We start from the raw sequence: 54,802 nt of genomic DNA, 5'->3' as shown, positions 1-54,802 counted from the left end.
GGATAGAGGATCCCGGCGGCGATGGGTACGCCGGCCCCGTTGTAGACTAGGGCGAAGAACAGGTTCTGCTTGATGTTGCGCATGGTGGCCAGCGACAGCTTGCGGGCCCGCACGATGCCATCGAGGTTGCCCTTGACCAGCGTGAAGCCGGCGCTTTCGATCGCCACGTCGGCGCCGGTGCCCATGGCGATGCCGACATCGGCCTGGGCCAGGGCGGGGGCGTCGTTTACTCCGTCGCCGGCCATGGCGACTTTGCGGCCTTCGGCCTGCAGCTCCTGGATGATGCGCGCCTTGTCTTCGGGCAGCACGTCGGCGCGGATCTCGTCGATGCCCAGCCGGCCGGCGACGGCGCGGGCGGTGCGCTCGTTGTCGCCGGTGGCCATGATGATGCGAAATCCCAGCTTGTGCAGTGCCTTCAGGGCCTCGGGTGTGGTGTCCTTCACCGGGTCGGCCACGCTGACCAGACCGGCGATCTGGCCGTCGAGCACGACGAACATCACCGTTTCGCCCTCATCGCGGCGGGCGTTCGCGGTCTCGGAGATTCGCCCGCCATCGAGGCCCAGTTCGGCCATCAGTTTGGCGTTGCCGAGTGCCACCGACTTGCCGTCCACGACCCCCTTGACGCCCATGCCGGTTACGGCCTCGAAATCGGTGGCATCGGCGAGGGATACGCCACGTTCTTCGGCGCCGGCGACGATGGCCTCGGCCAGCGGGTGCTCGGAGCCTCTCTCGAGGCTGGCCGCCAGGCGCAGCACCTCGGCCTCGTCATGCCCCGCCTCCGGCAGCACCGCCACCAGCTTCGGCTTGCCTTCGGTCAGCGTGCCGGTCTTGTCGACCATCAACGTATCGACCTTGGCGAAACGCTCCAGGGCCTCGGCATTCTTGATCAGGACTCCCAGCTGGGCGCCGCGCCCGGTGGCCGTCATGATCGACATCGGCGTGGCCAGGCCCAGTGCACAGGGACAGGCGATGATCAGCACCGCGACCGCCGAGACCAGCGCATAGGACAGCGCCGGCGCCGGGCCCCAGATCGCCCAGGCAATGAAAGAGAGGATGGCGACGCCGATCACCGCGGGCACGAACTTGCCCGCCACCTTGTCGGCGAATTTCTGGATCGGTGCGCGGCTGCGCTGGGCGGCAGCCACCATCTCGACGATCTGGCTGAGCATGGTATCGGCACCGACGCGGGTGGCCTCCATGACCAGGCTGCCCGTGCCGTTGATCGTGGCCCCCGTGACCTGGTCGCCTTGGACCTTCTCCACCGGTACCGGCTCGCCGGAGATCATCGACTCGTCGATCGAGGAGCGGCCCTCGACCACCATGCCGTCCACTGGTACCTTGTCGCCGGGACGCACCCGCAGGTGGTCGCCCACCTGCACGTCTTCCAGCGGTATCTCCTCTTCGCTGCCGTCGGGCCGGATCACCCGCGCGGTCTTGGCGGCCATGTCGAGCAGGGCCCGGATCGCCTTGCCGGTGCCCTCGCGCGCGCGCAGCTCCATCACCTGGCCCAGCAGGACCAGGGTCACGATCACCGCCGCGGCTTCGAAATAGACGCCGACGCTGCCGTCTTCCCGGCGGAAACCCTCGGGGAAGATGCCGGGCACCAGCACCGCGACAATCGAGAAGAGATAGGCCGCGCCGACCCCCATGCCAATCAGGCTGAACATGTTGAGGTTCCAGGTGCGGAAGGAATTCCAGCCGCGCACGAAGAACGGCCAGCCGGACCACAGGATCACCGGCGTGCTGAGCACCAGCTCGATCCACATCGCGTTGCGTTCGCCGAAGAAATCGCGGACCGCCATGACACCCAGGTAGGGGCTCATCGTCAGCACCAGAACCGGGAGGGTGAGCACGGCCGCGACCCAGAAACGCCGGGTAAAGTCGACCAGCTCGGGATTCGGCCCCTCATCGCCGACCGCCGCCGATTCTAACTCCAGCCCCATGCCGCACAGCGGACAGGCCCCGGGAGTGGTCTGGCGAACCTCGGGGTGCATCGGACAGGTGTAGACGGCGCCGGCATGCCCGGCCGGCACCTTGTCGTACTTGCCGCCGTGGGCCGGCGCGGAGGCCCCATGACCATGCCCGTCATGCGTCTGCGAGTCGTCGCTTCCCACGGGCACGAGGTGCATGCCGCACTTGGGGCAGTCACCCGGCTGGTCGGAGACGACCTCCGGGTGCATCGGGCAGGTGTATTGGGCGCCACCCTGGCTGCCGGCGGCGTGTTGGTCCGTATCGCCGCTGCCTAGTGTCGGTGCCTCGTGCGAGGCATGCCCGTGACAATGGTCGTGTTGGTGTTGCGTCATGGAATCGTCTCCGTCGCTTCCGCGTCTTGATTCAACCTCGTGGCCCTATCTCGATAGGGTCGAAACTAATAGTGCCGTATCCAATAATCAGGAGGTGCGATCAAAGCAGAAGATCGCGCTTGCGTTGCTCGTACTCCTCGCGGTCGATTTCTCCCCGGGCGTAGCGTTCTTGAAGAAGGTCCAGGGCCGTTGGCCGCCGTTGAGAAAATGGCTCGCCCCGGCCTCGGGTCAGGCCACGCACCAGGAGAACGGCCAAGGCAATGACGATGCCCCAGAACAACACCATCATGAGCCCGCCGAAGAGCATATGCCCCCAGCCGTAACTCCCCATATACGCCATCATGTCGCCCCACATGGTCGGATCTCCTTTTCTTGTTACTTACTTTGCCCTGACGTCAGGCTAAAGCCTGCGGGTAACCCAAGGGTCAAGAGAAGGTAGAGATGAAAGTAGGCGGCTCTTGATCCCGGACAGTTTCCGACCTCTTCAGTGGAATGGAATCAACGCCGCACGCATGCGTTGAGGCCTTCGGTATTGAGTGATGGATTCGTTCATGGCCTACGCTCCGCTGTGTCGGTTGAGGCGTGTGACAAAGAAGTTGTATAGCGGGCCGAAGACCAGGGCGATGTACCAGCCGTAGCCGAAACTTTCGACCAGCCCCAGGAAGAAGCTTGACCAGCTGAGCCAAGTGAAGCCTGGCAACAAGCGCAGCCAGCTCTTATACATCGCCTGGTCGGGAAACAGCAGATCGAAGCCGACGCAAAGGATGAAGGTTACGGCCAGGAACAGCCCCAGGCTCATCCCGAGTGCGATCATGGGAATCCGCGGCGTTGCCTGAACCGGCAAGCGAGTTCCTGAACGGGGCTTGGCTGTCAACGGAGCATTGGCATCAGGCATCTTTGTTCTCCGGTTGGAGGGGCGAGGCCGTTGCACCAGGGACGAGATACTGTTCGGGCGCGGCCTCGAAGCGCTCCCGGCAGTCACGAGAGCAGAAGTAAAAGACGTGGCCATCGTGGACGCTTGGCTTGGCCCCTTTCGTTCTGACGGTCTTGCCGCAGACGGGGTCGACGTCCTCGGCTGGCGGAATCCACTCCAGCCCTTCAGTTGCACGTTGATTCCCTGGGCTATCGTTGTCGTGTTTGGTCCTGCCATGGCTGTGCCCCATGACGTGGGCGCCACAGCCGAACCGCATCATCAAGAAGAGGATTGCTGCCCAAAGCAGGAAGTAAAACAGTGCGTCCATAAAGTCTTCCTCGTGACGTCCGCTAAGCCGTACCCGATACCGAGCACTCGGGTGTGGTTGCGAATGTGCATGCACTTCTCATGGTGGGAAGAGTCTCTGCACACACAGCGGCCACTCCGGCAGTTGCCTGGATCAATGTGGGGCGGGCACGGGTTTTCTCCCACGCGGCCACGGCTGGAAGCGCGAGATGGAGATACGAGGTCGACTTAGACTCTGTAGCGTTGGGTCAAAAGGTAGACAGGAACCGAGGAGGGTGAGGGAGGGGCACTTGGCGAGCCGCTGGCGGTGACAACCCGGGGCGCTATGGCCGGGGCCGTCATGCTCAAGGGAAGGGGCTCGAGCTCCAAGTCCTGGCGCTCCAGGCGCAACAGGGCGCTGCCGACATTACGAGTGCCATGGCCATGGTGGCATCGCGGTTGAGGATAGTCTGCGTTGATGAACTCGGTGTTCGAGTGCGTATCTGCGTGAGGCTCAACGCCAACCTGGCCAGACTCAGTAGAGGAGGGAGCATCTGCCGAGGAGGGGTCATCTGCCATTGTGGCGGCGCTAGAGAGCAGTAGCACCATGCCCAGCAGGATGACCAGACCAAAGCGATGCCAGGCGGTGGTAGACCGCGAGGATTGCTTAGGAAATGACGTGTGCCTGGCCATGTGGCAGGGCTCCTGCAGAGTGATGTATATCTTAACCTAGCGCAGATTCGAACCTTGTCCATTGACACGGATCAAGACGGAGCTTGCCGTAAGCTGCAGCGGCCTCATTGAAGTGGTGACCTGGGCGAATGGCTGGGATGACTTTTACCATAGGTTATACCTTTTCAGCATGGATGTATGTTCAAAACCTTGGTCTTGGTTGGTTATTCGGCATGAAACCAGCGCAGTATTAACTTGTTGAATCCTTTGTACCGCTCTCATGCGTATCTGCTTTTTTACCCTAGATTCAAGGCCACATTTTGAAGGTGCAGCACTACGTTGGAGACCGCCATGGGTCGACCCAGCTCGATCTTGACCTTTGTGCAGCCTCAAGGTTGTAAGCTGACATAGAATGGACATGTAGGGAAAAGGCAATGCGAGTCACAGAATTTGCTCGTGCTGGTGGCGTCACTGCTGAAACGGTACGCCACTACACACGTGAGGGTCTGTTACGACCGCAGCGGGATCCGTGCAATGGCTATCAACTTTACGATGAAGAGGCGCTGGGGCGACTTCGTTTCATTGATTGTCTTCGTTCGTTGGGCGTTGGTCTCCCGGAAATCAAGCAGATGTTATATTGGGCGGATCAAGACACCTCTACGCTTGTTGATAAGTTCACGCCGCTGGCTGATCAAGGATGCTATATTCGCTTGCGGATACAAGAGCTCCATGCGATAGCGCAATGGTTGGAGAGCATAGGTACCGATGATGATCTCAGCCTGAGGCAACTTATTGAAGATCTTGGGTCGGTGGAGTCAACGATTGTAGCGGGTGGCCATTACAGTAGTAATAGTTGAGGTGGCGGCGATATGTCGTCGACCGAATCATTCGTGGTGGCCATGAAGTTGAGGTGCCAGAATTGCTAGATATGGAAGCCCAGGTTATGAGCAGTGCTAACATCGTACGTGCTGCTGGATGCTGGCCTGCGAGATGATAAATTCCGGAGTGAAACATCCGTAAGCGCTCCACAACCCCCACCTGATGCGGCCTGAGTCAGACAGGTAGAGTCTCTTTCCAGCGCCAGGGGAGCAGCGTGTCGAAATCGTCATCCTCGCTGAGTGTCGGCAGGGTTTCGAACACGAACTGCAGGTACTCGAAGGGCGAGAGGCCGTTGGCCTTGGCCGTCTCGATCAGGCTGTAGGTCGCCGCGCTGGCCTGCGCGCCGCTCGGCATTTGACTGAAGAGCCAGTTCTTGCGGTTATGTGCAGCTGCGCATAACCGTACCGATGCGGAGCGTGACCTTTCCCCCAGAAACCGGTCCACCGTCAATGTGAGTTTTCCGCTACGTTTACCCTGATAGCTGGAGATCTCGCGATGAAGCCTAATCGACATACCGAAGAGCAGGTCATCACCATCCTCAAGGCCCATGAGCGCGGCGTCTCGGTGGCTGAGCTGGCTTGGCAGAATGGCGTCACTGAGCAGACCCTCTATCGCTGGAAGGCCAAGTACGGCGGTATGGAGGTATCGGAGGCCAAGCGTCTCCGGGAGCTGGAGGCAGAGAATGCCCGCCTGAAGAAGCTGCTGGCGGAAAGCGCTCTCGACAATGCCGCTCTCAAGGAGATCGTCTCGGGAGTGTGGTGACGCCCGAAGCGAAGCGGCGGGCGGTAACGCACCTGGTGACAGGCGGCTGGCTCAGCCAGCGACATGCCTGTCGATTGCTGGGCCTGCCACGATCGGTGGCCCGCTACCAAGCGATGCCGCGTGACGATGAGCCGCTTCGGGCGCGACTGAACGCCTTGGCGACCTGCTACCCCCGCTACGGCTACCTGTTGCTGCACGCTCTGTTGCGTCAGGAGGGCCTGGTGGTGAATCGCAAGCGAACTTACCGGCTGTACCGTGAGGCTGGGCTTCAGGTCCGCACCCGGCGGCGCAAGCGACTGGTGCGGCCAAGAGCGCCGATGCTGTGTCCGGACAGGCCCAACCAGCGCTGGTCGATGGACTTCGTCTCGGATCAGCTGGCCTCGGGGGGCCGATTCCGCGTGCTGAACATCGTGGACGACTTCAGCAGAGAGTGTGTTGGTCAGCTGGTGGACACGTCCATTTCCGGGCGTAGCTTGGCCAGGTTCCTGGACGACCGAGGTCGCGCAACAGCGCTCGCTGCCTACCTCGATTGTCTGCGATAACGGCCCCGAGCTGACCAGCAAGGCGATGTTCTTCTGGGCGCGTGAGCGGATGGTAACGCTGTCCTTCATCCAACCGGGAAAGCCGACACAGAATGCCTTCATCGAGAGCTTCAACGGCAAATTCCGGGATGGCTGTCTCAATCAGCACTGGTTTCTGAGCCTGACCGATGCCCGATATGAAATCAACCAATGGAGAGCCCACTACAACCATGTCAGACCGCACAGCTCGCTGGGCTATATGCCGCCCGTCGCCTATGCCCAGCGGTGTGCATGAAGGGGCGGTTTCTCACATTGTGGGTGGACCTAGATCAGGGGGAAGGTCAAGCGGCGTCGCATGCATTACTTGATGCGCCAAACCAAAGCTGAGCTGGCCGCTCGCATTATCGCTGTGGAGCGAGAGTTGGTGTGCTCGGAAAAGTCGAATGGAGTCCTGCACGAACAGATTATCCGGGATAAAATTGGGTCTATAATCACCTTTACAATTCCCAGCCCCACAGCTACTCACTTTGCGTCGGAAATGAAGCTCCTACGCTTTCTTCCGCCTGGTGGTGTCGTTGCTCCGATGTCCATAACGACTTGAGGAAATTAATCACAGAGCGAATCTCGGCGGGGGTCAGGACATCCTCGAAGGCCGGCATGGTGAGTCTTTCGGTCTTGTTCCAGGGGTCGCGCCACCCCTCGGCGATGATCCGGTAGAGCATCGCATCGGAGTGTTTCCAGGTATGCCCCTCCGGCCCGTGTGGGGGGGCGGGTAATTCGCCCTGGGTATTCTGGCGCTCCCAGTTCGGCTGGCCCTCGCCCTCGCTGCCGTGGCAGCTGGCACAGTACTGCTGGTAGATCCTTTCTCCCTCTTCCAGCCGAGAGGTATCGCGCGAAGAGGGGCCACCCCCCGCCATGGCCTGCCCCGCGGCACTCATCAGCAGCCATGTTGTGACGAGGATCCAGCGCTTACGCATCGGGGGGTGTCCAGGTTTGGCCCTGATCTTCGCTGCGCATGAGTTCCCCCTCACGATCCAGGGCATAGAGCGTTCCCTGCGGCGCGAGCGTAAGCGCAACGAGCGTCGGGGCATTACCCCTAACTTGCTGCCACTCCTGACCGCCATTGTCGCTGCGCCACAGTCCTTGCTCCGTGGCTACATAGACGTGCTCGGGATCGTCGAGCTTGTAGGCCAGATCATAGACCCTGCCGGCATTGAGATCCCCGGTCGGTCGCCAGCCGCAGAAGCAGTCCATCGACAGGCGAACCACATCGTCGGACACCGCATAGAGCCAGCCGGTCTGCATGCTACCCTCCATATCGGAGTGGATGAGCCGACGAACGGCCTGGGCAGGACCGCTATCCATCTTCTTCCAGGTCGTGCCGGTATCTTCGCTCTGGTAGAGGCCGTCATCGACAACCACAGCATAAAGCGTTTCTGGCTGGTTACGATGCACGGTGAATGCGATAACGTCTTGGCTAGGCAGTCCCTCATCGATCTCGTGCCAGCTTTCTCCCTGATCGATGCTGCGCTGCACCCCGATCGAGGGGCCGGCGATATAGAGGGCCTGTTCGGCGGTTGCCGATACCGTTACCAACCGTCCCTCCGCTACTTCGTCGGGCAATGGAATCATCGTCCAGGCCGCCCGGCCATCCGTGCTTTCGAAAAGCTGGTTGGCCTGTACTTTGAGCAGCCGTTCGCCTGTTTGGTCATAACTCAGCGACGGCAATGCCTCCTCGGTGGCCCCGGCCATACTGACGAAGCTCAGACTGGCCATGACCCAGCTCGTCAGTGACAGGGCACGCCAGAAGCGACTCGTGATCTTGTTCATTGCAATATTTCCTCGAATAACGGCTAGCCGATGCTGCCCAGCGCAGGGAAGGTGCGCAATAACCAATAGGACAGTTCGGACAGTTTGCCAGTAACCATCAGGATACCCATCAGGATCATGATCAGCCCGGCCGTCAGATGCATGGCTCGGCCCCAGCGGCGCAGGAATGGCTGGTGGTGCAGGAAGCGATCGAGCGACACCGCCGTCAACAGAAAGGGCACCCCCAGGCCCAGCGAATAGATGCCGAGCAACGCCATACCGCTCGAGGCATTGGCCGTCGAGGCGCTGACCGTCAGAATGGCGCCCAGAATCGGGCCGATGCAGGGGGTCCAGCCGAAGGCGAACGCCACACCCAGCAGATAAGCCGCACCGGGCACGCCACCCTCTTCCTTGAGCCGGCCGATAAACCGCCATTCTCGCTGTAACCAGTGCAGCGGAATGAGCCCGGTCATGAAGGCACCGAACAGGATGACGATGAGGCCGCCGACCAGGTTCGCCTCCTGGCGATAGATCAGTAGCAGGCGCCCAATGGCCGTGGCACTGGCGCCCAGCATCAGGAATATCGTGGTGAACCCGAGCACGAACCAGATCGACTGGGTCAACACCCGGAGTCGTTCCCGTCGATCCGCTTCTCGTATCTGCCCCAGCGAGCGCCCGGCGACGAAGGAAAGATAGCCCGGTACGAGCGGCAAGACACAGGGCGAAGCGAACGAGATCAGGCCCGCCAGAAAGGCCGTCGCCAGGCCGATATTGGCAAGCTCCAGCATCCTCGCTTATCCCGCGGCTAGGCTTGGAGCTTGGATATGGGCCGCTCGGACGGCACCTGGTGATCCGCTGATAGACGATTGGCGGATGCCGTCTCCGTGGGTACCGCTGTGGAGGCTTCCACCCCGGCTTGCGCGTCGGTGGCTTCACTCGGGTCAGTTGATTTGCCTGTCTTGTCCTTGCATTTCATCATGCAAAGCCCCAGTCCACACATGACGAGACAAGGCAAGAGGCTCACCAGGAGAGGCGCGAGGCCGAGCAGGACCAACTGATCCCAGCCCATGGCAAGGCCACCGGCCACCGCCACGGCGCCCAGCAGCATCCATCGGCGCGGGCCTGTTACCAGGCCTTTCAGTCCGGCTTTCTCTTGGCCTTTTTGGGGCTTGTCGTCACAGCAACTCATGGCGCTTCCTCTTGGGTGGCTTCTATGATTTCGGCAAGAAAGTCGATCATCTCGGAGGTATCCCATTCGGCCTCTCCGACCAGGCGCCCGATCTCCCTGCCCTGGCGGTCGAGCAGAAGTGTCGTGGGTATACCCACGGCACCCAGGTTAGCGCTGGCCATGCCGGTTGGATCGACGTAGGGGGCGAGATGCTCGATACCCACCTCCTGATAGAATTCGTTGACGACTTCGATGCCCTTGCGGTCGATCGAGAGCGCAACGACCTCGAAATCCGTTCCACCCAGTTCGGTCTGGAGGGCATCCAGGGTGGGCATTTCCTCGCGGCAAGGACCACACCAGGTCGCCCAGATATTGAGCAGGATCAGCTTGCCTTCGAAGTCGGCCAGCGTCTGAGGGCTGCCGTCGCCAGCCTCGAAGCTGATTTCCGACACCTCACGTGGGCTTTCCCAGAGAAGAAATCCATTGGGCCCCACACGTTCGGGCGGTTCGGCGACGGCTGTAGAGGTGATCGCCCCCCACAATACCGCCGCTAACCAACTGGTCCCGATCAGTTTTTTCATCACCAGAGATTACCTTCAGTGTGTGGCGTATATTTCGGGGCTATCGGTTGGCTGGAAGGCCAAGGTATAGACCTCTAGTGGACCCTGTTTCTCGCCCGACATTCCCGGTGAGCCAAGCGGCATGCCGGGTACGCTCAGGCCTTTGATGAAAGGTTTCTCTTCGAGTACCTGGGTGACGCTTTCCACGGGAACGTGGCCCTCGAAGACGTAATTGTCGATGAGCGTGGTATGGCAACCCTGCAGTTCCTCGGAGACATCGTGCTCGGCTTTCATCTTCGCGAGATCGTGAGTATCGATTGTCTCCACCTCGAACCCGCTTCGTTCGAGATACTTGGCGTATTCGGCGCAGCAGCCACAGTTGGGGTTCTTGTAGAGGATTGCCGACGTCTCGGCTGCCAGTCCCGATAAGGGAAAGGACAGCAGCGCAGCCAGGGTGAATGTTTTCAGGTGTTTCATACGCTGAACCTCCATTGAGCTCGCGAGAACAGTTGATAGCAAGATCGCTATATCTCACAGTATTAATTGAAGGTGTTGACGACAGTATGGCGAATACGATCCCACGCACCGGTGGATAATTCCTCTGGTCCTTCTGCCAACACCTTTACATAGGAAACTAGGTGCTCCGGATCGAATTTGAGCCCATGAAAGCGGGCCCGCATCCGTCCTGTTTGGTCGATGACATGAGTCACGACGCCATGCGCCTGGACGCCCTCGGCCACATCATCGAATCGAAGGCCATAGGCCTCCGCGACCTGGCGGGTGGTTTCGGCAGGCTCATTTTCGGCCCGATAGAGAAAACGCCAGTTGGCGGGGTCCAGATCGAAATTTTCACCGTAGGCCCGCATGTTGTTGTGCGTGCCGGAAAAATCCTCGCTGTCGGTAGCGATGGTGATAAATTCAACATCATCTCGTAGGCCGGTATCGTTGACTCGCTCCTGCACCTCGGCAATCAGGTTCATATGCACCGGGCAAGCTTCCTGACAGCGCGAGTAGATGAAATTGAGCACCACGACGCTTTCTTCCAGGTCGGAAGACGACACGGTATTACCGTCTGTATCGGTCAACGAAAATGCCGGCGCTGGCTGGTCGACGAATTGGGCGTAGCGTTCCCGCTCTTGCAGCTCTGCCTCGGCATCTTCGAGGGAATGGGAAAAGGAAGGAGAACTGGTCATCAATGCTAAGACAAGTAGTGGTGTATAGAGCTCTTTTTTCACGTACCGTCCTCCCCTCGCGCCACCCAATCCTAGCGGAGGCCGCTCCTATGCGAAGCAGCCCCGGCCAATGCCACTTCAGGCGTTGCTATCGCCCTCATGACCCTGCTGCATGCTTTCCATCATGGCATTGCAGTTTTTCATCATGGTATTCATTTCACTCATCATCCCCATCATGCCACCCCCTTGCATCATATCGCCCTGCATGCCCTTGCCCTCCATTGGCGCCTGCTGATTCTCTTCCTGCGCAAGAAGCGAGCCGGCACCGAAGCCGCTGGCGACGATGATGGCGGCAGTCAAGATCGCCGTGTGACGTTTCCGCATGACTCTTCTCCTCTATCTTCCTGGGAATCACCGTTCCACCAGCAAGGCTGATGGACGGCTTGGCTTCGATTTTCACCCGGCAGCGGCGCTGCTTGCTGGAAAGATATCCTTGAAGCCCACTTCAAGGTCAAGCCCTTATTTTTTGGCGTCCCCGCGTCATGCGGGCGGCCACCCATTGAGCGCTATAACCAGGCCTTGACCTTTGGGCGGCCGCACGGTTGTAGGCTGACTGCAAATGAGTAGGTGAGGAAAAGGCAATGCGAGTCACTGAACTGGCTCGGGCTGGTGGGGTCACTGCGGAAACGGTACGCCACTACACCCGTGAGGGGTTGTTACGACCGCAACGGGACCCGCGCAACGGCTATCAACTCTATGACGAGGAGGCACTGGGTCGCCTGCGTCTCATTGATTGCCTTCGCTCGTTGGGAGTCGGTCTCCCAGACATCAAGAAGATATTGACCTGGGCGGACCAAGGCAGCCCTCCGCTTAGCGATACGTACGCTCCCCTGGTTGAACAACGGCCATACATTCGCTCACGGATCCATGAACTCCAGGCGATAGCGCGATGGCTGGAAAGCATCGACCACGATAATGCTTCCGAAGCTCCCAGCCTGAAGCAACTGATCGAATCGCTGGGATCGGCGCAACCGGCTATCGTCACGGATGGCCCGTGCGGATGCCATCAGTGATGCGACGGCGCCATGCTGGCCATATCGTCCATGCCGGTCATGGACTGCAGATGCCAGAGTTGCCAGACGGCAAACGCAATGATCAGCAGCGCCGCCAGCGTGCGGGTCGCCGGATGCCGGATCCACAGCGAGACGCGGCGGGCTGCCATACCGGTCGCCAGGACAACGGGCAGGGTGCCGAACCCGAAGGCCCCCATCATCGCCGCGGCGCGTAGTGGCTCGGCCACGGCCAGACTCCAGGCCAGCATCGAATAAATCAGCCCGCAGGGCATCCAGCCCCAGATCGACCCCAGGGCAACGGCCTGGGGCACCTTCACGACGGGCATCAAGCCTCGACCAAGCGGTTCGATACGCCGCCACAGGAAGCGACCCAGGGCTTCGACACGCAGCAAGCCCTTCCACCAGTTGGCGATATACAGCGCCATCAGAATCAGCATGACCGCCGCCAGGACACGCAGCACCAGGGCGATGCCGTCCAGGGCATGATTGAGCACTGAGCCGAGTAGCGCCACCAGGGCGCCGGCGAGCATGTAACTGCTGATGCGACCCAGATTGTAGCTGAGCAACAAGCCGGCCAGGCGTCCCGGCTGCCGCATGCTGGGGGGCACGGCAAAGGTCAGGGCACTCATGATGCCGCCACACATGCCGATGCAGTGCGCCCCTCCGAGCAGGCCGAAGACGAAGGCCGCCGCCAGCGGCGGCAGGCTCAGGTCGGTGGGATCCATTCAAGGCGCTCCTTCTTCGCTATCCCCAGTATCACGAGGGGGAGAATCGAAGGCTGCCGGAGGCGAGCCGTACAGCGCGTCGAGCTCGACCTGCTCGGGCGGATAGCAGAGTCCCAGGTCGGAGCAGCCCTGAAAGGTTACCGTGATGGCCAGCGTCTCGGCAGCGGCGTCGCTTGCCTCGATGGGCGTACTGAATACCACCTGGTCATAGAACACCTCGATCTCCCCCAGAGACGCATGCACCATGGGTTCGCCAGGTGGCAAGGCCAGTTCACCGAAACTGACGCCCGGAGAACGACTTTCCAGTGCAAACCGATGGCGGTGGAGGTAATAGTCCTCGGCGATGATGAAGCCGACATAGAGCCGTTCATCGTCTCGCCAGGCACTGGCCCGGAAGGCTTCATTGGCCGGCAGGAACTTCCGCTGAATCGGGTCACTGAAGGGATTGCTCTGGTCACGGCCCACGGGAAACTCTCCACGGGCCGCTACCGGTGTGGCGACGAACAGCAGCACCAGCAGAGAAGCGAGGGCCGTGTTCATGAGGCCGCCGCCGCTTTCGCCCTATCCACTGGCTGACGCATTGACCAGACGACCAGGGCCAGCCCCGCGATGAGCATCGGCAGGGTCAACAGTTGCCCCATGGTCAGCCAGCCGAAGGCGATGAACCCCAGCTGGGGGTCGGGCAGGCGCACGAACTCCACGGCGAAGCGGAAGGCGCCGTACAGGAGCAGGAACAGCCCCGAGATGAGGCCTCGCTGGCGGGGTCGACGCGACAACCACCACAGCACGGCGAACAGCACCACGCCTTCCAAGGCGAACTCATAAAGCGCTGAAGGGTGGCGCGGTTCCGGCCCCAGCCCCATCATGGGAGGGAAGGCCATGGCCCAAGGGACCTCGCTGACCCTTCCCGGCAACTCGTGATTGATGAAGTTGCCGAGGCGCCCAGCCCCCAGGCCGATCGGCACCAGCGGGGCGATGAAATCGGTCAACTGAAAGAAGGCCAGGCGGTGCTTGCGGGCAAACAATAGTGAAGCGATCAGTACGCCGGCCAGGCCGCCATGAAAGCTCATGCCGCCGTCCCAGATTCTGAAGAGCCACAAGGGGTTGGCAAGAAGTTGCTCGAGCCCGTAGAACAGCGCATAACCTAGGCGACCACCGAGGATGATTCCTAGGGCGCCGTAAAAGATCAGATCGCCGATATCATCGTGGCTTAGGCCCAGGCGGTGAGCACGACGACGCCCCAACCACCAGGCGGCGACCAGCCCGACCACGTACATCAGGCCATACCAGTGAATCTGCACGGGACCAAGGGAAATGGCCACGGGATCAATCTGAGGGTATTGCAGCATGGTTCTTCCTTAATGCTCTGACAGCCAAGTCGCGTTGCCGAGACTGCGTTTACGATCAGCCTGGCTAGTCAACGATGCGATCGATGGAAATTTCGACCGGCGAGTCCGACTCGCCGAGTGTCACCGGTCCCGCCTCGCCGACAAGATCGCCTGGCTGCGGGGTGGCTTCGTCCGATGCGGAGACGCGCGCCGTCAGGCGCACCTCATTGACTTGGGAGAGTCGCGCCCGGGGTGTCATGGCATTGTTGTCGCCCAAGGTCACTTTGAGTGGCAGGTCGCTAACCGTGACCCGCTCCACCGCCAGTGGCGGCAATTCACCGGCCACGTCGCGGGCGATGACGAACACCGTGTCGCCCGGTGCGGCCCGCTCGCGGAGCGATTCGGCGAGGCCGACCCTGACCGCGAGCGACGCGCCGTCCTGCGCGGCCTGATGGGCATCGACCTGGTCGGACGAGGCGTCCAGGCGCTGTTGTGCCACGGCAATGCCCTCCCGCAGCGCTTCCGCCGAGCCGGGGTCGTCGAAGCCGGCGATCGCGCGTCGCCAGTAATCGATAGCCTCTTCATAGCGGGCGCGATCGAAGGCATGGATGCCCAGCATGCCGAGCACGGTGGGCTGGCGTGGATCCTGACCGAGGGTTTCGTCGACCAGTGCCTGGACCTCGTCGGTCAGCGAGCGGTTAGCGACGAAGAATTGGATCTGTGCCAATTGCGCCAGCAGGGAAGGCTGTCGACCCTCCAGCTCGATCAGGCGCTCGAGCGCGGCGATGGCATCACGTCCCCGATTGCTGTCCCGGTACAGCGGAAACAGCGACATCCACACCTTGGGATTGTCCGGCTGTCGCTTGGCCTGCTCCTCGAGCCGCTCGATCAGCATCGCCAACGAGCCGTCAGGCGAGTTGCGCACCTCCTGATGCACGGCATACAGTGCCAGATCGCCCTCGGCGCCTTCCCGTTGATACCAGAGCAGACTGGCCACCACCAACGCTACCATCACCAGCGGCACCAACAACCGTCCGGCCTGGGGGGGGTTGAGCGGTGTGCGTCGGCGTACCTGGGTATCCTCGAGCAGGCTGCGTTCGAGCTCCAGCCGACCCTCCTCGACTCGCGCGGTGTCGAGTTCGCCGCGTGCATGGGCCGTTTCCAGCGAGGCCAGGCGCTGACGATAGACCGCCACGTTCTGGGCATCGGTGCGCTGCTTGGTTTCGAAGGCCTGCTGAGCATCGTGCAGCGGGCGGGTCCGTCTCAGCGGCAGGATCACGAGCCACAGGGCAGGCAACAGTAACAGGGCGATGCCCAACCAGAGCAGATTCATTCGCTCCCCTCGCGGTTAAACAGGGCATTGAGGTACTCGCGCTCCTCGGCGCTGAGCGCTCGAGCCTGGGCATGCTTTCGTTTGCGGACGAAGACCGCCACGATAAACGCCCCGATCATCACCAGCACGAACGGCAATCCCCATAGCAGCCAGGTACGCTCGTCGAGTCGCGGGTTATAAAGCACGAATTCGCCGAAGCGTGCGACCATGTAATCGAGGATTTCTTTATCGGATCGCCCTTCGCGTAACAAATCTGCAACGCGTTCGCGCATGTCGGCAGCCACCGGAGAGTTGGAGCTGTCGATGGCCTGGGCATCGCATTTGGGGCAGCGCAATGAGGCAGTAAGATCACGATAGCGTTCGGCCATTACTGGCCTCTCGAAGTCACGCACCTCGATAGCCGAATCCGCCAGCACAGGGACCGACGTTATCAACAAGAGCAACAGCAGGCCGGCCCGGGTCATCAACGCCATTTGCCCACCTCCTGCACGACACGTTCGACATCCTCGGGAGTGATATAGCCCGTGTGCTTATAGCGAATGATGCCCTCGGCATCGACGAGGAAGGTCTCCGGCACACCGTAGACGCCGAGCTCGAACCCCAGATCGCCATCCGGATCGAAGATATTGACTTCGAAGGGGTCGCCGAACTCGTCGAGAAACTCCCGCCCCTTGACGCGGGTGTCCTTGTAGTTGATGCCGACCAAGCGCACGCCGCGCTCAGCGAGTGTCAGCAGCTGGGGCATTTCCTCCTTGCAGGTCGGGCACCACTCGGCCCAGACATTGACCAGCGTGACCTGCCCGTGCAACAGCGACTCATCGACCCGGGCACCGGGATCCTTCAGTGTCGAGAGGGAAAAGGCAGGAAACTGCTGGGCTAGCAGTGCCGAATTGCGGGCACTGGGATCCATGGCCAAGCCTCGGTAGAGAAAGAAACCCAGTCCCAGGAAAACCAGCAAGGGGAAAAGCAGTAACAGTCGCCGTTTCATGTATGGACCTCACGGAGGAGAGTGGAGTCAGCTGGCACTGAGCGCTGACGCCGATAGCGACGGTCCGCCACCGCCAGCAGACCGCCAGTGGCCATCAACAACGCCCCCAGCCAGAGCCAGCGTACGAACGGCTTGATCTGGATTCGCATGGCCCAGGCACCGTCACCCAAGTCTTCGCCCAGCGCCACGTAAATGTCCTGCAGCAGCCCAGGGCGCAGGGCGACGTCGGTCATGGGCTGACCGCGGGCAATATACAATCGCTTCTCGGGCCGTAGGGTGGTGACATGCTGGCCATCACGTGCCACCTCAAGGGTTGCCGTATCGGCCAGAAAATTGGGACCGCGGCGCTCGCTCAGGTCGGTCATGGTGAAGCTGTAACCGCCTATCTCGACACGCTCCCCCACGGCAAGACGTACGTTACGCTCGATGGCATAGTTCGACACCATGGCCACGCCCACGATGGTGATGGCCATGCCCAGATGGCCGACTACCATGCCCCAATGCGCCAGCGACAGCTTGCGCAAGCCGGCCAGGGGTGAGGAGGCATGGCGGGTCTTGTCGAACAGGTCACGGATCAACGCCAGCACGACCCACAGGGCCATGACCAGCCCCAGCGCCACGGCGGCGTTCCATTCTCCGCCGTAGATGAACGGAACCGCCGCCGCCATGATCAGCGCGGCGATGCCGGACCAAAGTAGTCGGCGCATCAACTCGCGCCCCGCCATCTGCTTCCAGCGCGCCACGGGGCCTAGCCCCATGAAGGCGCACAGCAGCACGGTCAGCGGCACGAATAGCGTATTAAAGTACGGTGGGCCGACGCTGATCTTGCCCAGCCCCAGGGCATCGAGAATCAGCGGATAGACCGTGCCCAGCAAAACGGTCACGGTCATGACGACCAAGAGGATATTGTTGATCAGCAACAGCGCATCACGAGATAGCCAGCCGAAGCCCACATTGCCGCTCATCCGCGGCGCACGCAGGGCAAAGATCAGCAAGGAAGCGCCCACCGTGAACCCCAGCAGTGCCAGAATGAAGATGCCCCGTGACGGGTCATTGGCGAAGGCATGCACCGACGTCAGCACCCCGGAGCGCACCAGGAAGGTGCCCAGCAGCGACAGCGAAAAGGTAAAGATCGCCAGCAGGGCGGTCCAGCTCTTGAAGGTGCCACGCTTTTCCGTGACCGCCAGCGAATGGATGAGCGCCGTCCCGGTCAGCCAGGGCAGGAACGAGGCGTTCTCCACCGGGTCCCAAAACCACCAGCCGCCCCACCCCAGCTCGTAGTAGGCCCACCAACTACCCAGCGCGATGCCCATGGTGAGGAAGGCCCAAGCAATATTGGTCCAGGGCCGCACCCAGCGTGTCCAGGCGGCATCGAGCCGTCCTCCCAGCAAGGCAGCGATGGCAAAGGCGAAGGCCACCGAGAAGCCCACATAGCCCATATAGAGCATGGGGGGATGGAAGATCAGCCCGACGTCCTGTAGCAGCGGGTTGAGATCGGCGCCGTCCTGAGGCACTCCCGGCAGCAGACGTTCAAAAGGGCTCGACGTGATCAGGATGAACAGCAAGAATCCGGTGCTGACCATGCCCATGACCCCCAAGACACGGGCCAGCATGTCACGCGGCAGGTTGCGCGAGAACAGGCTGACGGCGAAGCCCCAGCCGCTGAGGATCAGGCTCCATAGCAGCACCGAGCCTTCGTGTCCCCCCCACACCGCCGTGAGCTTGTAATACCACGGCAGCATCGAGTTGGAGTTGTTGGCCACATAGGACACACTGAAATCATCGAGCAGGAAGCTCGCGGTCAGGCTGGCATAGGCCACCAGCAAGAAGGCGAACTGCCCCCATGCCATGGGCTCGGCGAAGGCCATCCAGAGTGGGCGGCGGAGCGTGACACCCGCTAACGGAGCCAGCGCCTGTATAAACGCCAGGCCCAGCGCCATGATCAGCGCGAAGAGACCGAGTTCAGGAATGATTTTGACGAGCATGGTGATTCCGTCTTGAGTCGCGTGATTTCATGGGACGAGGCAATCGGCATCGGCAGCCGTCAATTGGAGCTAGTCCGTCGCTTTCGATGCAGAGCCCAAACGAGTTTCGCCAGGAGCGGCAGGAGCGTGATACCGCTGAGCAGAATCAACGCGACCGTGAGACCGCGGGAGTCGGCGGTAATCAGTACTTCGCCGAACATGACGATCAAGTACGCCGTCGGAACCACCCCGGCCAGCGTGGCAATCAAGAAACGCCAGAAGGCCAGCGGTGTCAGGCCCGCCGCGTAGCTGACGGCATCGAACGAAATGAATGGCACCAATCGCGATGCGAATACGACGAGCATCAACCCGGTTTGAGAGCGCTCCTTTCCCAGCCAGTCCAACATGGGACGTATACGCGACCAGCGATGGATCACCTCGTAGCCGAGCAGGCGGGCAATGCCGAAGGCGAGCAGCGCGCCGGCCTCGGCACCGAGGACCACATACACCGTTCCCCATAGAGGGCCGTAGATTGCACCGGCCACCATGGCTATCGGCCCACTGGGTATCGGGCTCATGACAATGGCCGCTATCATCATGGCGATAATGGTCAATGGCCCCCAGACCCCCAACTGGCCAACCCACTCACGCAGAGCCTGCTTATTGGTGAGCGTCGATAAGGCACCGGTCTCCATCAGGATCCAATAGAGGGTCACCAAGCCAATCAGCACAGAAGCTCCCAATATGAGCCTGTGCTTTACACCGAGCGTGCTTGCCATACTCATCTCAGTTGTGTGAGATGACATCTCATGTCACCCCTGTGCCGTTATGGCGTGTCATTCGACACCCAATATGTCGCGAAGCCGGTCGGTCGACACCGCACCATTGATGCGCTGCACATTACCTTCTTCATCGCGGTAATAGCTGGTCGGCGTTCCCGTGGCGCCGGCCTCGCGCATGAGCTGGGCATGCCGCCTAAGAAGCGCTCGACTCTCCTCCGACGGCACCACCGGACTGATGCCGCCATTGCGGAAGTTCAATTCATGGGTTTCGAGGGCTTTGGTTGGGTCATTCGACTCAAGGATCGCGGCCGCCTTGCGGAGACTGTCCTCTGACAGAACGCCGACCAGCACATGACGAAGCTGAAGCTCACCTTGATCGATTAGAGACCGTGAACTCTTCCACAGCGCATTGCAGTAGGGACAGTTGGGGTCGGTCAGCGTATACACGATATGTGACGCACTATCAGATCCTTCCGGAATAAAGCGAGTGTCCTCGAACGCGCTCCAGGTAGCTTCCAGCATCGGTTCCAGCACCAGAGCTTGAAGTTGGTTTTCCATTACAGCGTTGCCCTGAGGATCAATTAAGGTACCGATGATGGCATGGTCGGAAGTGGAGGGAATATAAGCCGCCACGGGCTCATTATCATAGGACAAGGCATAACCTTGTATATCTCCCGGGGCATTAAAGGTTCCGTGGAATTTGAGTCCTTGATCCAATAATGCCGTAATCGATGCGGGTAGGGGTGTTCCAGTATCGGCTGTACTAATGGCCTGGTGGCCTTCAAGAGAATCGCCCCCCGTTTCCTCCGCCAGAGCGGGGAGCGTAATGAGACCGAACAGCCCTACAACAGCAAGGCAATAAGTAGAGTAGATGATTTTCTTCATGAACGGCCTCTTCATCGCTCTCTGATCAATCCGGGGAATCGAACCTGTCGTAGCGATTGGTTGTCAGCTATCACGCTTCTTTCCGAAGAACAGATACTTGGCGAGCGCGGCGACGCCAAGCACCAACGCAATAATCAGCAGGATGGAAATGAGCCCCATCCCCGCCATCCCCCACGTGCATGCTTCGCTTCCCATCATCTTGGTCTCCTATTAAATTTTGCTACTCAGACTTGGTGGGCCCGAACCGCCTGGGGTTCACCGCTCGTCACCGGCGAAGCGTCATCGATATCCGGCGTGAAGCGGCGTAGCCGCAACGAGTTGGTCAACACGAAGACGCTGGAGACGCTCATGGCGGCTGCCGCCAGCATGGGGCTGAGCAATACGCCGATGAACGGATAGAGTACGCCCGCTGCCACGGGGATCAGCGCCACGTTGTAGCCATAGGCCCAGACGAAATTCCCGATGATGGTCCGGTGGGTACGCTTGGAGAGCGCCACGGCATTGACGATTCCCCTCAGGTCGCCACGCATCAGCACTACGTCGCCGGCCTCGATGGCGATATCCGTCCCGGTACCGATGGCGATGCCCACGTCGGCCTGCGCCAACGCCGGGGCATCGTTGATGCCGTCGCCCACGAAGGCGACCTTGCCGCCCTCGGCCTGTAGTCGCTTGATCTCGTCCGCCTTCTGGTCAGGCAACACCTCGGCGAGTACGCGCTGAATGCCAACTTGACGAGCGATGGCGTCGGCCGTACCACGGTTGTCGCCGGTGAGCATGGCCACCTCCAGCCCCTGCGCCTTGAGTGCTGAAATGGCTTCGACCGAGCCCTCCTTGAGCGGATCGGCCACCGCGATGACCGCGGCGAGTCGGCCGTCCACCGCGGCATAGAGGGGGCTCTTGGCATCCTCGGCAAGCGCCTTGGCGCGCTCTTCCGCCTTGCCGAGCCCAATCCCGAGCCGGTTCATGTAGCGATCGGCCCCTATGTGAAGCCGGTGACCGGCGACGTCGGCTTCGATGCCGTAGCCCGGCTCGGCGCTGAAATGGCTGACGGCCGGCAGCTCGAGTCCACGTGCTCGGGCACCACGCACGATGGCCTCGGCGATGGGGTGTTCGCTCTGCGCTTCCACCGCCGCGACAAGGCGAAGCACCTCGTTCTCGTGCCCCTCGATCACTTCGAAGTCGGTCAGCTCGGGTCGCCCCTGAGTCAGGGTGCCGGTCTTGTCGAGCACGACGGTATCCATCTTGGCCAACGTCTCAAGCGCCGCGCCCTTGCGAAACAACACTCCTATCTCGGCCCCTTTGCCGGTACTGACCATGATCGCGGTCGGGGTGGCTAGGCCCATCGCGCAGGGGCAGGCGATCAGCAGCACGCTCACCGTGGTAACGAAGGCGAAGGACAGCGCCGGGGCCGGCCCGAAGGCGAACCACACACCGAAGGTGATCAGGGCGATGACGATCACTGCGGGCACGAACACCCCGGCGATCTTGTCGGCCAGTTGCTGGATTGGGGGCTTCTCGGCCTGTGCCGCTTCCACCATCTTGACGATCTGCGACAGCACGGTGTCGGCACCGACCCGCGTGGCGCGGAAGGTAAGCGCGCCGTTCTTGTTGATGGTGCCGCCGACGACTTCGGCATCCTGCTGCTTGGCAACCGGTACCGGTTCGCCACTGATCATCGACTCGTCGACGAAGGAATGGCCTTCCTCAACGATGCCATCCACCGGGATGCGCTCGCCCGGGCGGGCCAGGATGCGATCGCCGGGCACGACGGCCTCGATCGGCACCTCGACCGCTTCACCATCGCGAATGACGCGGGCGGTTTTTGCCTGCAGCTGCAGGAGCTTCTTGATCGCCTCGGAGGTGCGGCCTTTGGCGATGTGCTCGAAGTAGCGTCCCAACAGGATCAGCGTCACGATCACCGCTGCCGCCTCGAAGTAGCTCACGGCGGTACCAGCCGGGAAAAATCCGGGCACCAGCAGGGCGGCGACCGAATAGAAGTAGGCGGCGCTCGAGCCGATCATGACCAGACTGTTCATGCCCGGGTTGAGATGCCGGAGTTCGGCATAGCCACCGCGATAGAAGCGTGCCCCAGCATAGAACTGCACGGGCGTGGTCAGCAGCCACTCGACGCCCATCCAGCCGCGATGCGGCATCATGCTCGCCAAGAGCGCATCAAAGGCGGGAATCACTTTTCCCATGGCGATGATGACCACCGGGATGGTGAGCACTGCCGCGAGCATGACCCGGTGGAGAAGCTGTCGTCCCTCGCGATCCTCGTGGTCCGCCTGCTGCTGCGACTCGGTTTCCTGCGGTTCATAGCCCGCCTCGCGGATGGCATGCTGAATGCGTGCCAGCGATACGGTCCCCGGCAGGAAACGGACGAAGGCCTTCTGGGTGGCGAGATTGACACTCACCTCCACCATGCCGGGCAGCTTGCCGAGCGCTCGTTCTATCCGCGAGACGCAGGATCCGCAGCTCATGCCGGTGACGGGAATCTCGAGGCTCTCCACCACCGGCTGATAGCCCGCCGTTTCGATAGCGTCGAGCAGGCTGGCCGTCGTGGAGCCTCCCTCCATCTGGATCGTCGCCTTCTGGGTGGCCAGGTTCACCTGAGCGTTAATCACGCCCGGCTGCTGGCCGAGGGCCCGCTCCACCCGTCCGACGCAGGACGCACAGGACATACCCCGAATCTCGATATCGACGTTTTCCGTCATTACTGTGGTCTCCTGGCTTGGTTACCTGCCGGCCCGGCGTGCGCGCTTCGGGCCTCCGGCGTTACACTGCCGGAGGCGACGATGTCGCTCATTCGGCCTTCTCGGCGATGGCCTCGACGATCGGGCAGCCTTCCTGCATCGGCCCTTCGCCCGCACATTCGTTGAGTGTTTTCGACAACACGGCCTCGATCCGCGAGAGATGTCGAATTTGCTCGCGGATCTTGTGCAGTTTCTCTCCGGCGATGCGCTTGGCCTGCGCCCGGTCGCCGTTGGCATCCTGGAGGATCAACAGCTCACGGATTTCCTCGAGCGTGAAGCCCCACTGCTTGGCATGGACGATGAATTGCAGCCTGGCCACGGCATCCAGGGGATAACGCCGATAATTGGCGTCCGTCCGCTGGGGGGCGGGCATGAGTTTCTCTTTCTCGTAGAAACGAATCGCCTGGCTGGCGACCCCGCTGCGTTCGGCAAGCTCGCCGATACTGAGTGTTTGCATGGCTTCACCTCACGACACTGTGAATCGGAGCTTCCGACAGGCCGTCTGGGACAGGCGGCCTGATTCGCGAGCCGTGGCTCCGTTAGTCCGGTTGACGCACGACTCGCAGGTAGGACGTCTTGGCGTTCCAACCCTCGGGGAAACGTTCTTTGGCGTCGTCATCCGAGAGCGACGGCAAGATGATGACATCGTCACCGTTTTGCCAGTCGACGGGGGTGGCCACCTTGTGCTTGTCGGTTAGCTGGAGCGAGTCGATGACCCGCAGGATCTCGTCGACGTTACGCCCGGTGCTGGGCGGGTAGGTCAAGGTCAGGCGGATTTTCTTGTCGGAATCGATAATGAAGACGGTACGCACCGTCACCTTGGGGTCGGCTTTCGGATGGATCATTCCATACAACTGAGCCACCACCTGGTCCGCGTCTGCCAGCAGGGGGTAGTTCAGGGCCGCGCCCTGGGTCTGCTTAATATCCTCCGCCCAGTCGTGGTGAGAAGCGAGGGGGTCGACCGACACCCCCACCAGCTTGACACCACGCGCGGCGAACTCGTCCTTACGCCTGGCAAATGCGCCCAGTTCCGTGGTGCAGACTGGCGTATAATCGGCGGGGTGCGAGAACAGCACGGCCCAGTCCTTGCCCAGCCACTGATGAAAGCCAAGCGTGCCTTCGGTGGATTCGACCGTGAAATCGGGAGCTATCTCCCCTAGCTGTAGGGTCATCTCGCTTTCCTTATCTCTGCTAAGTGTCAGATGATGCACTACGCACGATATCCTTGAAGTCAACTTTAAGGTCAAGGGCTTTCGAGGAAAGGAGTATATTCTTTTGCGTTATATCCAAAGGTATTTATTCATGGTTGACCTTGAGGTAGGCGCAACCTTTAGAATCCTCTGCCTAACCATGTCCGAAGTAGGCGGCTGGCCCCAGGCTGCTTCGCATCGAGCACCTTGCCCCCAGGAAGCGTAACGCCTTGGAATCTCTCTCTTCTATCGGTCTGATCGGTGCCTTCGCCGGCGGGTTGGTCTCCTTCTTCTCGCCCTGCACGCTGCCGCTGTTACCGGCCTACCTGTCGGTGGTCACGGGTGGTAGTGCCGGCAAGGCCGACAGGCGGCTGGAGGCATTGATCCTCAGCGTCTTCTTCATCTTCGGCTTCAGCATCGTGTTCATCCTGCTGGGGCTCGGCGCGAGCGGTATCGGCCAACTGATGCGGGGGTATCGCCAGGAATTCAACTGGGTCGCCGGCACGGTGGTGATCGTGCTGGGCCTGTTCATGACCGGGGTGTTCCGGTTGTCACTGTTCCAGCGCACTCTGCAGTTCACACCGAACGTCCAGGGTGGCTCCCCGCTGTCGGCGACGGTGTTTGGGGTCTCCTTCGCCATCGGCTGGACCCCCTGCATCGGCCCCATCCTGGGCGCCATCCTGATGGCCACCTCCAGTGCCGCCAGTGTCCAGGCCGGCATGCTCTATCTCAGCGCCTACTCGGCGGGCCTGGCGCTACCCTTTCTCGCCAGTACCCTGCTGATCAATCGATTCGCCCTGCATCGGCAACGTCTGGGTAGGTGGAGCGCCTATGCTCGCCCAGTTGCCGGCACGATCGTCATCCTGATGGGCATCGCCATCGTCTCGGGCACCATGACGCGGCTTTCCAGCATCATGGTCGACTGGTTTCCCTCGCTGGCGACACTGGGGTAGTCGGGTCGGCGGCGGTGGCAAGGTGTAACCTGTTCATATCAGCGAGGAGAAAGGCCACCGACCACGCAACAGGAACCTTTTGTACAATGGAGGGTTCGTCATGGCAAAAGACCCCGTTTGTGGCATGAGCGTCGATCCCGCCTCGGCGGAGAGCGTCGAGCATCGCGGTGAGCGTTACCATTTCTGTAGCAAGCAGTGCGCCGAGCACTTTCGCGAGGATCCGGACGCCGTGCTTGCCGCCACCTCGGCGGCTGCGTCGAAGCCCAGTGGCAAGGCCAACTATTTCTGCCCCATGTGTTCTGGCGTGGAGAGCGACGAGCCGGGGGAGTGTCCCAAGTGCGGCATGGCGCTGGAACCCGTCAAGCCGCAACCGTCGTCGAGGGTCCAGTATACCTGCCCCATGCATCCGGAGGTGCGGCAGGATGAGCCCGGCGACTGCCCCAAGTGTGGCATGGCACTCGAGCCCACCCGCGTTTCCGGAGAGGAACGCAGCGCCGAGTTCCTCGACATGTTCCGACGTTTCTGGGTGGGCGGCCTGCTGACGCTGCCGGTACTGTTCGTCGCCATGGGCAGTATGCTACCCGGCATCGGCCCTTGGTTGGATGAGGTGCTGCCCGCCGGCGGCGGGCACTGGATCGAACTGATCTTTGCCACGCCCGTGGTGCTATGGGCCGGATGGCCATTCTTCCTGCGTGGCTGGAGGTCTCTCGTCTCCCGCAACCTCAACATGTTCACGCTGATCGCCCTCGGTGTGGGGGCGGCCTATGGCTACAGTGTCGTCGCCACGCTCGCCCCTGGGATATTCCCGGCCACTTTCCGTGACGCCGATGGCTCGGTCGGCGTGTATTTCGAGGCGGCGGCGGTGATCGTCGTGCTGATCCTGCTCGGTCAAGTGATCGAGGCCCGCGCCCGCGAGAAGACCGGCAGTGCGCTGCGCGCGATCCTCGATCTCGCGCCGCCGACCGCACGACGCATCGATGCCGAGGGCAATGACGAGGAGGTCTCGCTCGACGAGCTGTGTACCGGTGACCGTCTACGGGTACGCCCCGGTGACAAGGTGCCGGTCGATGGCGAGGTGCTCGAAGGCCACAGCACGCTGGACGAGTCGATGGTGACCGGGGAGTCCCTTCCCGTCGAGAAGCGCGAGGGCGACACGGTCATCGGCGGCACCGTGAATGGTCAGGGCAGCTTAGTCATGCGCGCCGACAAGGTCGGCGAGGACACGGTGCTTTCGCAGATAGCGGAGATGGTGGCCGAAGCGCAGCGTTCGCAGCCGCCCGTGCAGCGGCTTGCCGACGTTGTCGCCGGCTATTTCGTCCCCGCGGTGGTTACCGTGGCGATCCTGGCATTTATTGCCTGGGGGATCTGGGGGCCACCGCCGGCGATGGCCTACGCGGTGATCGCCGCGGTATCGGTGCTGATCATCGCGTGTCCCTGTGCGCTCGGCTTGGCGACGCCGATGTCGATCCAGGTTGGGGTCGGTCGCGGGGCCCGGGCGGGCGTGTTGATCAAGAATGCCGAGGCACTGGAACGTTTCGAGAAAGTCGACACCCTGGTCGTCGACAAGACCGGCACCCTCACAGAGGGTAAACCCCGGGTCGTATCCCTCGAGCCCGTTTCCGGCAGCGATGAAACGCAGTTGCTGCAACTTGCCGGCAGCCTCGAGCGAGGCAGCGAACATCCGTTGGCCGAGGCCATTGTCAGTGCTGCGCAAGAGCATCATGTCGAGCTGAGCGATGCCAGCGATTTCGAGGCGGTGACCGGCATGGGGGTCACCGGTCGGGTCGAAGGACGCGAGCTTGCGCTTGGCAATGCCCGGCTGCTCGAAACACGTGGTGTGGAGGCGCGGGAATGGACGCAGCGTGCCGAGACGCTGCAAGCCGAAGGGCAAACCGTGATGTTCCTGGTGGCCGATGATCAGGTCATGGGACTCATCGGTGTCGCGGACCCGATCAAGGAAACCACCGCACAGGCGATCCGGACGCTCAAAGAGGATGGCCTGCGCCTGGTTATGCTCACCGGCGACAACCGTACCACCGCCGAAGCCGTGGCGCGCCAACTTGGTATCGACGAAATTGAAGCGGACGTACTGCCGGAAGATAAGGGGCGTATCGTGCGCGAGCATCGCGAGGCCGGGCGCGTGGTCGCCATGGCCGGCGACGGCGTCAATGACGCCCCCGCCCTGGCCGAGGCTGACGTCGGTATCGCCATGGGCACGGGGACCGATGTCGCCATCCAGAGCGCGGGGGTGACCCTGGTGAGAGGGGATCTCTCCGGCATTGTTCGCTCCCGCCATCTCAGTCGCCGGGTGATGCGCAATATCCGCCAGAACCTGTTTTTCGCCTTCGTCTACAACAGCCTGGGGGTGCCTCTGGCCGCCGGGGTGCTGTTTCCGTTCACCGGCTGGCTGCTCAGTCCCATCTACGCCGCCGCCGCGATGAGCCTGAGCTCGGTCTCGGTCATCGCCAACGCACTGCGGCTACGCGCCGCCAAGCTATGAGCCGGGGCCGCCGACAACCATAGAAGAGGGGGAGCATCATGGCTTATGTCGACCTGCAGCGACGTAGCGTATTGCGCCGCATCGGCGGTGTGGCGGCGTTGTCGACCCTGGTGGGGGCCGGGGTATGGCTCGGGGGATATCGCCCCGCTCTGCGGGCGGCGTCCGCGTCGACGGCCATGGAGGGGCCCTTCGACGTCGACCTGCGTGTGCGAGCCCATCCCGACAAGGTGGCTATCCTGCCCGGTGCGCCGAGCGACGTCTGGCGCTACACGGCCGAGCGAATCGTCGGGCCTGAAGATACCCTGATGCCCGTGGGTGAGAGCTATGCCGGCCCGCTGATCCGCCTGTTCCGCGGCCAGCGCGTGCATGTGCGCATCGACAACGAGCTCCCCGAAGACACCACCGTGCATTGGCATGGGCTGCACGTGCCGCCAGAAATGGACGGTCAGCCGCGCCTGCCGATCGCGCCGGCGACGAGCACGACGCTCGCCTTCGATGTCGTGGATCGCGCCGGTCTGTACTGGTACCACCCCCATCCTCACGGCCCCAACGGTGGCCGGGTCGGCTTTCAGAGTTACGCCGGCCTTGCCGGTCCACTGATCATCAACGACGACGCCGAGCGTGCCTTGGAGCTCCCCGACGGAGAGCGGGAACTGGTCCTCATCCTGCAGGATCGCACTTTTAGCAATGGCAATGAGCTTCAGTACATCGACGATGGTGGCATGGGGGCGATGATGACCCGCATGCAGGGCTTTCGCGGGGAGCGGGTACTGGTGAACGGCCACCCGGACGCGCGACGCGAGGTGTCCACGCAGCCATATCGATTGCGCCTGCTCAACGGCTCCAACTCGCGCATCTACAAGCTGGCCTGGAGCGATGGCCGGGCGGTGACCGTCATCGGCACCGACGGTGGCCTGCTCGCCAAGCCCGAGCGGCGCCGCTCGGTCACACTGGCGCCGGCCCAACGGATCGATCTGTGGGTCGACTTTGGCGACACCGAGCCCGGAGACTCCGTACAGCTGGTGAGCGAGGAGTACCAACTCGGCATGATGGGCGGTGGTGGCATGATGGACCGAGGGATGATGGACGGCTTGATGGATCGAGGGATGATGGGCGACCGGATGGACGGCATGATGGATCGAGGCATGATGCGCGACATGATGGGAAGCGAGCGGCTCTCGCTAGTTACCTTCGCCGTCGTCGCACGGGCGAACGATGCGGAAACCCTGCCGGAACGCTTGGCTCAAGACCTGCCGGCCTCCCCGGTTCAGGCCGATACGCCAGTACGCCGCTTCGAGCTGGGCATGCGCATGATGCAGGGGTTCACGATCAACGGCCGGCAGATGGAGGGCGCGACGGTGGCAGATGACGAGATCGTCCGGCTGGCGCAGACGGAGATCTGGGAGTTCGTCAACAACACCATGATGCCGCACCCCATGCACGTTCATGGACTGCAATTCCTGGTTCAGGAGCGGATATCGGCGGGCGGCAAGACGGACCTGCACGATGGGATCATCGACGCGGGATTGCATGACACGGTGCTGGTGTTCCCGGAGGAACGGGTGCGCATCGCTCTGACCTTCAAGGACTTCGAGGGGTTCTACATGTACCACTGCCACAACATGGAGCATGAGGATGCCGGTATGATGCGCTACTTCAAGGTGGTGGCATAACGAACCGGTCTGGTTTCGATCACACCGTATTTCGATCACCTGGCAACCACACGGGATGACGATACAGATGTCCTTCTACGAGAATCGTGTTCTGCCGCATTTCCTCCACCTGGCGTGTGGCAACACGGTGGTCGATCGTCAGCGGGCGGCCGTGGTGCCGCAAGCCCGGGGCCGTGTTCTGGAGGTGGGTATGGGGTCCGGGCTCAATATTCCCCACTACGATCCGGACCGGGTCGAGCTGGTCTGGGGGCTCGAGCCTTCCGAAGGCATGCGACGCAAGGCCCGCCACAACGTCATCGGCGCACCGTTCGAGGTGCGCTGGCTGGACCTGCCGGGCGAGGAGGTTCCTCTCGACGACAACAGTGTCGATACCGTGGTGCTCACCTACACCCTGTGCACGATTCCGGACTGGCACCGGGCGCTGGAGCAGATGCGTCGCGTGCTCAAGCCGGGTGGCCAGCTGCTGTTCTGCGAACACGGCACGGCGCCCGACGAAGCCGTGCGCCAGTGGCAGGACCGCGTCAACCCCCTGTGGCGCAAGGTGGCGGGGGGCTGCCATCTCAACCGTGCCATCCCCGAGCTCATCGAGCACGCTGGCTTCCGTATCCAGCGAATGGAGACGGGCTATCTACCGAAAGTTCCGCGGTTCGCTGGCTTCAATTTCTGGGGAGCCGCTGTTCCCCTGTGATCGAGCCCTCATGTAAGGACGCAATCAGCGGGCAGGTGATACTTCCCTCCTGTTCATGACACGCCTGTACAAGTTCGTCCAGTGTCCGCTCGATACGCTGGAGGCTGGCGACCTTCTCACGGACATCCCGTAGTTTATGCTCAGCGAGGGTGCTGGCCTCCTGGCAATGAGTGCCATCCTCCAATCGCAACAGCTCGGCAATCTCGTCCAGGCTGAAGCCCAACCGCTGCCCGGTTTTGACGAAGGTCAGCCGCGCGACGTCGGCTGTGCCATAGCGGCGAATACTGCCGGCAGGACGTTCGGGCTCTGAGAGTAGCCCACGGCGCTGATAATACCGGATGGTCTCGACATTGACGCCAACCGCCTTGGCCAGGCCACCAATGGTCATAGTGCCCGCTACTCTATCCCCCTGTCTCTTCATGACGCTTGACTCCGTATCTGACTACGGATGTAACCTTATCCCAGTAAACAAGGTCATGAAAGGTGCAAGCGCAATGTCTACATCGAAAACGGGGAAAGGGCCCCTGGCTGCCGGTGGGCTTGCTGCCCTCCTTGCCTCGGTCTGCTGCCTCGGCCCGCTGGTGCTGATCATGCTGGGGATTTCCGGCGCCTGGATCGGCAACCTGACGGCCCTGGAACCCTACCGCCCACTCTTCGTCGGTATGGCGCTGGTGGCACTGTTCTTCGCCTGGCGCCGGATCTTCCGGCCAGTGAAAAAGTGCCAGCCGGGTGAGGTGTGTGCCATGCCACGCGTCAGGACGGGCTACAAGGTCATGTTCTGGATTGTGTCGCTACTGGTACTGACTGCGCTGGTCTTTCCCTACACCTTGCCCTGGTTCTATTGAGAGGAGGTTCTCCATGAAAGCTCGTTTCGCCCTCATCGCGATACTCGCCCTGCTCAGCCCTCCCGCCATGGCGGCCCTGCAGACCGTGACGCTCTCGGTACCGGGCATGACCTGCGCCGCCTGCCCGATCACCGTCAAGGCCGCACTCAACAAGGTGGACGGCGTCTCGCAAATCGACGTGAGCTACCCGGATCGTGAGGCCGTGGTCACCTTCGATGATGCCAAGACCACGGTTGAGGCCCTGCTCCAGGCCACGGCCAATGCAGGTTATCCCTCGACGGTTAAGGAATAAGTGTGAAAGGTCCGAAGAAATTTTCAAACGTCGTGCTTGGCAGCATGCTGATGGGGTTGTGTTGCGTCGTGCCAATAGTCCTGATTCTGTCCGGCACGGCGGGCCTGGCCGCGCTGACAGGCTATCTCGACTACGTGCTCTTCGCTGCCCTGGCCCTGACCATCGTCATCGGCTTGCCTCTCTACGCGCGACACCACAAGCGGAAGCAGGATGCCGGCTTTACTCATGAAGACTCGGAGAAACGTGATGATTGAACTCAACGTGAGTGGCATGACCTGTGACCGCTGTGCGGATCATGTCAGGGAAGCCTTGGAGAAGCTGCCCGGCGTACAGTCGGTGGAGGTCTCCTATCCTCAGGGGACGGCATCGATAGCCGTTGATCCGGGCACACCGGCCTCGGCGTTGACGTTCGCCGTGACCCGACTTGGCTATCAGGCCCGACTGGCCTACAGTGAAACACCCTCCCCGACAGGCGCATCGGTTTCCAAGGGCCGTGATGAAGACGCCCCGCACATCGCGGTGATCGGCAGCGGCGGCGCCGCCATGGCGGCGGCCCTGAAGGCCGCCGAGCGTGGGGCCCGCATCACCCTGATCGAACGCGGGACCCTCGGCGGCACCTGCGTCAATACCGGCTGTGTGCCCTCGAAGATCATGATTCGCGCGGCCCATATTGCCCACTTGCGCACGGCAAGTCCCTTCGATGCCGGCCTGAGCGCCCAGGCGCCGGTGGTGGACCGGGCGCAGCTGCTCGAACAACAGCAGGGGCGTGTCGAGGAACTGCGTGATGCCAAGTACGCGGGAATTCTGCGCGACCACCCGGCCATCACGGTCCTGCATGGCGAGGCCCGGTTCGTCGATGCCCAGCATCTGACGGTCAGTCTGAATGAAGGCGGCGAGCAGACCGTCCGCTTCGATCGCGCCTTCATCGGCACCGGCGCTCGTCCGACAGAACCGCCGGTGCCGGGGCTGGCCGAGACCCCCTATCTCACGTCCACCAGTGCGCTGGAACTGGACACCCTTCCCGAGCGGCTGATCGTGATCGGGGCCTCGGTGGTGGCCCTGGAACTGGCCCAGGCTTTCGCCCGTCTGGGCAGCCGGGTCACTGTGCTGGCCCGCAGCCGAGTGCTGTCCCAGGAAGACCCGGCGGTGGGTGAGGCCGTGGAAGCGGCGTTTCGCCGTGAGGGCATCGAGGTCCTCAAGCAGACACAGGCCAGCGAAGTGAGCCACGACGGCCAGCTGTTCACCCTGCAGACCCACGCCGGGACCCTGCAGGCGGAGCAATTGCTGGTGGCCAGTGGCCGCACACCCAACACCGAGGCCCTGAACCTGGCGAGCATCGGCGTGGAGACCGCGCGTGGCGCGATTCTGGTGGATGAGCATCTGCTGACCACCGTACCGGGCCTGTATGCCGCCGGTGACTGCACCGATCAGCCGGAGTATGTCTACGTCGCCGCCGCCGGGGGTAGCCGCGCCGCGATCAACATGACCGGCGGCGAGTCCACCCTGGACCTCAGTGCCATGCCGGCGGTGATCTTCACCGACCCCCAGGTGGCCACCGTCGGCCTGACGGAAGCCGAAGCACTGGAGCAGGGCTTCAGCGTAGAGTCCCGCGTGCTCGAGCTGGCGAACGTGCCACGTGCGCTGGTCAATTTCGACACCGGAGGGTTCATCAAGCTGGTGGCCGAACGCGACACGGGGCGGTTGCTGGGGGTACAGGCGGTGGCCGGCGAAGCCGGCGAGCTGATCCAGACGGCGGTTCTGGCGCTGCGCGCGCGCATGACGGTGCAGGCCATCGGCGACGAACTGTTCCCCCACCTCACCATGGTGGAAGGCATCAAGCTCTGTGCCCAAACTTTTACCAAAGACGTGACGCAGTTGTCCTGCTGTGCCGGGTGAACAGGCTGAGATTGAGCGAACCGTACCGGGATTCCCGGAGACTCAATGTTGTCTTGCAGGCCCGGCAGGTGTGTCGGCGGCGGACCAACCAGAGAGTGACCCGCTTGCCTTGGATGGGCAGATCACGATAGGGAACATCACGCTTGCCGAACCGCACGAACTCACCCTGCACGCCGCATTCCTCGCAGGCGATCGGATCGGGCACGTCCACCTGGAAGTGCATTTCGTCGTCGGTTGATTTGCAGCCCAGTACTTGGTATTGCGGCAGGTGAAGGATGTTGTCGGGAAGTTCGGGCATGGTGTTGTATAGGCGTAGGTGTCAGTCAGATCCATCCGGCTCGGCATTGGTGTTTGTTTTTTTACCCAACAAGCTGCCGGAAACGAAAAGTAAGGCACCGAGGACAATTGCAATATCAGCCAGGTTGAAGGCCGGCCAATGCCAGTCGCGCCAATAGAAATCAAAGGAATCCACAACATAGCCGCGAAAGACCCGGTCAATCAGGTTGCCCATGGCGCCACCGAGGATAAGACTGTAAGCGATGGCTTCTCCTTTATGACGATTTTCAAGGATCAGCTTGATCAGAAAAATCGAGACCACCACCGCGATTCCGATAAAAAAGTAGCGCTGCCAGCCTCCACCATTCGCAAAAAGACTGAATGCGGCACCGGTGTTCCATACGTGCACCCAGTTAAAGAACGGGGTCACTGAAATAGACTCGCCATAGGCCATTGATTGCTGCACCAGCCATTTTACGGCCTGATCAGACGCTGCCAGCAGGCCCGATATGGACAACAGGGCATACGGCGAGAGCTTTTTGCCAATAATGAGCATTATTTAACCCTTCAACGCCAGAATGCGTCTGGCACCGTTAAGTACAATGACCCCCGCGATGGTGCCGATAATCAGATCCGGATAATTGGACCCGGTCCACGCGACCAGGGCGCCGGCGGTGATGACCCCCAGGTTGATCACCACGTCGTTGGCCGAGAATATCCAGCTTGCCTTCATGTGCGCCCCGCCCTCCCGATGTTTGGATATGAGCAGCAGACAACTGGTATTGGCAATCAATGCGACGAATGCGATAGCCATCATCACCAGCGATTCAGGCTCACTACCGAATACAAAGCGTCTCACCACCTCTATGAGTACGCCCACAGCCAAGATCAGTTGCAGTACACCAGCAAGATGCGCGGCACGTACCTGCATTTTCACGCTATGTCCAACCGCATAAAGGGCAAGCCCGTACACCGCCGCATCGGCAAAATTGTCCAGGGATTCTCCAATCAGGCCGGTGGACTGGGCGATCAGACCGGCAGTCATTTCCACCACGAACAGAAGTGCATTGATGCCGAGCAACCAGCGCAGGGCCCCGGATTCTTGCTTAGCAGAAGCTGCCGAGAACTCGGCGGCCTTGATGGTCTCCGGATTTGCAGCGACGGTTTCCTGAAGCGAGGCGCCTAGCCCCAAGGTCTTCAGTTTCGAGGTGACGGGCTCGACCTCGCCGTCATGTACGACCTTCAGCCGGCGGTTCGACAAGTCGAAGGACAGCGCTCGAACCTCCTCAAAGCCGTTCAGGGCTAGGCGAATCATTCGCTCTTCTGATGGACAGTCCATCTTCGGCACGGCATAAACGCTGACCCATCTCCCCGGCGCTTCGGAGGAGGCCTGTATATCGGTATCCGCCGCGGACGTTGCATCACCGCCACAGGCGCCGCCACCACAGGATTTGTTCATGATACGACTCCACTTGAACAATGTTGTGGTACCATTTAAAACTATAAAGCTACTATAAGGTCAATAGAGTAAAGAATCCGTTGGGGAGGAGGCTGATGCGTATTGGTCAGTTGGCGCAGTTGGTAGGGGTCGAAACACAGACGATCCGCTTCTATGAACAGCAGGGCTTGTTGCCGCCGCCTGATCGGCAGGACAACGGTTACCGTGTCTATACCGAAAAGCATGGTGAGCGGCTGGCCTTCATCCGTCGCTGCAGAATCCTAGGCCTGTCACTGGCTGAGATTCACGAACTACAGAGCTATCAGGACGACCCTCATCAGCCTTGTACCGCCGTCAACGCCTTGCTCGATGATCACATCTCTCATGTGCGGTCGCAGATAACCGCTCTGCAAGCGCTTGAAAAACAACTCGTTTCACTGAGAGCGAGTTGCAACGATGACCGGGAAGTTGAGGCGTGTGGGGTTCTTGCTGGAATTAGCGAAGGAAACATGCACCAGCAGTAGGTGAAGCATCAACCAGATAATCCGATGAGATGCCGGTTTGTCTCACTCTCATGCAAAGGTAAGATCAACCATTTAATCCGCTTGCCCTTCAATTTCTGGGGAGTCGCTGCTCCCCGTTGATCGAGCCTCGTGTAATGAGGCGATCAGTGGACAGGTGGCCCCGAGGTCACACCTGCACGAGCAGTGCCGTGGCGTACATGATCCCGACACCGGCCGTGACACCCAGCACTGAAATGCCGGAGACTGGCGACATCGCCTCAGCCACGGCGGTTCGCCGTAGATAATCTGCGACTTCGACGCAGACCTGTAGAATGGCGCCGGCTCCCAGCCCCAGGAACAGCGCCGACCAATGCGGTGCGAAGGCATAGGCCCCCAGCCAAGTGCCGAGTACCGCGGGCAAGCCGGCCAGGGCCACTAGTCCGACCCACATCCAGGCAGGTATGGACAGGCGCGTCAGGGGAGCAGCGATGGCGACGCCTTCGGTCAGGTTATGCAGCGTAAAACCGATCACCAGGAAGGTGCCCAGCGCCCCGGCACCGGCTGCGAAGGCGCCACCGATGGCGAGGCCCTCGCCCAGGTTGTGCAGTCCGATGCCCAGTGCGATATACCACGCCAGAATGCGACCCTCCGGAGGCAGGCCATGGCGCCGCCCCACCCCCAGCAGCGCCAGGAAGGCGACCAGCGCCGTCAGCCAGACCAGGGCCGGCCCTTGGAACAGCGACGCCGCCTCGGCCGCGAGTTCGAGCCCGGCCTCGAGAGTGTCCACCAGCAAGAAGGCCAGTAGCCCCAGGGTCAGGGCCAGCGTGAACTGGAAGCCTCGCGCGCCGGCATGCTGTAGCGCCGGCAGCAGGCACATGCCCAGCGCCACCGGCAGGACCCCCACAAAGAGGCCGAGCACGCCATAGCCGGACAACTGCTCGATGCTCGGCTGTGGGGTTGGCTCCGCCACCTCGATGGTGTGCCCGAAGGTGACCCCTGTGCCGGTGACCAGGGTGACCTCGTGCAGTTCGTCCTCCACCCAGGGATAGGGGATCTGCAGCCATGCGGCCTGCCCCCTGGACAGCTCACCAGCCGGCTCCTGGTGGAAGCGCCAGTAGGCACCATCGACCTGCACCTGGGCGATACGCATGGGTTCCGATCCCCCCGCGCGTACCTTCAGGGCGAGGCCGTCGTCGTCGATGATGGTGCGCTCGACGGTCAGTTCCTCGAGCGGCGGTGGCGATACGCCGAGCCATTCGAGTGGCTGCGTCATCTGGAACCACAGGAGCGCCAAGCCGAGCATCAGCGGGGGGAGCAGCAACGAGAACCACAGTCGCGGGTGCATCAGACCACCTCGAACAGACTCATCCAGCCGAGTTCCACGAATTCGCTCTGGTGGGCATGGAACATGTACTGCCCCGGCTCGTGGTCGGCGAAGGAGAATTCCAGGATGCCCCGCTGCGCCTGGCACTGCATCACCGTATCCACGGTCCTGAGGGTCGGCGTCAGGGTCGTGCCATGATCGTAGTAATCGAAGAAGTTGGCATGCAGGTGCAGGGAGTTCACTGGATCGAACTCGGTGACGTTAATCAGGTATATCCGTACCGGGCGAGCCCGCTCGAGGCGAATGGGCCGATTCACGTAGGCATGCGCCACCGAGTTGACCGCGTAGATCTCGTTCTCCTCGTCGAAATTGGTGTCGAAGCCATTCATCACCATCACGAACTCCTGCCAGCGCGCGTTCGCCTCACTGCCCAGTAGGCGTGAGCGAGCCGCCGGCTCATGCTCGGGATGCCGTTGCGGATCCGGGTCGACGATAAAGGCACCGTACAGACCCTTGTGGATATGGCGTTTCAACGGCAACGAATGACAGTGATACAGGTGGCAGCCGAAGGGCTCGGCATCGAACTCGTAGGTGAAGGCTTCCCCAGGTGCTACCTCGCCGGCGCCTGGCACGCCATCCATCCGCGCCGAGTGGATGCCATGGAAGTGCAGAGTGTGCACATGGCTGCCGGCGTTGACGAAGCGAATGCGTATCCGGTCGCCCTCGGTGGCCCTCAGCGACGGCCCCGGCACCCGACCATTGTAGGTCCAGGCCGGGAAGAAGAGCCCTGGTGCGATCTCGATCTCCTTGTCGATGGCGGTGATCGTATACTCGCGCAGCCGTTGCCCGTTCGCCAGCCGGCTGACCCTGCCGGTATCCCAGTCGGTGAGCATGGCGGTCGGATCGAAGCCATTGCGTGCATGGTCGACCTCGCCTTGGGTGATCATGTTGCCCGTCATAGCCCCGTGGCTTCCGGCAGGGGAGGAAGAGGTCGTCACTGGTGCCGAAACGGTGGCTGCGCGGGCCGACGACAGGCCTATCGCTGACATCAGGCCCCAGCCCCCCGCCTTGAGGAAACCCCGGCGGTCGAAACGCCGTCCTGTCATCGCTTATCGCTCTAAGGTGAACAAGGATGCTTCTGATAAGCATTGTAGTTTATCGCGCTCGGATTAGCGCACTCGGCTCTTCAATCATCACTTCACTATCGCTGAAGGCTCAGCACGGCTGCATGATCCGCGCAGCAGGTAAGAGCAGTAGCTGGAACAGCTGGTCCGGTTTTGCCCACGAGGCGTAAGCTCGCTAGGACGGCATCTCAGCCACTTCACCCGCACCAGCCGCAACCGATACAGGAACTGCTGGTGGGATCGCATGTTGCCCGGTCGCGGCCGGATCTGGGTTATAAAGCCGTAGCGAGAAACGCCTGGGGAGTACCTAAAGCATCTTGAAGATATCGGCTTCATTGTTCAAATAAAGCGCGGCATCATCGGCTAAATGCCCTGAGAGTACGCATCTTATCAGTCATGGTTTAAGGTTTTTTATAACCACTCATCCAGCACATAGTCGGGGTTGATCTTTACCAAAAGGGAGAGATCACAACGGCAACAGCATAGCAAAATCACGCCTACATTGGGCCCTGGGAAGGCCTCGATGTTGCTTGAACCATGGCTTTGCAGGAACGTGCCCTGTGGCGTGGGAGCTTGACAAGAAATCAGCCATTGGGGCACAAAAATTGAACTAAAACACCGCCGGATGGTTGGCGGTACTACTTTTAATGAGTAGGCCACCTAGCTGCGCATTAGAATGCACGAGATTCTGAAGAAGCGCCCCAGCGATCCTACTCGCCAGGGCGCCGCTGTGCTGATGTATTGAACGCCACTCAGTCGCGGTCAGTCACCATTGCCCACTCGCAGGGCCACGAAATAGGCACGGCCGTCGCGGTTGAGCAGAACCGGCACCGTTTGGTCGTCCGGCAGGTTGGTAAGCAACTCCGTCAGCTGTTCCGGGCTCTCTATCGGTTGCTGGCCCAGGCTGACCAGCACATCGCCGGGGCGAATGCCGGCGGCAGCGGCATGGCCGGTCGGATCGACTTTGGCGATGCGCACGCCGTGATCAATGCCAAGCCGGCGCTTCTCCATGCTACTCAGCGGCTGAACCACGATCCCGAGGCGCACCGGGTCGCCCTCGGCCTGATCGGCACCGGCATCCGGCCACTCGCCAACTTCCACCGTGATGGTCTCCTGCTGACCATCGCGCCGCACCCTGAGCTCGACCTCTTCCCCCGGACTCGTCTGACCGACCAGGCGCGGCAGCGTGGTGGAGTGGTCCACTTCCTGGCCGTTCACCTCAAGGATGACATCACCGGCCTTGAGGCCGCCTTCCGCCCCAGGGCTGCCGGGCTCAAGCTCGGCGATCAAGGCACCCTCGGCTTGTTCCATGCCGAAGGACTCCGCCAGGTCCTTGGACACCGGCTGGATGCTGACGCCCAGCCAGCCGCGGCTCACGTAACCCTCTTCGCGCAGCTGGTTGGCGACATCCAGTGCTACATCGATGGGGATGGCGAAGGAGAGGCCCATGTAGCCACCGCTGCGGGTCAAGATCTGGGAGTTGATGCCCACGACTTCACCATCCAGGTTGAAGAGCGGTCCTCCGGAGTTACCCGGATTGATCGCCACGTCGGTCTGGATGAAGGGGACATAGACGTCCTGAGGCAGGGTGCGGTTGATGGCGCTGATGATCCCGGACGTCACCGAGTGATCGAAGCCGAAGGGAGAGCCGATGGCGGCGACCCACTGGCCGACCTTGAGATCGGTGGACTCACCGAGCTCCAGGGTCGGCAGATTGTCCGCCTCGACTTTGAGGACCGCCACGTCGGTCTTTTCATCAGCACCGACCAGCTCAGCCTCGAGCTCACGCCGGCCATTCAGGCGCACCAGGATCTTATCGGCGCCCTTGACCACGTGGGCGTTGGTCATGATGTAGCCGTCTTCATCGAAGATGAAGCCCGATCCCAGTGACTGACGCGGCTCCTCATTGCGATTGGGCGCACCGCCGGGTGGCATCGGGATGCGGTCGCCGAAGAACTCTCGAAAGATCTCCGGCACCTCCTGCCCCCCAAACTGCCGAAAGGATGTCATGGACCTCTCGACCTCCCGTGAGGTGGAGATGTTGACGACGGCCGGCGCGGCCTTGTCGACCAACTCTGTGAAGTCTGGCAGCCGTGGCTCGGCGAGGGCTGGCGTCGCCAGCATCAAGAGTAAGGCTAGGCTCATCAGCCAGGTGTGCGGGTGAGGCTTAGGTATCACAATGGGCTCCTTCCGGGGCATGGGACATGGTAACCATGTCTGGTACAGCGCCCACTATGCAAAGTTCCATACGCTTAGCCTTGGCTCGGCCTTCATTAGAATTCGGGCTTGAAGCTTGAGTTGCTATAGGTTTTATACTGCCGGGTCATCAGGTGACACCACGAGGATGACGCATGGGACATCATCACGATCATCCCCACCTTGACCCCACCTCTGGTGACCGTCGGGTGAGCATCGCCATCTGGGCCAACGGGATATTGACCGTTGCTCAGATAGTGGGGGGTATCCTGGCGGGAAGCCTCGCGCTGATCGCGGATGCGCTGCATAATTTTTCCGACATGGCTGCCCTTGTCATTGCCTTTGCCGCTCGCAAGATCGCGAGGCGACCGCCAGACTCGCAGATGACGTTCGGCTATGGGCGAATCGAAATTGTCGCAGCGCTGATCAACTACACGACCCTCATCCTCGTTGGGTTTTATCTAATTTATGAAGGCGTGATGCGCATGATCGACCCGCCAGAGATTCAAGGCTGGATAGTCGTCATCATCGGCATTGTCGCTCTTCTTGTCGATACGCTAACGGCCTTGCTCACCTGGTCGATGCAAAAACACAGTGTCAACATTCGGGCTCTCTTCCTGCACAACCTGTCTGATGCGTTTGCGTCCATCGCGGTGATCATTGGGGGCTCGCTGATTCTGCTATACGACATGCGCTGGGTAGACCCCGCGATTACGCTCGGCATTGCACTCTATATTCTCTATCTTGCCTTTACGGAGATAGCTACCCCTATCCGGACACTGATGCTGGGCTCGCCACCCGATGTCGAGGGTCAATCAGTCATTGATGTCCTGCGCAGCGTCGAAGGGGTTGAGGATGTGCATCATGTTCACCTATGGCAAATGCAGGAGAATACCGCCGCACTTGATTGCCACGTGGTGACGACGGAAGCAGGCTGGCAGCAGCTCGAGGCGATCAAGGCGGATATCAAGGCGCAACTGAAAGCGCGCTTTGACATTGGCCACTCCAGCTTGGAATTCGAGCATATTGATCATGCGCATGAGGGAGCCAATCTATATGGGCATGGATGACACGCCACTATTCGCCGACTTAGGCACCCATCAGCGGTTGAGACCCACTCAGCAGTCCTCTGGTCTTGCTTTCCGCTTAACCACTTGAATTGGAGAAGTCAATGTACAAAAAAGCGACGTTTATCCTGGCCGGTGCGTTGATGCTGATCGCCGTCATCGTGACGGTATCGAGACCCTCGCTGTTGGGCATGGGCGCCGAGGCGGCCAGCCAGGATGGCGCTCAGGCCGAGAACTCTCTGGTGCGCTCACACTCACCTGTTCTGGGGCCGGAAGAAGCACCGGTGACCATCGTGGAGTTCTTCGATCCAGCCTGCGAGGCCTGCCGTGCCTTCTATCCGCTGACCAAGCGCATCCTGGAAGAATACCCCGACCAGGTGCGGCTGGTGGTGCGCTACACGCCCTTCCACGGAGACGTGTCAGATACCGCCATTCGCGTGCTGGAAGTCGCCAGGCGCCAGGATGTCTTCCAGCCGGTGCTGGAGGCGTTGCTGGCCCGGCAGAGCCAGTGGGCGGCTCATGGCAGCTTCGATGAGGCCGCTATTCTGGATATCGCCAGCGTGGCCGGTCTGGACAGGGCTGCAGCAGAGGAACAACTGGATTCCCCTGAGGTACAAGCGGTCATTGACCAGGACAAGGAAGACGTCAAGGCCAACCAGATCCGCCAGACGCCGACCTTTTTCGTCAATGGTGAGCTGTTGGACCCCTTCGGCATGCAGGAACTGGTCGACGCCGTCAATCGTGAGGTGACCGAGGTCGCTGGCGAGGACGATGCGTCATGACACGGCGCTGGTTGCTGCTAGGATTGGTGGGTCTGGGCCCTCTGCTGGCCGAGGCCCATTGGCAAGAGAACACCTTGCTATCCCCGAGCGAACCGGCATCGACCAGGGCACAGGCTCTCGCACAGAGGGGCTCAGCGCCCTTGGCCGTTCAGCCGTCCGAGCGCGTCGCCCAGGAGCTAACCGTGGCGCCTGGGGATACCCTGAACGCACTGCTGCAGCAGCTTGGCGTGAATGCCGAGACGCGCACCCAAGCGTCGACATCGCTGGCGGAGAGGTTCGACCCAAGACGCTTGCGGCCTGGAGACCGTCTCACTGTCACCTCTCTGACGACCGGACAGCCGGTGTCGGTGGCCATCGAGCGTGACTCGGGTATTCAATACGTCGTTACGCTGGGGGAGCGGCCGTCGACGCGGATTGTCCCGCCTCGTCTCGACACCCTGACGCTGGGCCGTGAAGTGGACATCGAAACGTCACTCTATGCCGCCTTGGCGGCAGAGGGGATACCCACGCGTTTCGCCATGGACCTCGAGGTGCTGCTAGGCGGACTCATGGACACAGCCCGAGATATCTCGGGCGCGGAGCGCCTGCAGTTACTGTGGGAAGAGGATCGCCGAGAGGATGGCACGCGAGTCGGGCCTCCCCGTCTGACCTATATGGGATTGGCTGACCCGTCGGCACGACTGGAGATGGTATGGCCGACGGACCAGAGAGCCACCGTGATGCTCTTCAAGGACGGTAGCCTTGTGGAGACGAAGCGGTTCCCGGTGCTCGGCGCACGCCTGACGTCCGCCTTCGGCAATCGACGCCATCCCGTTTACGGTGGGGTACGTCGTCATGACGGCGTCGACCTTGCCGCCCCTCGCGGCACCCCAGTCATGGCGACGGCGCCGGGGCGGGTCTCCTTCGTCGGTCGCCGGGGAGGTTATGGTCGTGTCGTGGAGGTAGAGCACGAGATGGGCACTCTCAGTCGCTATACGCATCTCAGTCGCTTCGCCTCCGGCCTGTCGGTCGGGGACGCCATCAATGCCGGCGACACGCTGGGTGAAGTCGGGGCCTCCGGACTCACCACGGGGCCCAACCTGCACTACGAAGTGAGAGTGGGTGACCGTCCTGTCGATCCCCTGGAGGAGGGGCAGCGCATCATTCTGGGGGAGTCACCGACACCCCAGGATTATCGAAGCGTGCTCTTCGAGGCTCGTGGGCGTCTGCAAAAAGCCATCGGTACGTCCGGTCTGGTCGCCTTGGATAATCGATAGGCCGCCAGGCTGACTTGTTGTATGACACGCATCGGTGGCCATGTGATGGCTATCGTCGTGTGACTCAACATTCCCTGCAGTACCCATCCTCCAAAGTGGAAGGGTCTATGGACGGTGTCTCTCCAGTCACGCTGGGGTTTTTGGGTAGTCTTGCCGCCGGTTCGATGACCGCGATCGGAGCGCTTCCTATCCTGATCAGCAAGGCGCCCGATCGTGCCGTTCGCGACCTGGCACTCGGGTTCGCCGCCGGTGTCATGCTGGCAGCGTCCTTCTTTTCACTGATCATTCCCTCCCTGGAAGCTTCTGGACTGCGCTATGGCGGTAGCGTCTTGCCTGCCGCCATTGCCTGCGCGTCGATACTGATGGGGATGGGGCTGGTCGCCCTGCTGAATGAGCGACTCCCCCACGAGCATTTCGAGCAGGGACGTGAAGGGCCACAGGCGGCATCGCTGCGCCGAATCTGGTTGTTCATCATTGCCATCACGATCCACAACCTGCCAGAGGGTCTGGCGGTTGGCGTGGCCTTTGGCGCTGGGGGGCGTGAGGGTGGCCTTCCTCTCGCCATTGGTATCGGCCTGCAGAATGCACCGGAAGGCCTGGCGGTGGCGGTGGCACTGCTCGGTGAGGGCTATTCCCGCTGGCGGTCCTGGACCATTGCCTCTCTCACCGGACTGGTCGAGCCGTTAGGTGGCCTGCTGGGTGCGGGAGTCGTCAGCATGTCACAAGTGCTGCTCCCCTGGGGGCTGGCCTTCGCCGCCGGCGCCATGCTCTATGTCATCAGCCATGAGATCATTCCCGAGACCCACCGAAGCGGCCACCAGAACAAGGCAACGCTGGGGCTCTCGGTGGGATTGGTGCTCATGCTGTTTCTGGATGTCTCGCTGGGCTAGCATACCGATCCGTCCAGATGCCTATCCCAGGTCGTGAGCGCCTCCGTGGGCCTGGTCGCTGATACAAAGCTGATGATCGCTCAACACTTCGATGATCCGGCAGCTTTCGACCTTCCCCCCGGCACACTGGCTGACCATCCGTTTGAGCTCGTTACGCAGTGCGGAGAGCCGCTGCAACCGCGACTCGACCTCCTCCAGGTGGTGCTTGGCAATGGCGTCGACCTCCTGACACGGCATGTCGGGCTGGTCTGACATGGCCAGCAGTTCACGCACCGCTTCCACCGAGAAGCCGAAGTCCCGGGCATGGCGGATGAAGGTCAACCGCCTGACCGCTTCCTCTCCGTAGCGGCGTTGACCGCCCTCGGTACGTGTCGCGTCGCTCACCAGCCCGATGCTCTCGTAGTAGCGAACCGTTTCGGGCTTGCAGCCGGCACGCCGGGCCAGTTCGCCAATGCCGATTGCATCGCTCGTCTTCGCCATCCTGAAGCCCTCCTGAATGGCTTGAATCTATAGTTGCTACAAGGTTTATCCTTCAGAAGATAACCCATCGCCAGGAGTGTCACCATGGAAAATTCGACATCCACGGCAACGTCAGTGGGCTTCACGCTACGAGTCGAAGGCATGGACTGTGGTGGCTGCGAGCGCAAGGTCGAAGCCGCGCTGGGCCGCCTGGAGGGCATCGAGGCGGTATCGGCCAGTTCGGTGACCGGGTCGGTCACCGTACACCCCCAACCACACTCGGCCCCGTCTCACCAGACGATCGAACGGATCCTTAACGAGCTTGGCTACCGGCTTGCCGCCGATACCGAGAAGGATGGGTCAGATACCCCCCCAGCGCCCTGGTGGCAGACCGCGAAAGGACGCCTGGTGCTCGTCACGGGGGGCCTGCTGGCTCTGGCCTTGGTCCTTCGCATGACCTGGCCGGTACTGGGAGGCTGGCCCTTCGTCGCCGCCACCCTGGTGGGTCTGGTGCCCATCGCACAGGGCGCCTGGGGCGCACTGAAGATGCGCAACCCCTTCACCATCGAGATGCTGATGAGCATCGCCGCCCTGGGCGCCCTGGCTATCGACGCCGCCGCCGAAGCGGCGGTGGTGGTCTTCCTGTTCGCCGTGGGCGAACTGCTGGAGGGCGTGGCCGCCTCACGGGCGCGACGCAGCATCTCGGCCCTGGCGGACCTGACGCCGTCCACGGCGAGGCTGATGGAGGATGGGGATACTCGTGAGGTCTCGGCCGCCTCGCTCACGCCTGGGCAGCGAGTCCTGGTGCGACCGGGCGACCGCGTGCCCTGCGATGGGCGTATTCTGACCGGCGAATCCGACCTGGATGAGTCACCGATCAACGGGGAGTCGGTGCCCCGCTCGCGTGCCCCGGGGGACGACGTCTTTGCCGGCACGGTCAACCTCGATGCCGCCCTGGAGGTGGAGGTAACCCGCGGCGCCGAGGACAACACCATCGCCCGGGTGATCCGCCTGGTGGAAGAGGCCCAGGCCGCCAAGGCGCCGGTGGCGCGCTTCATCGATCGCTTCGCGTTCTACTACATGCCGGCGGTGGTGGGGCTCGCCCTGCTGATGGCGGTGGTGCCGCCGCTGGTCTCGACCATGGCCTGGTCGGAATCGGTCTATCGCGCCCTGGCCTTGCTGTTGATCGCCTGCCCCTGTGCCCTGGTGATCTCGACCCCCGCGGCGATCGCTGCCGGCCTCTCGGCGGGCGCCCGGCGGGGCCTGCTGATCAAGGGCGGCGCGGTACTCGAACAGCTGGGCAAGCTGCGCACGGTGGCGTTGGACAAGACCGGCACCCTCACCGCCGGCACTCCCCGTGTCACCGACGTGGAGGACTGGGCCACCGGCCAGGGCGAAAACGAGATCCTGAGGCTGGCAGCCGCGATGGAACGTGATTCTAGCCATCCCATCGCCACGGCCATCCTCGCCCATGCGCAGCAACAGGGCCTGTCGCTTCCCCTGGCCAGCGAGAGCCGCGCCCTGTCGGGCTTGGGCGTCGCCGGCCGGGTCGAGGGGCGCGAGCTGGGCCTGGTCACGCCTCGCCACCTGGCCGAGCGAGTCACGCTGGATCATGACCTGAACGTCCGGATCGCCGAGCTGGAGGGTGCCGGCAAGAGTCTCGCCCTGCTGGTCGAGAGCGAGCGTCCCCTGGGACTGATCGCCGTTCGCGATGAGCCGCGTGAGGACGCCCAGGAGGGGCTCGCCGCCCTGTCACGTCTCGGCGTCGAGGCCGTCATGCTCAGTGGTGACAATGCGCGTACCGCCGCTGCCATCGGTGGCTCGCTGGGCATCGAGGCCCATGGCGAGCTGATGCCCGAGGACAAGGCCCGGCGCGTGCAGCAATGGCAGGCCACCGGACGCGGGCCGGTCGGCAAGGTGGGCGACGGGATCAACGATGCCCCGGCACTGGCGGCGGCCGATGTCGGCATCGCCATGGGCGGCGGCACCGACGTGGCACTGGAAACGGCGGATGCGGCCCTGCTCAAGAACCGCGTCACCGGCATCGCCGAGCTGATCGACCTGTCTAGGGCCACGCTGCGCAACGTCAAGACCAACGTCGCCCTGGCGCTGGGCCTGAAGGCTATCTTCCTGGTGACCACGGCGCTGGGCATCACCGGCATGTGGATCGCGGTGATGGCGGATACCGGTGCCACCGTGCTGGTGACCCTGAACGCCATGCGGCTGCTGGGCTATCGCTTCTCACCAGGGACCGCCATGAGCGGCTCGGCAAGCCCGCGCTACCAGGCAGCCACGTCATGAGAACGAAACGGATAGCGATGGCGCCGCAGAGCCGCTACTGGTTGGCACTGGCCGTTATGGTCGGCCTGGCCGACCAGGTCATCAAGGGACTGGTGCAGGCGCTGATGCCGTATGGCCAGACCATCCCGCTGACCCCATTCTTCAACTGGGGTCACTGGTGGAACACGGGGGCGGCCTTCAGCTTCCTCGCCGATTCAGGTGGCTGGCAGCGCTACCTCTTCCTGTGCCTGACAGGAATGGCGACTATCGTGCTGACGTTCCTGTTGTGCAGGCCCAGGCCCCGCCTGGAGGCGCTGGGGTACAGCTTGATGCTGGGTGGCGCGCTGGGTAATGGCATCGACCGCCTGGCGCGAGGGTATGTGGTGGACTACCTGGACATCTACTGGCGAGAGTGGCACTGGCCCGCCTTCAACCTGGCGGATATCGCCCTGTTTCTGGGGGTCATCGCCTTTGCGATGGCGGCCTTGCGTGAGCGGCCCTCCCCCAGATTGTCTGAGTGACGGCATGGATGCACAGAACCAGCCGGTCCGGGACATGACGCCTGTCGGACGGCTCTCTCCGGTCCTCGGTTGTTTGCTGGCCCTGACCGCCGGAGGGTTGACCACCCTCAGCGCCGCGCCCTTCGCGCAGTGGTGGCTGGGCCCGGTGGCGGTGGCCCTGGTCTATGTCGGCATCCATGCCCTGACACCCGCTCAAGCCGCCCTCCGCGGCTGGTGCTATGGCGTGGGCCTGTTCGGCTCGGGGACCTCCTGGGTCTTCGTCGCGATCCACGACTATGGCGATACGGGGGCGCTCCTGGCGCTCTTCCTCACCGGTCTGTTCGTGGCCAGCCTGGCGTTGTTCTATGCCGTGCCCTTCTGGCTCTATCGCCGCGTCACGGGCCCACGCCTGGCCTTCCTCAGCTTCGCCGGCGCCTGGGTACTCAGCGAGTGGCTGCGCACCTGGCTGTTTACCGGGTTTCCCTGGCTGCTGCTGGGCACGTCCCAAGTGGACTCGCCGCTGGCGGCCTGGGCCCCGGTGGGCGGCGTCTATTTCCTGTCGCTGATCACCGCCCTGACCGGCACCCTGGGCGTGGAGCTCCTGCGCCGCCGCTGGTGGGCCGCGGCGCCCATCGCCGCTCTCTGGCTGACTCCCCTGGCCCTGCCGTCCCAGTGGACCTCGCCGGCCGGCGAGCCGCTACGGGTCGCCCTGCTGCAGGGCAACCTGGCTCAGTCGATCAAGTGGACGCCCGAAGGCCAGCGCGAGGCGGTCAACATCTACACGTCGTTAGCACGAAAGCAGCCCGACGAGCTCGACCTGATGGTCTGGCCGGAAGCGGCCCTGCCGATGTTCGAGGAGAAAGCGCGGCCCATACTGGAGCGGGTACAGTCCAACCTGTCGCCCGACACCGCCCTGCTCACCGGCATCCTGCAGCGCGACGGCGGCGATAACTACAACGGCGTGATCGGCCTGGGTAACGCCGAGGGCCAGTATCGTAAGGTGCGTTTGGTGCCTTTCGGCGAGTACCTGCCGCTGAAGCGCCTGCTCGCCGACACCATCGCCTTCTTCGACTTGCCCATGCCGACCATGACCCCCGGGGCCGAGGCTCAGGGGCCGATCCACGCCGCCGGAACCACCATCGGTAACGCCATCTGCTACGAGATCATCTATGCCGATCGTGTCGCCGAGCAGGCGCGCGATGCCGAGCTGTTGCTGACGGTCTCCAACGACACCTGGTTCGGCCGCTCCATCGGCCCCCTGCAGCATCTGCAGATGGCCCGCCTGCGTGCGCTGGAGAACGGCCGGTACCTGATCCGCGCCACCAGCAACGGCGTGACCGCCATCGTCGATCCTCAGGGCCGTGTCACGGCCCGCGCACCGCAGTTCCAGGCGACGAGCCTTCGCGGCGAGGTGCTGCCCATGGTGGGAAACACGCCGTTCACCCGAACCGGTAGCTGGCCCACCTGGCTGTTGGCCACCTTACTGGTGCTGCCTGGATGGCGATTCAACACACGTCGGTCTGGATGATAAGGGTCCAGCCGAAAAGGGAGAGAATGATGGCGTTATCCGAATCCCACTCTGGCACAGCGAGGAAATCTCCATGGTGGCAACTCCGAACACGCACACTGGTGGGAGTGCTGGCAGGCTGGCTCGCGCTCATCGGCGTTGCTCAGGCCCAGGAGGAGAACAAGTGGCCCCGCGGTCACTATCCGCTGCCTGAGGAAGGCAATGTGATTGGCGACACCTACCGCATAACGGTGGAGGATCGAGAAGAAACCCTGCTCGATATCGCCAGGCGACACAACCTGGGGTACAGGGAGATCGTGCGCGCCAACCCGGACGTGAGCATCTGGATTCCCGGCGAGGGTACCGAGGTGACCATACCCGGGCGCTTCATCCTGCCCGCCGCAGAGCGCACTGGCATCGTCATCAACATCGCCGAGCTGCGCCTTTACTACTATCCCGAAGTGGATGACGACGAGACATCACGTGTCGAGACCTATCCTATCGGCATCGGTCGCGAGGGCTTCGATACCCCCCTCGGTGTGACCAAGACCACCATGAACATCAAGAACCCCGCCTGGTATCCACCCGAGTCGGTTCAGCGTGAAGCCAGGGCACGCGGTGAAGAGGCGCCCAGCGTGGTGCCCCCAGGCCCGGACAATCCGCTGGGAGACCATGCCATTATCCTTGGATTCGATGGCTACTTGATCCATGGGACCAACCAGCCGGATGGCATCGGCATGCGTGCCAGCCGTGGCTGTATTCGCATGTTCCCTGGGGACATCGAGTCGATCTTCGACCGCGTGCCCGCCGGCACCCAGGTCCGAATCGTCAACCAACCCATCAAGATCGGCTGGCATGAAGGGCAACCACTGGTTCAGGCATTCCCGCCTCTGGAGGGGGAGGGGAACAGCATGTCCACGTTGGTAGAGACCATCACCCGTCTCAACCAACACAAGGCCGAGGGCTGGAGCTTCGATTATGAACAGCTTCGCGGCCTGTTGGATGACCCCAGCGGTCGCATGGTAGCCCTGAATCCCAAGCCGGAGCCCGCGTCGGATCCGGATAAAACGCATGACACAGACTACCAGGGTATCTACGCAGAAATCGCGCTGAGCAGGCCATGACGACGACAACATGGCGAGTCTTGTCAGTCTCGTGACGCTGACGTCGGTCGCGGATGATCCAGGATCTATAGCGCTCTACATGACCATTGGCGTTGCGTTTATAGCCCCACCTTGCCGCATGGCGCGGTGGGCTTCTAGTCTCACCGTTTGCATGCCGATTCTGGGGAGGGACGGGCTATCGACCTCGACGTTGCTCTGGGCTACCTGCTGCCGTGGGAGTTCTCGCTGGCCTGGTCGGGGGCCTGCCTGCTGGCCATCGTGCTCTACCTGCGTGGCCTCCGGCAGCGCCGACGGCGAGGCGAGGCCACAGGCGCAGGTCGAGTCCTTGCCTACCTGCTGGGTGTCGCCACCATCTATGGCGTCACTCAGACCCATTACGACTACCTCGCCCAGTACATGTTCTTTACCCATCGGGCACAGCATCTGGTACTGCATCACGCCGGCCCCTTCCTGATTGCCCTGGCCGCCCCCCTGCCGGTACTGACAGACGGCTTGCCGACCCGAATCAGGCACTTTTCAGGATGGAGGCCGGTCGCGCGCCTGCTGCGCCCTGTATACCGGACGCTTCAACATCCACTGATCGCTCCCGTACTGTTCGTCGGGCTGATCTATTTCTGGTTGATTCCCGAGGTCCACTTCGATGCGATGCTGAGTACCGACCTGTATCAAGTGATGAACTGGAGCATGGCGCTGGATGGGTTGCTGTTCTGGTGGTTGATCTTGGATCGCCGCACGCCGCAGCAGGGCGGCCTCGGTTACGGCAAGCGCATCGCCATCCTGCTGGTGGTGATTCCGCCGCAGATCGTGCTGGGGGCCTATATCGTCTTCAGCCGGAGTGTCATTTTCGATGTCTATGAGGTATGCGGGCGCGCCTGGCCGCTGGACCCTCTGACTGACCAGCTCCTCGGTGGCCTGTTGACTTGGGTACCGGCCACGATGATGAGTGCCATCGGGGTTCTGATCATTCTCAGCTTTCTGTTCCGTGATGCCCGCAAGGAGGATGCCGCTGATGTCTCTCACGCCACACCCTAGTCTGCCGCGCCTGGCGAAACGCTGGTGCTCGATTTTCCTCCTGCTGATCGCGACGACCGGCACGCTGGCGGCTGCCGAACTGGAGGTCAGCGAGGCGCGGTTGCGGCTCCTGCCCGGGGACCTGCCCGCGGCAGGCTACTTCACCCTCACCAATACCAGCGAGAAGGGCGTCACCCTGACAGGAGCGGATAGCCCCGCTTTCGGTAATGTCATGATGCACCGCAGTGTCAATCAGGATGGCGTCACCCGCATGGAGCCCGTCGCCCAACTGGAGCTGGCGGCGGGGGAGCAGGTCGAATTCGCCCCTGGTGGCTACCATCTCATGCTCATGAAGCGGGTTCGCCCCCTCGTCGTTGGTGACGACGTCGAGGTGAATCTTCATTTCGCCGGCAATCAGCGACAGGGTGTCACGTTCCGCGCCGTGGCGCCGACAGCACAGTAGGGGGAGCAGGATGCGCCAATGCATCATGGCACTATTCGTGACGCTATGGATTGCAGGCTGCAGCAATCCAGACTGGCAGACCAAGGATATCTCGGGGCTGATGCCTTCCCTGGCGTTCGAACTCATCGACGAGAACGGGAGTACGGTGAGCGCCGATCAGTTCCTCGGCAAGACGACGCTGCTGTTCTTCGGCTTCACCCATTGCCCCGATGTCTGTCCGACCACCCTTTCGCGTCTCGACGCGGCCACCCAACGCATGGATGAGACCGCGCGCGATGAAATTCAGGTGCTCTTCGTCTCGGTGGATCCTCGCCGCGATGACGCCGAGACACTGGACAGCTACACCGACGCCTTCGGCCCCCAGTTCATCGGCCTTACGGGGGATAAAGCGGCACTCGATAAGCTGACACGCCGCTATCGAGTGACCTACGGGTATGGCGAAGAAGACAGCGACGGCAACTATGATGTGTCGCATTCCAGCGCTGTCTTCGCCTTCAATGCCCAGGGAGAGGCGCGCCTGCTGATCCGCGACAGCGACCCCATGGAGGCCGTGGTTGCCGACCTTGAAAGGTTGACCGGCGAGGCCTAGGGTGACTGGCTCTCTTCTGCAGCAGCTCAGTCCGCGACGAGGCTACCGTTCACATCATGCGCGCCACACTGGAGCAGCATCAGGTCTGGATCTATCTCACCGCGATCCTGGTCGGCCTGGCGATCGGCTGGGGATCGCCGGATACGACCCAGCGTTGGGAGATATGGCTCTGGCCACTGCTTGGCGTGCTTCTCTATACCACCTTCACCCAGGTGCCCCTGCTTCATCTGACCCGGGCATTTCGCGACTGGCGATTCATGATGGCGCTAATGGTGGGCAATTTCCTGCTGGTTCCGCTGGCCGTTGCTGCCTTATCGCTGCTGTTGCCAGAACAGCCTGCCATTCGACTCGGCGTGCTCCTGGTACTGTTGGTCCCCTGCACGGATTGGTTTATCAGTTTTGCCCATCTGGGTAGAGGAGATAGTGCGCGGGCGATTGCAGCCGCCCCGTTGCTGCTGCTGGTTCAACTGGTGATGCTGCCGCTGTATGTCTGGTGGTTGATGGGCGATCTGGCCATCGAACTGACAGCCGACAGCCACCTGCTGGCGGCCTTCTCTGGCCTGATTGTCACCCCCCTGATACTGGCCTGGCTGACCGAACGGGTGGCCGAGCGACACATCGTCATCGAGGAAGTCGTCGATGGGATGAGCTGGCTCCCCATCCCCCTGCTGGCACTGGTGGTGTTCTTGATTGCCGGCTCCCAGGTCAGCCTGGTGGTCGACAGCGGCATGCTACTGTGGCGGGTTGTAGCGGTTTTCGTGCTCTACCTGGTGGTCGCGGCGACCCTCGGCAAGCTGTTGAGCCAGGCGTTCCGGCTTCCTGCTGCCACGGGCCGCACGCTCACCTTCAGTCTCGGCACACGCAACTCCTTCGTCATGCTGCCACTGGCACTCTCCTTGCCTGAGGCCTGGAGCGCAGCGGTCGTGGTGATCGTTCTGCAGTCGCTGGTGGAACTGCTCGGGATGGTGGCCTTTCTGCGCTGGGTGCCGACTCTTCTGATCAAATAACGCTCAATATCGAATTGAAAATCAAATGATCATGGCAACAGCAAAGTCTTCCCTCGGCCGGACTTGACAGGGCTTGGTACCTGTTCTGGCCATCCAGTGCTTGACGATGGGCATCGGCGATGTAGCCTTAATCAGGCAAGCACCGCCGATGGCGGCCCGGTGGTCTCGACCGGCACCAACTGAGACAACCCCGGCATCCAGGCGTTTCAAGGGTGCGCCGCTTGGCGGTACGCCACCTCCCAAGGCCTCGCGCATCCCGAAACGAGGCCGCCCTCCCGGGGTGGATGCAGCACCTCTTCCTCGGCACTCATGTGCCATCACCCACCAGGGGATCCACTTTCCCCGGTGGGGAAGGTGTGTCCCCTGTGTGCATTACCGCAGGAGATACACCATGAAATCCTACGATATGTCGTCTCTGGCTCGTGACCACGGCTTTGTGGGCAAGGTGCGCATTAGCGAGCGTGTCATGGATGACTGCATGTATGTCGCAGAGCACGTGGTCTCGGAGCATGGGGTCTCTCCCATCGAACGATTCCAGCTGCTGCTGCAAAACGTGGCCAGCCAACTGTGCGGGTACCCGGCAGGGACCCAGGCGGTGCGGCTGACTCACCATCGCATCCCGCCCAGCGGGAACCCCCATCAGCCTCTGGCTCTCGAGCTCGAGGCCCTCGTGGTGCAGAACGACCGCCAGCACGGAGACTACCTGCTGGTGGCTCGCCACGACGAGCTGAACCACGCGCTGCTCGCCGCAGCGTAACCCTTCCTCACTATCCACCCCGACCGGGACATCGCTCCCGGAGGGGGCGGTCTCGGTCATGTCCGGAGGTTCTGGTCATGACACACACTTCAGCAGCTGCCCTCCCGGCAGATTCTCGCTACTCCCCATCCAACGCGTCTCAGCTGTTCGTGTGCGACAGCGACGGCAACTACCTGGCAGCCCCCGATGACCGCGTCATCGATGCGGCACGCCAGGTGGTGGAGCGCTTCGTTTCCAAGGGCATGAAGCTCAATACGCCCAATCGGGTACGTGAGTTTCTGTGGCTCAAGCTGGCCGGCTACGACCACGAGGTGTTCGGTGCCATCTTTATGGACACCCAGCACCGCGTGATCGAGTTCAGCGAGCTGTTCCACGGCACCCTCGACTCCGCCTCGGTCTATCCGCGGGAGGTGGTGAAGGCGGCGCTGCACCACAACGCTGGTGCAGTGATCTTCACCCACAACCACCCCAGCGGGGAGCCCGACCCGAGCGATGCGGACCGACGCATCACCCAGCGCCTTAAAGAGGCACTGGGTCTGATCGAAGTTCGCGTGCTCGACCACATCGTGGTCGGCGGTTCGGACTCGGTCTCCTTCGCCGAGCGGGGCTACCTCTGACACCTCGGGCCCTTGCCCGAGGCCGCTTGGACGGGGCCGGCACTGCTGGCCCCGTCCACTCTTCTTGCATCCTGTCGAACAGGAGTCTGGTGATGATCAAGATTCCCGGACGGCTCACCGTCCGCACCATTCATGGGCGCAACGGCCCCTTCAATGTGGGCCGGCTGGCGGCCTCGATCGGCGAGTTCGTCATCAAGGACCCACAGCTGGATCAGTTCAGCGAAGGGGTGTTTGAGGGCGAGTTTTTGCTGCTCGAGATTCGACCGGCGAGCTACTTCGCCGGTGGCCGGCTGGTCGTGGAGGTCCGCGCCAAGGTCGGCGAGATGCTGCTGACCGAGGACGGCATGCTGGTGACCCAGCATGGCCCACGCTTCGACTCCGCGGAGATGGATCCGCTGGAGGAGGAGGCCGCTCCCGCGCCTCCTGCCCCATCCATGTCTGGACCGGGCGAGCCGATGGCGCCACCTGCGCCGCCGCCTCAGGTTGATGCTGGTGAGGGACCAGGGCCGCAAGCCCCGGAGACCCACGCCGCTGGCCAGGAAGCCAATCCCGACGCCGAGCTCTTCGGCCTGCTCTGGCCCCTGGGGCAGAGCGTCAAGCTCGACCCCACCGTGGACCGAGCGCTGTTCCGCCGTCAGGTGAGTCGATTGAAGGAACTGGGCTACCAGTTCCAGGCACCGACGCAGACCTGGCAAGCCGCTGCCTGAGGCAGCCACTCCC

At 62.1% G+C, this 54,802-nt stretch carries 59 protein-coding genes and 2 pseudogenes (1 of these 61 running past the window's edge); 27 read left to right on the top strand and 34 right to left on the bottom strand.

Annotation, left to right across the window (positions count from 1 at the left end; genetic code table 11):
* From CK498_RS20875 to CK498_RS20860, 4 genes are all read right to left on the bottom strand, one after another.
* Positions 1-2,303, bottom strand: partial view of a copper-transporting P-type ATPase gene (locus CK498_RS20875; protein ID WP_176475862.1) — the 5' portion only. 106 nt of this gene lie to the left of the window's left edge; the window shows 2,303 of its 2,409 coding nt (coding positions 1-2,303); its start codon is at positions 2,301-2,303; the stop codon falls past the left edge of the window.
* Positions 2,304-2,403: 100 nt separating this feature from the next.
* Complete coding sequence (locus CK498_RS20870) at positions 2,404-2,658, bottom strand: SHOCT domain-containing protein (protein WP_043337204.1); 255 nt, start codon at positions 2,656-2,658, stop codon at positions 2,404-2,406.
* Between the two features lie 201 nt (positions 2,659-2,859).
* Positions 2,860-3,198, bottom strand: a complete 339-nt coding sequence (locus CK498_RS20865) for a DUF5676 family membrane protein (RefSeq protein WP_225347873.1) — start codon at positions 3,196-3,198, stop codon at positions 2,860-2,862.
* Positions 3,191-3,544: a YHS domain-containing protein gene (locus CK498_RS20860; protein ID WP_052384923.1), complete on the bottom strand. Its 354-nt coding sequence runs from the start codon at positions 3,542-3,544 to the stop codon at positions 3,191-3,193. Before CK498_RS20860 ends, CK498_RS20865 begins: the two co-directional genes overlap by 8 nt.
* A 1,063-nt stretch (positions 3,545-4,607) precedes the next feature.
* Here CK498_RS20860 and CK498_RS20850 point away from each other — a divergent pair.
* On the top strand, positions 4,608-5,030 hold the full coding sequence (locus CK498_RS20850) for a MerR family transcriptional regulator (RefSeq protein WP_095622776.1): 423 nt from the start codon (positions 4,608-4,610) through the stop codon (positions 5,028-5,030).
* 196 nt (positions 5,031-5,226) lie between these two features.
* On the opposite strand, the gene CK498_RS20845 is transcribed toward CK498_RS20850, so the two are convergent.
* On the bottom strand, positions 5,227-5,406 hold the full coding sequence (locus CK498_RS20845) for a transposase domain-containing protein (RefSeq protein WP_407645884.1): 180 nt from the start codon (positions 5,404-5,406) through the stop codon (positions 5,227-5,229).
* 141 nt (positions 5,407-5,547) lie between these two features.
* Here CK498_RS20845 and CK498_RS20840 point away from each other — a divergent pair.
* Positions 5,548-6,630, top strand: a pseudogene (locus tag CK498_RS20840) (IS3 family transposase).
* A gap of 223 nt (positions 6,631-6,853) precedes the next feature.
* Here CK498_RS20840 and CK498_RS20835 read toward each other — a convergent pair.
* The 8 genes from CK498_RS20835 to CK498_RS20800 form a co-directional block, all read right to left on the bottom strand.
* Positions 6,854-7,312 (bottom strand): c-type cytochrome, encoded by a 459-nt coding sequence (locus tag CK498_RS20835; protein ID WP_176475861.1) that lies wholly within the window; start codon positions 7,310-7,312, stop codon positions 6,854-6,856.
* Complete coding sequence (locus tag CK498_RS20830) at positions 7,305-8,165, bottom strand: WD40/YVTN/BNR-like repeat-containing protein (RefSeq protein WP_095622775.1); 861 nt, start codon at positions 8,163-8,165, stop codon at positions 7,305-7,307. Before CK498_RS20830 ends, CK498_RS20835 begins: the two co-directional genes overlap by 8 nt.
* 23 nt (positions 8,166-8,188) lie before the next feature.
* Positions 8,189-8,932 carry a cytochrome c biogenesis CcdA family protein gene (locus tag CK498_RS20825; protein WP_176475860.1) on the bottom strand — a complete coding sequence of 248 codons (744 nt, stop codon included), beginning with the start codon at positions 8,930-8,932 and terminating at the stop codon, positions 8,189-8,191.
* Positions 8,933-8,949: 17 nt separating this feature from the next.
* On the bottom strand, positions 8,950-9,333 hold the full coding sequence (locus CK498_RS26240) for a hypothetical protein (protein ID WP_176475859.1): 384 nt from the start codon (positions 9,331-9,333) through the stop codon (positions 8,950-8,952).
* Positions 9,330-9,893: a TlpA family protein disulfide reductase gene (locus CK498_RS20815; RefSeq protein ID WP_095622774.1), complete on the bottom strand. Its 564-nt coding sequence runs from the start codon at positions 9,891-9,893 to the stop codon at positions 9,330-9,332. The genes CK498_RS26240 and CK498_RS20815 overlap by 4 nt, the downstream gene beginning before the upstream one ends.
* Before the next feature lie 15 nt (positions 9,894-9,908).
* Positions 9,909-10,349, bottom strand: coding sequence for a DUF411 domain-containing protein (locus CK498_RS20810; protein WP_095622773.1), 441 nt, complete (start codon positions 10,347-10,349; stop codon positions 9,909-9,911).
* Positions 10,350-10,411: 62 nt separating this feature from the next.
* Positions 10,412-11,107 (bottom strand): SCO family protein, encoded by a 696-nt coding sequence (locus tag CK498_RS20805; RefSeq protein WP_229359163.1) that lies wholly within the window; start codon positions 11,105-11,107, stop codon positions 10,412-10,414.
* A gap of 75 nt (positions 11,108-11,182) precedes the next feature.
* Positions 11,183-11,428 (bottom strand): hypothetical protein, encoded by a 246-nt coding sequence (locus tag CK498_RS20800; protein WP_095622771.1) that lies wholly within the window; start codon positions 11,426-11,428, stop codon positions 11,183-11,185.
* Positions 11,429-11,685: 257 nt separating this feature from the next.
* On the opposite strand from CK498_RS20800, the gene CK498_RS20795 reads away from it, so the two are divergent.
* Positions 11,686-12,117: a MerR family transcriptional regulator gene (locus CK498_RS20795; protein WP_095622770.1), complete on the top strand. Its 432-nt coding sequence runs from the start codon at positions 11,686-11,688 to the stop codon at positions 12,115-12,117.
* On the opposite strand, the gene CK498_RS20790 is transcribed toward CK498_RS20795, so the two are convergent.
* The 13 genes from CK498_RS20790 to CK498_RS20735 form a co-directional block, all read right to left on the bottom strand.
* On the bottom strand, positions 12,111-12,842 hold the full coding sequence (locus tag CK498_RS20790) for a sulfite exporter TauE/SafE family protein (RefSeq protein ID WP_095622769.1): 732 nt from the start codon (positions 12,840-12,842) through the stop codon (positions 12,111-12,113). The two genes, CK498_RS20795 and CK498_RS20790, sit on opposite strands and share 7 nt — an antisense overlap.
* Positions 12,843-13,382: a protein-disulfide reductase DsbD domain-containing protein gene (locus CK498_RS20785; RefSeq protein ID WP_095622768.1), complete on the bottom strand. Its 540-nt coding sequence runs from the start codon at positions 13,380-13,382 to the stop codon at positions 12,843-12,845.
* Positions 13,379-14,191, bottom strand: a complete 813-nt coding sequence (lgt, locus tag CK498_RS20780) for a prolipoprotein diacylglyceryl transferase (protein WP_095622767.1) — start codon at positions 14,189-14,191, stop codon at positions 13,379-13,381. The genes CK498_RS20785 and lgt overlap by 4 nt, the downstream gene beginning before the upstream one ends.
* 64 nt (positions 14,192-14,255) lie before the next feature.
* Positions 14,256-15,503: a c-type cytochrome biogenesis protein CcmI gene (gene ccmI, locus CK498_RS20775; protein WP_095622766.1), complete on the bottom strand. Its 1,248-nt coding sequence runs from the start codon at positions 15,501-15,503 to the stop codon at positions 14,256-14,258.
* Positions 15,500-15,976: a cytochrome c-type biogenesis protein gene (locus tag CK498_RS20770; protein ID WP_095622765.1), complete on the bottom strand. Its 477-nt coding sequence runs from the start codon at positions 15,974-15,976 to the stop codon at positions 15,500-15,502. Before CK498_RS20770 ends, ccmI begins: the two co-directional genes overlap by 4 nt.
* Entirely contained in the window at positions 15,967-16,491 is a 525-nt protein-coding gene (locus CK498_RS20765; protein WP_031217685.1) for a DsbE family thiol:disulfide interchange protein, read from the bottom strand. Before CK498_RS20765 ends, CK498_RS20770 begins: the two co-directional genes overlap by 10 nt.
* A complete protein-coding gene (locus tag CK498_RS20760; RefSeq protein ID WP_095622764.1) occupies positions 16,488-18,476 on the bottom strand; it encodes a heme lyase CcmF/NrfE family subunit in 1,989 nt (662 codons plus the stop codon). The genes CK498_RS20765 and CK498_RS20760 overlap by 4 nt, the downstream gene beginning before the upstream one ends.
* 59 nt (positions 18,477-18,535) lie before the next feature.
* Complete coding sequence (locus tag CK498_RS20755; RefSeq protein ID WP_095622810.1) at positions 18,536-19,234, bottom strand: TVP38/TMEM64 family protein; 699 nt, start codon at positions 19,232-19,234, stop codon at positions 18,536-18,538.
* Positions 19,235-19,291: 57 nt separating this feature from the next.
* Complete coding sequence (gene dsbG, locus CK498_RS20750) at positions 19,292-20,122, bottom strand: thiol:disulfide interchange protein DsbG (protein WP_176475858.1); 831 nt, start codon at positions 20,120-20,122, stop codon at positions 19,292-19,294.
* A 63-nt stretch (positions 20,123-20,185) separates the two neighbouring features.
* Positions 20,186-20,320: a hypothetical protein gene (locus CK498_RS26725; RefSeq protein WP_023005305.1), complete on the bottom strand. Its 135-nt coding sequence runs from the start codon at positions 20,318-20,320 to the stop codon at positions 20,186-20,188.
* A 26-nt stretch (positions 20,321-20,346) separates the two neighbouring features.
* A complete protein-coding gene (locus tag CK498_RS20745) occupies positions 20,347-22,836 on the bottom strand; it encodes a heavy metal translocating P-type ATPase (RefSeq protein WP_095622762.1) in 2,490 nt (829 codons plus the stop codon).
* 88 nt (positions 22,837-22,924) lie between these two features.
* Complete coding sequence (locus CK498_RS20740; RefSeq protein ID WP_095622761.1) at positions 22,925-23,332, bottom strand: heavy metal-responsive transcriptional regulator; 408 nt, start codon at positions 23,330-23,332, stop codon at positions 22,925-22,927.
* 82 nt (positions 23,333-23,414) lie between these two features.
* Complete coding sequence (locus tag CK498_RS20735) at positions 23,415-24,047, bottom strand: peroxiredoxin (protein ID WP_095622760.1); 633 nt, start codon at positions 24,045-24,047, stop codon at positions 23,415-23,417.
* 248 nt (positions 24,048-24,295) lie between these two features.
* Here CK498_RS20735 and CK498_RS20730 point away from each other — a divergent pair, with 248 nt between their 5' ends.
* The 4 genes from CK498_RS20730 (at position 24,296) to CK498_RS20715 (ending at position 29,879) form a co-directional block, all read left to right on the top strand.
* On the top strand, positions 24,296-25,018 hold the full coding sequence (locus tag CK498_RS20730; RefSeq protein WP_095622759.1) for a cytochrome c biogenesis CcdA family protein: 723 nt from the start codon (positions 24,296-24,298) through the stop codon (positions 25,016-25,018).
* A gap of 100 nt (positions 25,019-25,118) precedes the next feature.
* Positions 25,119-27,518 (top strand): heavy metal translocating P-type ATPase, encoded by a 2,400-nt coding sequence (locus CK498_RS20725; protein WP_095622758.1) that lies wholly within the window; start codon positions 25,119-25,121, stop codon positions 27,516-27,518.
* 38 nt (positions 27,519-27,556) lie between these two features.
* Positions 27,557-29,191: a multicopper oxidase family protein gene (locus CK498_RS20720; protein WP_095622757.1), complete on the top strand. Its 1,635-nt coding sequence runs from the start codon at positions 27,557-27,559 to the stop codon at positions 29,189-29,191.
* A gap of 55 nt (positions 29,192-29,246) precedes the next feature.
* Positions 29,247-29,879, top strand: a complete 633-nt coding sequence (locus tag CK498_RS20715; RefSeq protein WP_229359162.1) for a class I SAM-dependent methyltransferase — start codon at positions 29,247-29,249, stop codon at positions 29,877-29,879.
* On the opposite strand, the gene merR is transcribed toward CK498_RS20715, so the two are convergent.
* A complete protein-coding gene (merR, locus tag CK498_RS20710) occupies positions 29,848-30,267 on the bottom strand; it encodes an Hg(II)-responsive transcriptional regulator (RefSeq protein WP_432206838.1) in 420 nt (139 codons plus the stop codon). The genes CK498_RS20715 and merR overlap by 32 nt on opposite strands.
* A 106-nt stretch (positions 30,268-30,373) precedes the next feature.
* Between merR and merT the strand changes: the two genes are divergently transcribed.
* The 4 genes from merT to merA are packed head-to-tail and all read left to right on the top strand — an operon-like array spanning position 30,374 to position 32,912.
* Positions 30,374-30,724, top strand: coding sequence for a mercuric ion transporter MerT (merT, locus tag CK498_RS20705; protein ID WP_095622756.1), 351 nt, complete (start codon positions 30,374-30,376; stop codon positions 30,722-30,724).
* Between the two features lie 13 nt (positions 30,725-30,737).
* The gene (gene merP / locus CK498_RS20700; RefSeq protein ID WP_095622755.1) at positions 30,738-31,016 is read left to right on the top strand and encodes a mercury resistance system periplasmic binding protein MerP; all 279 of its coding nucleotides are present in this window, start codon (positions 30,738-30,740) and stop codon (positions 31,014-31,016) included.
* A 2-nt stretch (positions 31,017-31,018) separates the two neighbouring features.
* Complete coding sequence (gene merF, locus CK498_RS20695; protein WP_229359161.1) at positions 31,019-31,270, top strand: mercury resistance system transport protein MerF; 252 nt, start codon at positions 31,019-31,021, stop codon at positions 31,268-31,270.
* Entirely contained in the window at positions 31,263-32,912 is a 1,650-nt protein-coding gene (gene merA / locus CK498_RS20690) for a mercury(II) reductase (protein ID WP_095622754.1), read from the top strand. Before merF ends, merA begins: the two co-directional genes overlap by 8 nt.
* 46 nt (positions 32,913-32,958) lie before the next feature.
* Here merA and CK498_RS20685 read toward each other — a convergent pair.
* The 3 genes and pseudogenes from CK498_RS20685 to CK498_RS20675 form a co-directional block, all read right to left on the bottom strand.
* A pseudogene (locus CK498_RS20685) lies at positions 32,959-33,210 on the bottom strand (transposase family protein); the annotation flags it as partial.
* Between the two features lie 21 nt (positions 33,211-33,231).
* The gene (gene lspA, locus CK498_RS20680) at positions 33,232-33,744 is read right to left on the bottom strand and encodes a signal peptidase II (RefSeq protein ID WP_095622753.1); all 513 of its coding nucleotides are present in this window, start codon (positions 33,742-33,744) and stop codon (positions 33,232-33,234) included.
* 3 nt (positions 33,745-33,747) lie between these two features.
* Positions 33,748-34,647 (bottom strand): cation transporter, encoded by a 900-nt coding sequence (locus CK498_RS20675; RefSeq protein ID WP_095622752.1) that lies wholly within the window; start codon positions 34,645-34,647, stop codon positions 33,748-33,750.
* Between the two features lie 95 nt (positions 34,648-34,742).
* Between CK498_RS20675 and cadR the strand changes: the two genes are divergently transcribed.
* Positions 34,743-35,150 carry a Cd(II)/Pb(II)-responsive transcriptional regulator gene (gene cadR / locus CK498_RS20670; protein ID WP_035566955.1) on the top strand — a complete coding sequence of 136 codons (408 nt, stop codon included), beginning with the start codon at positions 34,743-34,745 and terminating at the stop codon, positions 35,148-35,150.
* A gap of 166 nt (positions 35,151-35,316) precedes the next feature.
* Here the strand turns inward: cadR and CK498_RS20665 are convergent, their stop codons facing one another.
* From CK498_RS20665 to CK498_RS20655, 3 genes are all read right to left on the bottom strand, one after another.
* A complete protein-coding gene (locus CK498_RS20665) occupies positions 35,317-36,474 on the bottom strand; it encodes a ZIP family metal transporter (protein ID WP_095622751.1) in 1,158 nt (385 codons plus the stop codon).
* Positions 36,474-37,400, bottom strand: a complete 927-nt coding sequence (locus tag CK498_RS20660; protein WP_217987822.1) for a multicopper oxidase domain-containing protein — start codon at positions 37,398-37,400, stop codon at positions 36,474-36,476. The genes CK498_RS20665 and CK498_RS20660 overlap by 1 nt, the downstream gene beginning before the upstream one ends.
* Before the next feature lie 939 nt (positions 37,401-38,339).
* Positions 38,340-39,722 carry a DegQ family serine endoprotease gene (locus CK498_RS20655; protein ID WP_095622808.1) on the bottom strand — a complete coding sequence of 461 codons (1,383 nt, stop codon included), beginning with the start codon at positions 39,720-39,722 and terminating at the stop codon, positions 38,340-38,342.
* 206 nt (positions 39,723-39,928) lie between these two features.
* On the opposite strand from CK498_RS20655, the gene CK498_RS20650 reads away from it, so the two are divergent.
* The 4 genes from CK498_RS20650 (at position 39,929) to CK498_RS20635 (ending at position 43,768) form a co-directional block, all read left to right on the top strand.
* Positions 39,929-40,843 carry a cation diffusion facilitator family transporter gene (locus CK498_RS20650; RefSeq protein ID WP_095622749.1) on the top strand — a complete coding sequence of 305 codons (915 nt, stop codon included), beginning with the start codon at positions 39,929-39,931 and terminating at the stop codon, positions 40,841-40,843.
* Between the two features lie 101 nt (positions 40,844-40,944).
* A complete protein-coding gene (locus tag CK498_RS20645; protein ID WP_095622748.1) occupies positions 40,945-41,622 on the top strand; it encodes a DsbA family protein in 678 nt (225 codons plus the stop codon).
* A 182-nt stretch (positions 41,623-41,804) separates the two neighbouring features.
* Positions 41,805-42,878: a M23 family metallopeptidase gene (locus CK498_RS20640; protein ID WP_176475857.1), complete on the top strand. Its 1,074-nt coding sequence runs from the start codon at positions 41,805-41,807 to the stop codon at positions 42,876-42,878.
* 107 nt (positions 42,879-42,985) lie between these two features.
* Positions 42,986-43,768, top strand: coding sequence for a ZIP family metal transporter (locus CK498_RS20635; RefSeq protein WP_095622746.1), 783 nt, complete (start codon positions 42,986-42,988; stop codon positions 43,766-43,768).
* Positions 43,769-43,789: 21 nt separating this feature from the next.
* Here CK498_RS20635 and CK498_RS20630 read toward each other — a convergent pair whose 3' ends face one another.
* Positions 43,790-44,248: a MerR family transcriptional regulator gene (locus CK498_RS20630; protein WP_089680911.1), complete on the bottom strand. Its 459-nt coding sequence runs from the start codon at positions 44,246-44,248 to the stop codon at positions 43,790-43,792.
* A gap of 84 nt (positions 44,249-44,332) precedes the next feature.
* Between CK498_RS20630 and CK498_RS20625 the strand changes: the two genes are divergently transcribed.
* From CK498_RS20625 to CK498_RS20575, 11 genes are all read left to right on the top strand, one after another.
* Positions 44,333-46,528 carry a heavy metal translocating P-type ATPase gene (locus CK498_RS20625; RefSeq protein ID WP_095622745.1) on the top strand — a complete coding sequence of 732 codons (2,196 nt, stop codon included), beginning with the start codon at positions 44,333-44,335 and terminating at the stop codon, positions 46,526-46,528.
* A complete protein-coding gene (gene lspA, locus CK498_RS20620; protein ID WP_095622744.1) occupies positions 46,525-47,028 on the top strand; it encodes a signal peptidase II in 504 nt (167 codons plus the stop codon). The genes CK498_RS20625 and lspA (CK498_RS20620) overlap by 4 nt, the downstream gene beginning before the upstream one ends.
* A 4-nt stretch (positions 47,029-47,032) precedes the next feature.
* Positions 47,033-48,535 carry an apolipoprotein N-acyltransferase gene (gene lnt / locus CK498_RS20615; RefSeq protein ID WP_229359160.1) on the top strand — a complete coding sequence of 501 codons (1,503 nt, stop codon included), beginning with the start codon at positions 47,033-47,035 and terminating at the stop codon, positions 48,533-48,535.
* 29 nt (positions 48,536-48,564) lie between these two features.
* On the top strand, positions 48,565-49,638 hold the full coding sequence (locus CK498_RS20610) for a L,D-transpeptidase family protein (RefSeq protein WP_095622743.1): 1,074 nt from the start codon (positions 48,565-48,567) through the stop codon (positions 49,636-49,638).
* 147 nt (positions 49,639-49,785) lie between these two features.
* Positions 49,786-50,670, top strand: a complete 885-nt coding sequence (locus CK498_RS20605; protein ID WP_229359159.1) for a cytochrome c oxidase assembly protein — start codon at positions 49,786-49,788, stop codon at positions 50,668-50,670.
* Positions 50,648-51,112, top strand: coding sequence for a copper chaperone PCu(A)C (locus CK498_RS20600; protein ID WP_023007123.1), 465 nt, complete (start codon positions 50,648-50,650; stop codon positions 51,110-51,112). The genes CK498_RS20605 and CK498_RS20600 overlap by 23 nt, the downstream gene beginning before the upstream one ends.
* A 25-nt stretch (positions 51,113-51,137) precedes the next feature.
* Positions 51,138-51,701: an SCO family protein gene (locus CK498_RS20595; RefSeq protein WP_229359158.1), complete on the top strand. Its 564-nt coding sequence runs from the start codon at positions 51,138-51,140 to the stop codon at positions 51,699-51,701.
* Between the two features lie 56 nt (positions 51,702-51,757).
* Complete coding sequence (locus CK498_RS20590) at positions 51,758-52,708, top strand: arsenic resistance protein (protein ID WP_095622741.1); 951 nt, start codon at positions 51,758-51,760, stop codon at positions 52,706-52,708.
* A gap of 391 nt (positions 52,709-53,099) precedes the next feature.
* Positions 53,100-53,465: a hypothetical protein gene (locus tag CK498_RS20585; protein WP_095622740.1), complete on the top strand. Its 366-nt coding sequence runs from the start codon at positions 53,100-53,102 to the stop codon at positions 53,463-53,465.
* A 77-nt stretch (positions 53,466-53,542) separates the two neighbouring features.
* Complete coding sequence (gene radC / locus CK498_RS20580; protein ID WP_095622739.1) at positions 53,543-54,082, top strand: RadC family protein; 540 nt, start codon at positions 53,543-53,545, stop codon at positions 54,080-54,082.
* A 92-nt stretch (positions 54,083-54,174) separates the two neighbouring features.
* Entirely contained in the window at positions 54,175-54,789 is a 615-nt protein-coding gene (locus tag CK498_RS20575) for a DUF3275 family protein (protein WP_095622738.1), read from the top strand.
* Positions 54,790-54,802 lie beyond the last annotated feature (13 nt).

Origin of the sequence: Halomonas salipaludis (assembly GCF_002286975.1) — a bacterium.
GTDB lineage: Bacteria > Pseudomonadota > Gammaproteobacteria > Pseudomonadales > Halomonadaceae > Franzmannia > Franzmannia salipaludis.
Note: the sequence above shows the minus strand (reverse complement) of the source record. Positions and strands in the feature narration are given on the sequence as shown.

What these genes read in the sequence shown, in the direction of transcription:
- CK498_RS20870 (WP_043337204.1), bottom strand. Translation starts at nt 2,658, where the DNA reads ATGTGGGGCGACATGATGGCGTATATGGGGAGTTACGGCTGGGGGCAT.
- CK498_RS20865 (WP_225347873.1), bottom strand. Translation starts at nt 3,198, where the DNA reads ATGCCTGATGCCAATGCTCCGTTGACAGCCAAGCCCCGTTCAGGAACT.
- CK498_RS20860 (WP_052384923.1), bottom strand. Translation starts at nt 3,544, where the DNA reads ATGGACGCACTGTTTTACTTCCTGCTTTGGGCAGCAATCCTCTTCTTG.
- CK498_RS20850 (WP_095622776.1), top strand. Translation starts at nt 4,608, where the DNA reads ATGCGAGTCACAGAATTTGCTCGTGCTGGTGGCGTCACTGCTGAAACG.
- CK498_RS20845 (WP_407645884.1), bottom strand. Translation starts at nt 5,406, where the DNA reads ATGCCGAGCGGCGCGCAGGCCAGCGCGGCGACCTACAGCCTGATCGAG.
- CK498_RS20835 (WP_176475861.1), bottom strand. Translation starts at nt 7,312, where the DNA reads ATGCGTAAGCGCTGGATCCTCGTCACAACATGGCTGCTGATGAGTGCC.
- CK498_RS20830 (WP_095622775.1), bottom strand. Translation starts at nt 8,165, where the DNA reads ATGAACAAGATCACGAGTCGCTTCTGGCGTGCCCTGTCACTGACGAGC.
- CK498_RS20825 (WP_176475860.1), bottom strand. Translation starts at nt 8,932, where the DNA reads ATGCTGGAGCTTGCCAATATCGGCCTGGCGACGGCCTTTCTGGCGGGC.
- CK498_RS26240 (WP_176475859.1), bottom strand. Translation starts at nt 9,333, where the DNA reads ATGAGTTGCTGTGACGACAAGCCCCAAAAAGGCCAAGAGAAAGCCGGA.
- CK498_RS20815 (WP_095622774.1), bottom strand. Translation starts at nt 9,893, where the DNA reads ATGAAAAAACTGATCGGGACCAGTTGGTTAGCGGCGGTATTGTGGGGG.
- CK498_RS20810 (WP_095622773.1), bottom strand. Translation starts at nt 10,349, where the DNA reads ATGAAACACCTGAAAACATTCACCCTGGCTGCGCTGCTGTCCTTTCCC.
- CK498_RS20800 (WP_095622771.1), bottom strand. Translation starts at nt 11,428, where the DNA reads ATGCGGAAACGTCACACGGCGATCTTGACTGCCGCCATCATCGTCGCC.
- CK498_RS20795 (WP_095622770.1), top strand. Translation starts at nt 11,686, where the DNA reads ATGCGAGTCACTGAACTGGCTCGGGCTGGTGGGGTCACTGCGGAAACG.
- CK498_RS20790 (WP_095622769.1), bottom strand. Translation starts at nt 12,842, where the DNA reads ATGGATCCCACCGACCTGAGCCTGCCGCCGCTGGCGGCGGCCTTCGTC.
- CK498_RS20785 (WP_095622768.1), bottom strand. Translation starts at nt 13,382, where the DNA reads ATGAACACGGCCCTCGCTTCTCTGCTGGTGCTGCTGTTCGTCGCCACA.
- lgt (WP_095622767.1), bottom strand. Translation starts at nt 14,191, where the DNA reads ATGCTGCAATACCCTCAGATTGATCCCGTGGCCATTTCCCTTGGTCCC.
- ccmI (WP_095622766.1), bottom strand. Translation starts at nt 15,503, where the DNA reads ATGAATCTGCTCTGGTTGGGCATCGCCCTGTTACTGTTGCCTGCCCTG.
- CK498_RS20770 (WP_095622765.1), bottom strand. Translation starts at nt 15,976, where the DNA reads ATGGCGTTGATGACCCGGGCCGGCCTGCTGTTGCTCTTGTTGATAACG.
- CK498_RS20765 (WP_031217685.1), bottom strand. Translation starts at nt 16,491, where the DNA reads ATGAAACGGCGACTGTTACTGCTTTTCCCCTTGCTGGTTTTCCTGGGA.
- CK498_RS20760 (WP_095622764.1), bottom strand. Translation starts at nt 18,476, where the DNA reads ATGCTCGTCAAAATCATTCCTGAACTCGGTCTCTTCGCGCTGATCATG.
- CK498_RS20755 (WP_095622810.1), bottom strand. Translation starts at nt 19,234, where the DNA reads ATGGCAAGCACGCTCGGTGTAAAGCACAGGCTCATATTGGGAGCTTCT.
- dsbG (WP_176475858.1), bottom strand. Translation starts at nt 20,122, where the DNA reads ATGAAGAAAATCATCTACTCTACTTATTGCCTTGCTGTTGTAGGGCTG.
- CK498_RS26725 (WP_023005305.1), bottom strand. Translation starts at nt 20,320, where the DNA reads ATGATGGGAAGCGAAGCATGCACGTGGGGGATGGCGGGGATGGGGCTC.
- CK498_RS20745 (WP_095622762.1), bottom strand. Translation starts at nt 22,836, where the DNA reads ATGACGGAAAACGTCGATATCGAGATTCGGGGTATGTCCTGTGCGTCC.
- CK498_RS20740 (WP_095622761.1), bottom strand. Translation starts at nt 23,332, where the DNA reads ATGCAAACACTCAGTATCGGCGAGCTTGCCGAACGCAGCGGGGTCGCC.
- CK498_RS20735 (WP_095622760.1), bottom strand. Translation starts at nt 24,047, where the DNA reads ATGACCCTACAGCTAGGGGAGATAGCTCCCGATTTCACGGTCGAATCC.
- CK498_RS20725 (WP_095622758.1), top strand. Translation starts at nt 25,119, where the DNA reads ATGGCAAAAGACCCCGTTTGTGGCATGAGCGTCGATCCCGCCTCGGCG.
- CK498_RS20720 (WP_095622757.1), top strand. Translation starts at nt 27,557, where the DNA reads ATGGCTTATGTCGACCTGCAGCGACGTAGCGTATTGCGCCGCATCGGC.
- CK498_RS20715 (WP_229359162.1), top strand. Translation starts at nt 29,247, where the DNA reads ATGACGATACAGATGTCCTTCTACGAGAATCGTGTTCTGCCGCATTTC.
- merR (WP_432206838.1), bottom strand. Translation starts at nt 30,267, where the DNA reads ATGACCATTGGTGGCCTGGCCAAGGCGGTTGGCGTCAATGTCGAGACC.
- merT (WP_095622756.1), top strand. Translation starts at nt 30,374, where the DNA reads ATGTCTACATCGAAAACGGGGAAAGGGCCCCTGGCTGCCGGTGGGCTT.
- merP (WP_095622755.1), top strand. Translation starts at nt 30,738, where the DNA reads ATGAAAGCTCGTTTCGCCCTCATCGCGATACTCGCCCTGCTCAGCCCT.
- merA (WP_095622754.1), top strand. Translation starts at nt 31,263, where the DNA reads ATGATTGAACTCAACGTGAGTGGCATGACCTGTGACCGCTGTGCGGAT.
- lspA (WP_095622753.1), bottom strand. Translation starts at nt 33,744, where the DNA reads ATGCTCATTATTGGCAAAAAGCTCTCGCCGTATGCCCTGTTGTCCATA.
- CK498_RS20675 (WP_095622752.1), bottom strand. Translation starts at nt 34,647, where the DNA reads ATGAACAAATCCTGTGGTGGCGGCGCCTGTGGCGGTGATGCAACGTCC.
- cadR (WP_035566955.1), top strand. Translation starts at nt 34,743, where the DNA reads ATGCGTATTGGTCAGTTGGCGCAGTTGGTAGGGGTCGAAACACAGACG.
- CK498_RS20665 (WP_095622751.1), bottom strand. Translation starts at nt 36,474, where the DNA reads ATGCACCCGCGACTGTGGTTCTCGTTGCTGCTCCCCCCGCTGATGCTC.
- CK498_RS20660 (WP_217987822.1), bottom strand. Translation starts at nt 37,400, where the DNA reads ATGATCACCCAAGGCGAGGTCGACCATGCACGCAATGGCTTCGATCCG.
- CK498_RS20655 (WP_095622808.1), bottom strand. Translation starts at nt 39,722, where the DNA reads ATGAGCCTAGCCTTACTCTTGATGCTGGCGACGCCAGCCCTCGCCGAG.
- CK498_RS20650 (WP_095622749.1), top strand. Translation starts at nt 39,929, where the DNA reads ATGGGACATCATCACGATCATCCCCACCTTGACCCCACCTCTGGTGAC.
- CK498_RS20645 (WP_095622748.1), top strand. Translation starts at nt 40,945, where the DNA reads ATGTACAAAAAAGCGACGTTTATCCTGGCCGGTGCGTTGATGCTGATC.
- CK498_RS20635 (WP_095622746.1), top strand. Translation starts at nt 42,986, where the DNA reads ATGGACGGTGTCTCTCCAGTCACGCTGGGGTTTTTGGGTAGTCTTGCC.
- CK498_RS20630 (WP_089680911.1), bottom strand. Translation starts at nt 44,248, where the DNA reads ATGGCGAAGACGAGCGATGCAATCGGCATTGGCGAACTGGCCCGGCGT.
- CK498_RS20625 (WP_095622745.1), top strand. Translation starts at nt 44,333, where the DNA reads ATGGAAAATTCGACATCCACGGCAACGTCAGTGGGCTTCACGCTACGA.
- lspA (WP_095622744.1), top strand. Translation starts at nt 46,525, where the DNA reads ATGAGAACGAAACGGATAGCGATGGCGCCGCAGAGCCGCTACTGGTTG.
- lnt (WP_229359160.1), top strand. Translation starts at nt 47,033, where the DNA reads ATGGATGCACAGAACCAGCCGGTCCGGGACATGACGCCTGTCGGACGG.
- CK498_RS20610 (WP_095622743.1), top strand. Translation starts at nt 48,565, where the DNA reads ATGGCGTTATCCGAATCCCACTCTGGCACAGCGAGGAAATCTCCATGG.
- CK498_RS20600 (WP_023007123.1), top strand. Translation starts at nt 50,648, where the DNA reads ATGTCTCTCACGCCACACCCTAGTCTGCCGCGCCTGGCGAAACGCTGG.
- CK498_RS20595 (WP_229359158.1), top strand. Translation starts at nt 51,138, where the DNA reads ATGGCACTATTCGTGACGCTATGGATTGCAGGCTGCAGCAATCCAGAC.
- CK498_RS20590 (WP_095622741.1), top strand. Translation starts at nt 51,758, where the DNA reads ATGCGCGCCACACTGGAGCAGCATCAGGTCTGGATCTATCTCACCGCG.
- CK498_RS20585 (WP_095622740.1), top strand. Translation starts at nt 53,100, where the DNA reads ATGAAATCCTACGATATGTCGTCTCTGGCTCGTGACCACGGCTTTGTG.
- radC (WP_095622739.1), top strand. Translation starts at nt 53,543, where the DNA reads ATGACACACACTTCAGCAGCTGCCCTCCCGGCAGATTCTCGCTACTCC.
- CK498_RS20575 (WP_095622738.1), top strand. Translation starts at nt 54,175, where the DNA reads ATGATCAAGATTCCCGGACGGCTCACCGTCCGCACCATTCATGGGCGC.